Raw genomic sequence first — 52871 nt, 5'->3', positions numbered from 1 at the left:
ACCGGCTGGACTGGCAGAAGCGCCTCGGCTTCGTGGCCCGCAGCCCCCGCTGGGCCGTCGCCCACAAATTCCCCGCCCAGCAGGCCACCACGGTGCTGGAAGCCATCGACATCCAGGTGGGCCGCACCGGCTCGCTGACCCCTGTCGCCCGCCTTCACCCCGTCACCGTCGGCGGCGTGGTGGTCCGCAACGCCACCCTGCATAACGAGGACGAGATCGCCCGCCTCGACGTGCGCATCGGCGACACAGTGATGCTCCAGCGAGCCGGCGACGTGATCCCGCAGATCCTCGGCGTCGTCTCAGAGAAGCGACCCAAGGGCGCGAAACCTTTCGATTTTCCCGACCACTGCCCGGTCTGCGGTTCCGAAGCCGTGCGCGAGGGCGACGAGGTCAAGCGGCGCTGCACCGGCGGGCTGGTGTGCGAGGCGCAGATCATCGAACGCCTCAAGCATTTTGTCAGCCGTCGCGCCTTCGACATTGAAGGTCTTGGTGAAAAACAGCTAATCGCTTTCCACGGCCGCGGCTGGATCAAGGAGCCCGCCGACATTTTCCGCTTGGCCCGCGATACCGAAAGGCTGGACATCCTGCGCGAGGAAGACGGCTACGGCGAAACCAGCGTGGCCAATCTGGTCTCCGGCATCGACGCCCGCCGCACCATCGCCCTTGACCGCTTCCTGTTCGGCCTGGGCATCCGCGACATCGGCGAACAGACCTCGCTGGTTCTGGCCCGCGCCTATGAGACCTGGGCCGCGCTCAAGGCCGCCTGTCTACAGGCCGCGAGGGGCATTCCCAGCGAGGCCTGGACCTGCCTGTCCGAAACCCACGCCATATCGCCCCGGGTCTTGGCGCTGATGGCGGAGGCACGCCCCCCGTCCGACGATCCGTGGCCGGACGCGCCGCTGGACCAGAAAATCGCGCTGGCCTTCCCCGGCATGGCGGCGCCCGCCCGCCGCGGCCTGGCCGAACTGGCCAGTGACTGGCCCGCCGTCGTCGAATGGGCCCGCGTCGCTCGCGAGCAAGGTCCCTCCGAAATCCTCAACCAGATCGCGGGCGTCTCCGGCGTCGGCCCTGTCGCCGCGCGCGAACTCGCCCGCTTCTTCCACGAGCCGCACAACCTCGCCGTGATCGCCGCTCTGGAGGCCGAACTGACCGAGATCGAGCCGGTCGAGCGCCCGGTTCAGGACTCGCCGGTCTCTGGCAGGACCGTCGTCTTCACCGGTTCGCTGGAACGCTTCACCCGCGATGAGGCCAAGGCCCGGGCCGAAAGCCTCGGCGCAAAGGTTTCCGGCTCCGTCTCGAAGAAGACCGACTATGTGGTCGCCGGCCCCGGCGCGGGCTCAAAGCTCAAGGACGCCGAAAAGCACGGCGTGACGGTTCTGACCGAGGACGCGTGGCTGGCCCTGATCGGTTGAGGCGCCTTCACAGAGACCGGGCGAACGCTTCCAGCTCTTCCGGCCCGTTCAGGGCGACGCTCTCGGCGTCGGGCGCGATGCGCTTGGCCATGCCGGTCAGGACCTTGCCCGAGCCCACCTCCGCGAACCGCAGCACGCCGCCTTCGGCGGCCATCCACTCCATGGATTCGCGCCAGCGCACGCGGCCGGTGACCTGCTCCACCAGAAGGCGGCGGATCACCTCCGGGTCGGATTCGGGACTGGCGGTGACGTTGGCGACCACGGGCACCACCGGCGTCACGATCCTGGCGTCGGCCAGGGCGTCGGCCATGGCCTCGGCGGCCGGCTGCATCAGGGGGCAATGGAACGGCGCCGAGACGTTCAGCGGGATGGCGCGCGCCCCCAGTTCCTTGGCCTTCTCGATGGCCCGGTCCACGGCGGCCTTCTCGCCCGAGATCACCACATTGCCGTTGTTGTTGTCGTTGGCCACGACGCACACGCCCAGCGCCGAGCCGGCCTTCGCCGCCTCTTCCGCCAGGGCCAGATCGGACTTCGGCCCGATCAGCGAGGCCATGGCCCCCTTGCCCACCGGCACGGCCTTCTGCATCGACTGCCCGCGCAGCTTCAGCAGGCGCGCCGTGTCCGCCACCGACAGGGCGCCCGCCGCCGCCAGGGCCGAATACTCGCCCAGCGAATGGCCGGCCACGAAGGCGGCTTGCGACACGTCCACGCCGAACTCCACCTTCAGCGCCCGGATCACCGCCAGCGACACGGCCATCAGGGCCGGCTGTGCGTTCTCGGTCAGGGTCAGCTGGTCCTCGGGGCCTTCGCGCATGATCATGCTGAGCTTCTGGCCCAGGGCGTCGTCCACTTCCTGGAACACCTCGCGGGCCGCGGGAAAGGCGTCGGCCAATTGCGCGCCCATGCCCACGCTCTGGCTGCCCTGACCGGGGAAAAGAAGGGCCAGAAGGGGTCCTGCGGTCATGACATGTCTCCGTGTGATTCCGGGCGCGAGGGGTAGGCCATGGGTCGGATGCTGGCAAGCGCGGGGGTTATCCCCTCAGTCGTTCCAGAGCCGCCGGATAGCGCCGTGACAGCGGCGCGCGGATCGTCCCCAACTCGACCGTCCAGTCGCCGGAGCCGTCCGGCTCCAGTCCCGTCAGGTGCGCCGGATTGATCAGCCATGAGCGGTGCGTGCGGATCAGGCCAAGCGGCGCCAGGTCGGCCTCCAGCTTGGCCAGGGTCGTCCGCATCAGCGGGAGACGGCCGTCGCTCAGGTTGAATTCGACGTAGTTCCCCGCCGCCGTCACGGCGAGAATCTCGTCCCCCCTGACGCGGATGATGCGGGCCCCGTCGCGGATATCGAACATGGGCGATGACTGATGCGCAGGGGGCGGCTCGCGCAGTCTGAGAGCGATCCAGAAGGTGGCTGTCAGCGCCAGATAACTCAGGGCGTCCTTACGCAGCTCATAGGGAAACCGCTCGGCGATGTTTCCGAAGTCGTACTCAGCGCCCTGCAAGGCATAGATCGCCTCGCGCAGCAGCACGAAGCCGGCCACGTGCAGGGCGGAGAAAACCAGCAGAGCGGCGGCGTGGGTGATGGCCACGCGCGGCCAGGGAGAGGCCCCTGGCGGCGCACGCATCAACGCCAGCCATGGAATCCAGATCAGGGACAGGATCACCAGGGCGCTGGTCGCCTCCCATGACCATGGCTCCCACACCGCGAAATCCGGACGGTCGGAGATGACTGTCAGGGCGTTCACCACGCCCACGGCCGCAGTGATCGGAACGATGACCGCCGCCCCGGTCCAGAAAGCTTTCCGAGCCTCGCCGTCCGTCACGTCTGAAGCGCCGTTCATCACCGCATCCGTCCGCTTGTCCCCGCAATCCCGCCGCGCGTCACCGGCCGGTTGAGGCGACGCGCCGGCCCGCGCCACACCGGCGGCGCGATCACCACGAACGGACCTCAACATGACCGCCGACCTCGCATCGACACCCTCTCGCCGGCACGACCTGGACTGGGTCCGGGTCGGCGCCTTCCTGCTGTTGATTCTGTATCACGTCGGCATGTTCTACGTGCCCTGGGGCTGGCACGTGAAGAGCAGTCACCAAGTGGACGGGCTGATCCCCGCCATGTTGCTGACCAATCCCTGGCGGCTGACCCTGCTGTTTCTGGTGTCCGGCGCGGCGACGCGGTTCCTGTTCGATGGGCTGGAGCGCCAGGGCGCGGGCGCGGGACGACTGGCGGGATCGCGGCTGCTCCGTCTGCTGCCGCCGCTGATCTTCGCCATGTTCGTGATCGTGCCGCCCCAGAGCTATTACGAGATCGTCGAGGCCCTGCGCGGCTACTTTCCCGGCGCCGATCCCTATCACAACGCCCATACCGCTGATTTCTGGATCCGGTATGCGACCGCCTCCGGGAATTGGTGCGACGGCGACGGCTGCCTGATCACGCCCACCTGGAACCACATGTGGTTCGTGGCCTACCTGCTGGTCTATTCGCTCTTGTTGGCCGGGCTGCTCGCCACGACGCGCGGCGCGCTCAAGCGGCTGGGCGGCATCCTTGAGAAGGCGCTGTCCGGCTGGGGCCTGCTGATCTGGCCGATCCTGTTTCTGGCGGCGATCCGCTGGCTGCTGGCGCCTATGTTCCCGGTCACCCACGCCCTGACCGACGACTGGTACAACCACGCCCTGTCCTTCTCGGCCTTCCTGTTCGGCTTCCTGATCGCGCGATCCGAGACACTGAAGCAGGGCTTCATCCGCATTCGTCTGCCGGCCTTGATCCTGGGCCTGATCGGCTGGATCGGGTGGACTGCCTATGTGCTCAGCTTCCCCGAAGCCTCTGCGACGGTTCCCACCGACGCCCTGCGCCGCATCATGCGGCTGGTCTATGCAATCCAGCAATGGAGCTTCATCGCCGCCATCCTTGGCTATGGCGCGCGATACCTGACGCGCGGCGGGCCTCTGTTGCGCTATCTGACCATCGGCGTGTTCCCCTTCTACATCGCGCACCAGACGATCATCGTCGTGGCCGGGCATCATCTGGCCAAACTGGGCCTGCCCTTGATCGCCGAGGCCGGCCTCATCATCGGGATCACGGTGCTGGGCTGCTGGCTCACCTATGAGATCGCCCGACGCATCGGCTGGTTCGGCCTTGTGCTAGGGATTCGGCCTGCACGAGCGCCGGAGACAGAGCGATGAACCGTCTGACCGCAATGTTGGGGATCGCCTATGTGGTGGTGATGGCGGGCGTCATCCTGATCGGCCCCCTCGGCTACCCGGGCTACAGTTCCCTCCACCAGCACATCAGCGAGATGGGCGCGACGGGCGCGCCTCACGGGCCGACGATCAGTGCGCTGTTCATCGCCACCAGCGTGCTGCTGATCGCTTTCTGGCTGCTGTTTCTGATGGCCCTGCCCTTCTCGGCGATGCGCACGGCAGGCGTAATCCTGCTGGCCATCAATGGGCTCGGGCTTCTGGGAGCCGGCGTCTATGCGTGTGACTTCGAGTGTGCGCGCAACGACCCCAGCGTGGCCCAGCAACTGCACGATCTGTTTGGCGGTCTCGGCTATCTGAGCGGCGTGTTGGGCCTGTTCATGCTTGCGCTGGGCCTGCGCGGTCTGGACGGCTGGTCGCGGCTGTTCCCGCTGGTCATGATCTGCGCCGGGGTCGCCGCCCTGAGCCTTCCCCTGATCGCCCCCGAATTCCCGTGGCATGGCGGGGCCCAGCGTGTGCTGGAGGCCGCCTTCATGGTCGTGATCATCGCTGTGGCGATGCGATTGTGGCGTTCGTCCGCCCGCTGACATGAAACCGTGACCCTGGGTTGCTAGGAGGCGACTATGATCCAGTCCCGCCGCGCCTTCATGGCCTCCGCCACCGCCGCCGCCCTGTCCGCCTACGCCGTCCGCGCCCAGGCCGTCGCCCAGGGACAGGTTCCCGCCGCTCGAGGATTCGTTGACGGCCCGTCCCGCAACGAGGTGTTCGGTTACGGCCCCATGCGCCCGGACCCGGAGGGCCTGCTGGATCTGCCCGAGGGCTTCTCCTATCGCGTGATCTCGCGCGTGGGGCAGCGCATGGACGACGGTCTGGTGACCCCGGACAAGTTTGACGGCATGGGCTGTTTCGCCCTGGACAGCGATAGGGTCGCCCTGGTCCGCAATCACGAATTGGACCACGAGGAAGCCCCTCTCGGCGCCTTCGCCCGGCCCGATCAGGACGACGATTTCAACTGGGACCGCATCTACGGCCGCCAGTCCGACGGCGCCCCGGTGGCGGGCGGCACATCCACCGTCATCTACAACCTGCGCACCGGCCAGACCGAGCGTCAGCATCTGAGCCTGGCGGGGACCAACAACAACTGCGCCGGCGGCATCACGCCGTGGGGCTCGTGGCTGTCCTGCGAGGAGACCACCGACGGCGTCGCCGATGGCCTGCCCCAGGACCACGGCTGGGTGTTCGAGGTGCCGGCGACCGAGCGCGCCGCCGTCGAACCCCTGCCGATCCGCGCCATGGGCCGGTTCCGGCACGAGGCTGTGTGCATCGACCCGCGCACCGGCGTGGCCTATCTAACCGAGGACGTGCGTGACAGCCTGTTCTACCGCTACCTGCCCAACGACCGGCGCAACCTGCACCGGGGCGGGCGGCTGCAGGCCCTGGTGCTGATCGACGCGGAGCGCGGCGACACCCGAAACTGGCACGGCCACTACTGGGCCCAGGGGGAGCGCAAGGCCGTGCGCTGGATCGACATGGACGACGTGGAGAGCCCCGACGCCGATCTGCACCTGCGCGGCCATGCGGCGGGCGCGGCCGTGTTCGCGCGCGGCGAGGGCCTGCACTGGGCCGGGGATCACCTCTATTTCACTTGCACCTCCGGCGGCCCCGCCGAGTGCGGCCAGATCATGCGCTATGACCCCAGCCGCTTCGAAGGTCAGCCTGGCGAGGCGGACGAGCCCGGCCATCTGACCCTGTTCGTGGAATCCGGCGACCGGGCGGTGCTGGATTACGTGGACAACATCACAGTCGCCCCCAACGGCCACGTCATCGGCTGCGAGGACAAGCAGAGCGGCATCCAGCATGTGAAGGGCGTGACGCCCGACGGCCGCATCTATGCGATCGCGCGCAACGCCCTGGACATCGAGGAGCCGGGCGGATCGAACACCGAGTTCGCCGGCGCCTGCTGGTCGCCGGACGGCCGGGTGATGTTCGTGAACCTGTATTCCCCCGGCGCGACCCTCGCCATCACCGGCCCCTGGGACGCCTTCAGAATCTAGGCCGTCGCCACCTTCGCCAGGGCCGCCGTCATGCGTTCGGCGGCCTTCAGCCGGTCTTCCGCCGCGGGCCAGTCGCCCTTGACCACAATCTTCTGGTCGGGGCGGATCTTCCACGCGGCCGGGTTCCTCTGGATGACGCCCACCAGACCCATGGGATTGGGGAAGGTGTCGTTCCTCAGGGTCAGCACCGCCCCCATTGGGCCCATGTCGATCTTGGCGATGTTGGCCGTGCGGCAGTTGGCCTTGATCTCCACGATGCGCAGCAGTTGCGCCGCCTCGTCCGGCAGCGGCCCGAAACGATCGATCAGTTCGGCGGCCAGGGCCTCGCGGTCGGTGGACTGTTCGGCGTCCGACAGGCGGCGATACAGGCTGAGACGGACATTCAGGTCCGGCACATAACTCTCTGGAATCAGGACGGCCGCGCCCACATTGATCTGGGGCGACCAGCCACGGTCGGGGGCCTGTTCGCCCTTTTCACGCAGCTCGGCGACCGCGTCCTCCAGCATCTGCTGGTACAGCTCGACGCCCACCTCGCGGATGTGACCCGACTGTTCGTCGCCCAGTAGATTGCCGCCGCCGCGCTGGTCCAGATCGTGGCTGGCCAGCTGGAAGCCGGCCCCCAGATTGTCCAGCGACTGCAGCACCTGAAGGCGCCGCTCGGCGGACAGGGTCATGGGCTTCTTCGGATCGGTGGTCAGATAGGCGAAGGCCCGCGCCTTGGAACGGCCCACCCGGCCCCGGATCTGATACAGCTGGGCCAGACCGAACATGTCCGCCCGGTGCACGATCAGTGTGTTGGCCGTGGGGATATCGAGGCCCGATTCCACGATGGTGGTGGACACCAGCACGTCATAGGCCCCCTCGTAGAAGGCACCCATGACCTCCTCCAGCTGGGTCGGCGCCAGCTGGCCGTGGCCCACCACGAACTTCACCTCGGGGACCTGTTCGCGCAGGAATTTCTCGATGTCCGGGAGATCCGACAGGCGCGGCGCCACGTAATAGGCCTGACCGCCACGATACTTCTCGCGCAGCAGGGCCTCGCGCACCATCACCGGATCCCACGGCGCCACATAGGTGCGCACGGCCAGACGGTCGACCGGCGGGGTGGCGATGATCGACATCTCGCGGATGCCGGTCAGGGCCATCTGCAGGGTGCGCGGAATGGGCGTCGCGGTCAGGGTCAGCAGGTGCACGTCCGCCCGCAGGTTCTTCAGCTTCTCCTTGTGCTTGACGCCGAAGTGCTGCTCCTCGTCCACGATCACCAGGCCCAGGTTCTTGAACCCGACCTGTTCGGACAGCACCGCATGGGTGCCCACGATGATCTCGACCGAGCCGTCCTTCAGCCCCGCGCGGGTCTCGTTGGCCTCCTTGCCCGGCACCATGCGCGACAGCTGCCGCACGGTGACCGGCCAGCCGGCGAAGCGGTCGGTGAAGGTCTTGTAGTGCTGGCGCGACAGCAGGGTGGTGGGACACACCACGGCCACCTGCATGCCGCTCATGGCCGCCACGAAGGCGGCCCGCAGGGCGACCTCGGTCTTGCCGAAGCCCACGTCGCCGCAGATCAGCCGGTCCATCGGCTGGCCCTTGCCCAGATCCTCAAGCACGTCGCCGATGGCGTTCAGCTGGTCGTCCGTCTCCTCATAGGGGAAGCGGGCGCAGAACTCGTCGAACAGACCCTGCGGCGGGGTCACGGCATCGGTGGTGCGCAGGGCGCGCTTGGCGGCCAGGGCGATCAGCCCCTCGGCCATTTCGCGCAGGCGTTCCTTGGCCTTGGCCTTGCGCCCCTGCCATCCGGCGCCGCCCAGTCGGTCCAGCTGAACCCCGTCGGAATCGGTGCCGTAGCGGGTCAGCAGGTCGATGTTCTCGACCGGCAGATACAGTTTGGATTCGCCCGCATAGAGCAGCTCCAGACAGTCGTGCGGGGCGTCCTGAATTTCGAGGGTCTTCAGGCCCTCATAGCGGCCGATGCCGTGATCCAGGTGCACCACCAGATCGCCGGTGGTCAGGGCCGAGGCCTCGGCCAGGAAGTTGGACGCCCGGCGCTTGCGGCGCGGCCGCGCCAGACGGTCGCCCAGAATGTCGGTCTCGGAAATCACCGCCAGATCGTCGGTGATGAACCCGGTGTCCACCGGCAGCACCGCACGCAGATACAGCCCTTCGGGCGCCGCCTTCACATCGCGCCAGTCGCGCACGGCGACGATGTGATCCAGCCCGTGATCGGTCAGCATGGCGGACAGACGGTCGGACGACCCTTCCGTCCACGAGGCGAACAGAACGCGCTGGCCCTGCCCTTTCAGGCGCTTGGCGTGGTCGGCCACGGCAGCGAACAGATTGACGCTGTCCTGCGCTCGCTCAGCGGCGAAGTTGCGGCCCAGACGGCCGCCGGCATCCTGGCCGTCTCTCTGGAACGGACTGAAGCGGCGCACCGGACGGGGCGCCAGAACGGCCCGCCAGTCCTCGTCATCCAGATACAACCTGTCCAGTGGCAGGGCGCGATAGGCAGAGCCGCCCCGCCCTTGCGACGCCTCGCGCCGCGATTCATAGGCGTCGCGCGCAAGCGTCAGACGCTCGCCCCGCGCATCCTCCGCATGGTGATCGAGGAAGACGGTCGAACCTTCGGGCAGATAATCGAAAAAGGTCTCCATCCGCTCATAGAACAGCGGTAGGAAATGCTCGGCCCCCTGACGCCGCGCGCCCGCGCTGACGGCGGCGTACAGCGGATCGTCCCCCGCCGCGCCGAACAGGTTCAGATAGCCCTGGCGGAACCGCGACACGGCTTCGGCATCCATGAGCACCTCGGACACCGGCGACAACTCGACCGCCTTCAGTTGCTGCGTCGAGCGCTGGGTCCCCGGATCGAACGAGCGGATGGACTCCAGCTCCTGCCCGAACATATCCAGGCGCACGGGCTCGTCGAAGCCCGGCGGAAACACATCGATGACGCCGCCCCGAATGGCGTACTCGCCGCGCTCGGACACCGTCGATGCGCGCACATAGCCGTTGATGGCGAAATAGGATTCCAGCGCCGCCGTATCCAGCTCCCGGCCCACCCGGGTCTCGAAAGCGGCGGCCGTGGTCGCCTCGCGGGGCGGGGTGCGCTGGGTCACGGCGCCGACCGTGGCGACGATCAGCAGCGGCGTTCTGTCTTCAGGGGGCCGCCGGGCCAGCCGGGTCAGGGCCGCCATCCGCTGCGCCGAGACCGCAGGCGTCGGGCTCATGCGGTCATAGGGCAGACAGTCCCACGCCGGATATTCCAGAATTTCAACGTCGTGGGCGAAGAACCGGAACGCCTGCACAAAGGTGCCCGCCCGCGCATAATCCCGCGCCACGAACAGGGCCGTGCCGCCGGTCCCGGCCAGATGCTCGGCCAGCAGGCGCGCGTCCAGACCTTCGGGCGTGCCCGACAGCTCGCGGTCGTCGATGGCGATGATCGAACCGTCCATCACCCGATGCCCTTCTGGACCGCCACGGCCACATGCTCGGCCATGAAGGCGCGAATGTCCGTCAGGATCGGCGTGTCGAACTCGGCCGGGACTGGTTCACGCCCGATGATCCAGCCGTAGAGCGGCTGATCCTCATTGGCCATCAAGGCCTCCAGAACATCCAGCTGCGCATCAGAATAGTCGACGGCGATCCGATCCACGAAGGGGCCCAGCACCATGTCCGCCTCACGGAAACCCCGCCGCCAGGCGCGAAAGCTCAGGCGTTTCAGGCGCTCTTCACGCGCTTGCGGACGTGCGGATTCCTCGGCCACGGCAAATTCCGTTCCGTCAAATTAATCGGGAAGTTCACATAGCGTTCCACACGGCCCGACGCCACCGGCTATGCTGCAGAAATGCGGCCCCAGATTCTCTTTCCCCTTTTCGCCGAGGTCACGACCCTGAAGGGCGTGGGCGCCAAGGTCGCGCCCCAGATCGGCAAGGTGGCCGGCCCGCTGGTCCGGGACCTGCTGTTCCTGGCCCCCACAGGCCTCGTGCATCGTCGCGCCACCACGGCGGATCAGGCCATGGAGGGCGAGGTGGCCATTCTCGACGTGGTCATCGACCGCCATATCCGCCCGCACAAGATCGGCGCCCCGTGGAAGGTGCGGGCCTCGGACCCGACCGGCTTCGTGCACCTGATCTGGTTCCGGGGCGGACCGCATCTGGAACGGCTTGTCCCCTCCGGCGAGCGGCGCGTCGTCAGCGGCAAGGTGGAGATCTTCAACAACGAGATCCAGATTCTCCACCCGGATGTTGTGAAGGCCGAGGCCGCAGGCGCCATCCCCCTCGCCGAAACGATCTATCCCTCCACCGAGGGGCTGGCGCGCCGCATCGTGCGCCGTCTGGCTCTGGAGGCGCTGAAGACCGCGCCGGATCTGCCCGAGTGGCAGGATCCCGCCTGGATCGAGCGCAAGCGCTGGCCCGGGTGGCGCGCCGCGCTGGAGACCCTGCACAACCCCCAGACCGAGGCCGACCTGTCGCCGGACGCCCCGCCGCGCCTTCGTCTGGCCTATGACGAACTGCTGGCGCACCAGTTGGCCCTGGCCCGGCGGCGCCAGTCGCGCCAGACGGTGGGTGCGCCGGTCATAACGCCCGGTCCGGCGTCCGAACAGGTGCTGGCCGCCCTGCCCTTCGAACTGACCCGAGCCCAGAAGCAGGCGGTGGTGGAGATCCGCGCCGACCTGGCCTCGGGCGAACAGATGGGGCGGCTGCTGCAGGGCGACGTGGGTTCTGGCAAGACGGCGGTGGCCGCCATCGCCATGGCCGACGCAGCCGCCAGCGGGCGTCAGTCGGCCCTTATGGCGCCCACCGAAATCCTCGCTCGCCAGCACCACCAGCGGCTGGCTCCCATGCTGGAGAGCGCCGGAGTGCGCGCCGTCCTTCTGACCGGGCGCGACACGGCGGCGGAGCGGCGGCCCAAGCTGGCGGCCCTGGCCTCGGGCGATGCCCAGGTCGCCATCGGCACCCACGCCCTGTTCCAGGACGCGGTGGCGTTCCACGACCTGGCCCTTGCCGTCATCGACGAACAGCACCGCTTCGGGGTCAACGAACGCCAGCGGCTGCAGGCCAAGGGCAAGGCCGGCGTTCACCTGTTGACCATGTCCGCCACCCCCATCCCCCGCACGCTGGAGCTGACCCAGTACGGCGATCTGGACGTGTCGCGCCTGAGGGAGAAGCCGCCCGGCCGCACGCCGGTCACCACAGCGGTCCTGCCGCTGGCGCGCATCGACGAGGTGGCGAACCGGCTCAAGGCGGCTGTGGCCGAGGGCGCGCAAGCGTACTGGATCTGTCCGCTGGTGGCCGAGTCCGAGGCCATGGACCTGGCGGCGGCCGAGGCGCGGGCCGTGGAGTTGCGGGCCCATCTGGGCCTGAACGTGGGCCTCGCCCACGGCCAGATGAACGGCGCCGACCGCGAAAGCGTCATGACCGCCTTCTCCGAGGGCCATGTGCCGGTGCTGGTGGCCACCACGGTGGTGGAGGTGGGCGTCGACGTGCCCAACGCCACCATCATGGTCATCGAACACGCCGACCGCTTCGGTCTGGCCCAGCTTCACCAGCTTCGCGGACGCGTGGGGCGCGGCTCGAAACAGAGCGCCTGCATCCTGCTGTACGGCGATCTGGGCGATGTGGCGCGCGAACGGCTGGACGTGCTGCGCCGCTCCGAGGACGGCTTCGAGATCGCCGAGGAAGATTTCCGCCTGCGCGGCGGCGGCGATCCGCTGGGCCTGAAACAGAGCGGCTTTCCCGCCTACCGCTTCGCCGATCCCATGCGGCACCGCGAGCTGATTCTCGCCGCGTCCGACGACGCCCGTCTGATCCTGAACCGCGACCCGGAGCTGACCGGCGAACGCGGGCGAGCGGTTCAGGTGCTGGAGGCGTTGTTCGACTGGCGGGCCGACCGACCGGCGGCGGACTGATCCCAGGCGCGCAGACGACGTTCCACATCTGCTTCAAGATCGGCGTAGAACAGATTGTAGGATGCTGCTTTTCTTCGATCAGCCCATGAGCCCGTCTGACGGAACGCGTCCGAGTCCGGACGGGAATATCGCAGCACCCCGCCCTGACACTGGGCCGACACCTGTCGGTTCAGGAAGGCGGGACGAGCCCCCCACTCCAGATCGGTGGCGTTGGCGCCGCCCAGATGCTCGCGCTGTTCGGCGTGGCGATCCGTCGGCGCCCCGAGCACCGGATTGACGCACAGGTAAGGGCGGGCTTGCAGCAGCTCCAGCGTTCCCTGCCCGGTCCAGCCCATCGCGCGCCGATGCAGCCGCCGCAGGGCCTCCTCATCCATTTCACGCACCTGCACCCAGGCGATGACGCAGCCTGTCTCCGCCCGGTCGCGGCAGGCGGGCAGGGCCGCGTCCGGTCCGTACTCATCAGCGGGAACCACCGCGTCCATCAGATAGGCCGCCACCAGACGTGCGCGCAGGGCTGCATCGGAACCCACCCGCTCACGCAGCAGCCGCGCGGCCAGTTCACCGCCCTGCTCGACACCGGCGATGATGATGGGGCCGTCAGGATTGCGGGTCAGCCAGACCTCGAACGCCGCGAGAATGTCCTGGTAGGCGAAGGCCCGGGCCTCCCGGGCATCCTCGCGGATGGTCAGGCGGGTATAGAGACTGGCCTGGCGATAACGCGGAACGCTGACGGCCCCAGATCGGGCGAACAGCGCGGCGTGATTGGGCAGAACCGACCGCCGCAGCCAGGCCTCTGCTACGGGCTCGTCGATGGGCGCGTTCCAGTGATCACCGCCGTCATAGGTGGTGGAATGCACGAAGAAGACAGCGGCCTCGCCCGTCGCGGGCTCCTCAAGCAGCGCCCAGGCCGAACGCGCGGCATAGTCAGGCGCTGGCGGCGGTTCATAGGTCTGGAACGGCACCTCCGGGTCCAGGCCGGACCGCAGGATGTCGCCGCGCCAGACCAGAATGGCGACCACGATCAGGGCCACCAGCCCGATCAGCACGCCGCCGATGATGCGGCGGATCAGCAATCCGGACGCGCGCTGGCCCAAGACGTCTTACGCCGCCTTCCGCGCCGCCTGGCGCTTGGCCAGGTCGTCAAAGGCGAGCAGGTCGGCGGCCAGGGCCTCGAACTGGTCCAGCGGCACCATGTTGGGGCCGTCCGACGGGGCGTTGTCTGGATCCTGGTGCGTCTCCATGAACACCGCGTCCACGCCGACGGCCACGGCCGCGCGGGCCAGCACCGGCACGAACTCGCGCTGCCCGCCCGAGGACGTGCCCTGCCCGCCCGGCTGCTGCACGCTGTGGGTGGCGTCGAACACCACCGGACAGCCGATGTCGCGCAGGATCGGCAGCGCGCGCATGTCCGACACCAGGGTGTTGTAGCCGAAGCTGGCGCCGCGCTCGCAGGCCATGACGTTGGGATTGCCCGCGCCGGTGACCTTGGCGATGACGTTCTTCATGTCCCACGGGGCCAGGAACTGGCCCTTCTTGATGTTGATGGCCTTGCCGGTCTGCGCCGCGGCGATCAGCAGATCGGTCTGGCGCGACAGGAACGCCGGAATCTGCAGCACGTCCACCACCTCGCCCGCGATGCGGCAATGCTCCTCGGTATGAACATCGGTCAGCACCGGCAGACCCAGGGTCTCGCGGATTTCGGCGAAGATGGGCAACGAGCCCTCCAGCCCGAAGCCACGCGCCGCATTGGCTGAGGTGCGGTTCGCCTTGTCAAAGCTGGTCTTGTAGATGATCCCCACATCCAGCCGCTCGCCGATCTCCTTGAGCGCCGACGCCATCTCAAGCGCGTGCTGACGGCTTTCCAGCTGGCAGGGTCCGGCGATGAAGACGATGCGCCCGCCCCCGCCGATGCGCACCGGACGCGACAGGCCTTGCGAGAGTTCGATCACGGCGTTGGGCTTCACGAAGACAAATCCTTGTATGTTTTCAGTCGGCGCGGCGTCCAGGCGCCGTTGCTGACGTATCTATGCGGCGTTCAGGTGGCCCACTCGCCGCCCGAAGGCAAGATTACCACGGAGACCGCCTGAGTGGCCAACGACACGTCTGCCCCCGTCATCGTCTGGTTCCGGCGCGACCTGAGAATCGCCGACAATCCCACCCTGACAGAGGCCGCAGCGACCGGGGCCACGGTGATTCCGCTCTACATTCACGACGATCAGCTGGACGGCCGCCCCATGGGCGCGGCGTCCAGATGGTGGCTGGACAAGTCCCTGCGCGCGCTCGCCGCCGATCTGAAAGACCGTGGCGCGCCGCTGGTGCTGCGGGCCGGCGACGCTGAGGCCGCCTTGCGCTCGGTGATCGACGAGACGGGCGCAAAAACCGTTCTGATGAACCGGATGTTCGAGCCGGCGGCCTGGGAGCGCGACGCGGACATCGCCCAGGGGCTGAAGGCGGACGGCGTGACCTGTCGCGGCTTCAACGGGACCATGCTGGCCAGACCGGGCTCGGTGCGCACGGGTCAGGACGCGCCCTACAAGGTGTTCACCCCCTTCCTGAAGGCGCTGCTTCAGGTCGCCGAAGAGCCCGCCCCCCGCGACGGACCGCGCACGCTGAACGGGGTCGAGGGCATAAAAACCGAAACGATCGACGACTGGGGCCTGCACCCGACCGGGCCGGCCTGGTCGGAGGGCTTCGACTGGGCGCCCGGCGAGACCGGCGCCCGCGAGGCCCTGTCCCGCTTTCTGACCGGCCCGCTCAAGGCCTACGGCGACGGCCGTGATATTCCGGGCGACGACGGGACCAGCCGCCTGTCCCCGCACCTGCATTTCGGCGAGATCAGCCCCTGGCGGGCGGTGCGCGCGGCGCGGCAGGCGGCCGGGGACGGCCGGGTCCCGGCCCAGCAGGCCGAAAAGTTCGTCAGCGAAATCGGCTGGCGCGAGTTCTCCACCCACTTGCTGCACCAGTTTCCCTACATGGCCGCGCGCGCCTTCCGGCCCGAGTTCGACGCCATGGCCTGGCGCGATGACCCCAGGGGGCTGGAGGCCTGGAAGCGCGGCATGACCGGCTACCCCATCGTGGACGCGGGCATGCGCCAGCTGTGGGCCACGGGGTGGATGCACAACCGGGTGCGAATGATTGTGGCGTCCTTCCTGATCAAGGACCTGCTGATCGACTGGCGCGAGGGCGAGGCCTGGTTCTGGGACACACTTGTGGACGCTGACATGGGAAACAACATCCAGAATTGGCAATGGGTCGCCGGATCGGGTGCTGACGCCGCCCCTTATTTCCGCATCTTCAATCCCGTGACCCAGGGCGAGAAATTCGACGGAGACGGAGGCTATGTGCGACGCTGGATTCCTGAATTGGCCAGACTTTCCAACCGCTGGATCCATGCGCCCTGGACCGCGCCTGCAGAGGTGCTGGGCGCGGCGGGCATCCGGTTGGGGCGTGACTATCCGGCTCCGATCGTGGACCATGCCAGGGCGCGACAACGCGCCCTGGACGCTCTGGAGGCCATCAAGTCCGCACGGGACAAGGACTGAGGGGAGGTTCTCATGACCGCTGTGACACCCGATATCGCCGCCATCGCCGCGCGCACGCCGACCGGGTTCGGCATTCTGTTGCGCCTGCTGGCCGCAAACTGGTCCATCGGCCGCCTGACGGTGCGTCTGCCCAACGGCGCGGTGCATGAGCTCAAGGGCAGGAACGCCGGACCCTCGGCGACGCTGGTGGTCAAGGACTACAGCTTCGCCAAGCGCGTGCTGGCCTCCGGCGACATCGGATTCGCCGAGGGCTACATGGCTGACGAGTGGGACACGCCGCATCTGGCCGGCCTGCTCGAGGTTCTGGTTCGCAACTACGAGGGCATCCAGCGCCTGTTCGACGGCAATGTGATCATGCGGGCCCTGCACTGGACGAGACACAAGCTGAACCGCAACAGCCGGGAGGGCGCGCGCAAGAACATTCATGCCCACTATGATCTGGGCAATGCCTTCTACGAGACCTGGCTGGACCAGACCATGACCTACTCCTCGGCGGTCTTCGAGACGGCGGGTGAAACGCTGGAGGCCGCCCAGACCCGCAAATATGCGCGCCTGGCCCAGGCCATGGACCTGAAGGCGGGACACAAGGTGCTGGAGATCGGCTGCGGCTGGGGCGGATTCGCGGAATACGCAGCCAGGGAAGTCGGCGCCCATGTCACCGGCATCACCATCTCCACCGAACAGCATGCCTACGCCACTCACCGTCTGGCCGAGGCCGGACTATCGGACCGCGCCGACATCCAGTTGATCGACTATCGCGATGTGCAGGGTCGCTTCGACCGCGTCGCCTCCATCGAGATGTTCGAGGCGGTGGGACAGGAATACTGGCCGACCTATTTCGACAAGATCCACGCGGTGCTGACGCCTGGGGGGCGCGCGGCGCTACAGATCATCACCATGGATGACGCCCTGTTCGCGGGCTACCACAAGCGCACCGATTTCATTCAGAAGTACGTCTTCCCCGGCGGCATGCTGCCCAGCGAGGCCGTGCTGCAGCCGATCGTCGAACAGGCTGGCCTGGCCTGGAGCGGGATCGAGCGGTTCGGCCACTCCTACGCCGACACCCTGAAGCGCTGGGACGAGCGCTTCATGAGCGCCTGGGACCAGATCCAGCGCATGGGCTTCGACGACCGGTTCCGCCGCCTGTGGCGGTTCTACCTGGCCTACTGCGAGGCCGGCTTCCGCGCCGACCGCATCAATGTGATCCAGCTGGCCCTGAACAGAAGCTGAGGCCATGGCCGCTCCCCTGATCTCGACGGAGGCCCTGGCCGCCCGTCTGGATGCGCCGGACCTGCGGATCGTGGACGCCAGCTGGCGCATGGACGGGAGTCGCCCCGGCGACGACGAACCCCGTATTCCCGGCGCCGTGCGTTTCGACCTCGACAGGGTGGCGGACACCGCCAGCCCCCTGCCCCACATGCTGCCCTCGCCCGAAGCGTTCGCGGCGGCGGTCGGCGCCATGGGCATCGGTCAGGACGACCACATCGTGGTCTATGACGATCAGGGCCTGTTTTCCGCCGCGCGGGTATGGTGGACCTTCGGGGTCATGGGTGCGCGGCGGGTGCAGGTACTGGACGGCGGCCTGCCGAAGTGGATCGCCGAAAGGCGCCCGGTCGAGACCAGACCCCAGGCGCCGGCGTCGCCCGCCACATTCAGGACCGACTTTGACGCCGGCAGGGTCGCTGACCTGCTTCAGGTGCGGTGCGCCCTTGAAGAGCCCGCCGCCCGGGTGATCGACGCCCGACCGCCGGCGCGCTTTCGCGGAGAAGCCGCGGAACCCCGCCCGGGCCTTCGCCGCGGTCACATGCCGGGAGCGGTCAACGTGCCCTTCGCCGACGTGCTCAATCCGGACCGCACGCTGCGGACGCCCGCCGAGCTCGCAGTGATCTTCGACCATGCAGGGCTCACGCCCGGTCAGCCGGTCATCACCACCTGCGGCTCCGGTGTGACCGCCGCCATTCTCAGTCTGGCGCTGGCGGTGCTGGGCCGCGACAGCGCGGTCTATGACGGCTCCTGGGCGGAATGGGGTGCTCGGCCCGACGTGCCGGTTGAAGCCGGTGAACAGCCGGGCGCCGCCGGCTAGCGGATCGGAAGCCCGTACATCAGACCCCGCGGGTTGGCGTTCCAGCGCGCATTGAGGCCCCGGGCCAGATTAAGGGGCGAGCGCGCCCCCAGATTGCGGTCGAAGATCTCGCCATAGTTCCCGACCCCCGCGATGGCGTCATGGGCCCAGGCGTCCGACAGCCCCATCATGGATCCGAACCCGTCCCGGGCGCCCAGCAGCCGCTGAATCCTGGGATCCGGCGAGTTCTCGGCCAGTTCGTCCACATTGTCCTGCGTCACGCCCAGCTCCTCGGCGAGGATCAGGGCGTTCAGGGTCCAGCGCACGATGTCGGCCCACTGGTCGTCGCCGCGGCGGACCACCGGGCCAAGCGGCTCCTTGGAGATCACGTCCGGCAGGATGGCGTGGGCCTGGGGGTTGCCCAGCATGGTCCGCGCCGCCGCCAAGGCCGACACGTCCCCGGTGAAGGCGTCGCAGTCCTCGGCCACATAGGCCTCGCGCGCCTGCTCCTCGCTGACGGCCATGACGGGCTCATAGCGCAGGTTTCTGACCGCGAAATAATCCCGAAGGTTGAGGGCCGTGGTTGAGTCGGACTGAACACAGATGCGCGCCCCGTCCAGCTCGGCCGCACTGGTCAGGGCCAGCGAGCGCCGCACCAGAAAGCCCTGGCCGTCGTAATAGTTGACCCCCACGAACTCCATACGTTCGCCGGCGTCGCGCCCCATGGTCCATGAGGTGTTGCGCCACAGCACGTCGATGCGCCCGTCGGCCAGAGCCTCGAACCGGTCGCCGATGGCGAGGGGCACAAATCGCACGGCGTCCGGATCACCCAGCACCGCCGCCGCCGTGGCGCGGCAGAAATCCACGTCAAATCCGCGCCATTGCCCGCGATTGTCGGTATAGGCGAAACCCACCAGGCCCTCATGCACCCCGCAGTTCAACCGCCCCCGTGCCCGAACCGCCGCCAGGGTCACGCTGGGCTCGGCGGCCTCTTCGGCGGCCAGGGGCGCGTCGGGCGCCTGATCGGCGGCCTCACGGTCGGGCCTGCCGTCGCCGCAGGCCGTCAGCACAAGCAGCCCCGTCATCAGCCCCGCCCGGATTGCGCGCGCGATCATCATCCTCGCCTTCGTCTGAACCGTGCATGTGGTGTTAGAAGCCTTTGGCATGCCTCCGCAACCCGCGAGGCGCCTTTCACCGGCAGACGGGCGCATTCCATGAGCCGATCCCCTTCCGACCGCACCCGCCTGATCCGTTCGGCGACCCGAAAACCCTCGGAGGGTCGTCGCCCGGTCAACCCGCCCATCGAGCGGGCGTCGACCCTTCTGAACCCCGGCGCCGCGACCCTGCGGGACCCGTCCCTGGGGCCGGTCTACGGCATCGACGGCATGACGGTTCAGCATGAGCTGCGCGCCCTGATCGCCGAGTTGGAGGGCGCCGCCGACGCCTGGCTCACCCCCACGGGCCTGGCCGCCATCACCATTCCCATCCTGGCCCTGACGCGCCCCGGGGACACCGTGGTCGCCACAGACGCGGTCTATGGCCCCAGTCGCCGGTTTCTGGACCGTCACCTGTCCGCCCGCGGCGTCACGACGCGCTATCATCCCGCCGACGCGGCGACAGACCAGATCATCGCCGCACTGGACGGGGCGAAGCTGCTGCTGATCGAGTCCCCCGCCTCCCTGACCTTCGAGATGATCGACGTCCCGGCCGTCGCCGCCGCGGCGCGGGACAGGGGCGTGCTGACGGTCATGGACAACACCTGGGCCGCCGGGCTGGCCTTCCGGCCGCTGGCGCACGGCGTGGACGTCAGCGTCCAGGCGGTCAGCAAATATGCGGCGGGCCACTCCGACCTGTTGATGGGCGCAATCGCCGTGGCCGACGCGCGCCTCGGCAAGGCGATCTTCAACACCATTGAGGACATGGGCTGGCACACCGCGCCGGACGAGGCCTGGCTGGCGCTGCGCGGTCTGCGCACCCTGCCCCTGCGCATGGCCGAACACGCGCGCTCGGCCTTGCAGGTCGCGCAATGGCTGCAGAACCGGCCAGAGGTCGCCCGCGTGCTCTACCCGCCCCTTCCCGGCTCAGTGGGCCATGACCTCTGGACCCGCGACTATGCCGGCGCGGCGGGCCTGATGGGTGTGGTGCTCAGGGGCGGGACAGAGGCCGAAGCCGAAGCCGTGCTGGACGCCCTGACCCTGTTCGGCCTCGGCTATTCCTGGGGCGGCTTCGAAAGCCTGGCCACCCACGAGACCCCGCAACTGCCCATCCGCCGCCACGCCCCGGCGCTGGAAGGCCCGCTGATCCGCCTGCACGTCGGCCTGGAGGACCCCGCCGACCTGATCGCCGATCTGGAGCAGGCGTTGAAGGCGTGGGCCGTCAGATCATCCCCTGCATGAACCGCACGCCGACTTTCTCGGCATAGGTCTTCACCAGGTCCCCGGCGGCCAGCACATCGGGGTTCTCCGACTTGCGCGCGGCGGTGAAGGGACGTTCCGCATCGGCGATCGGATGGCCGAACAGGGAGTTGGCGTACTGGACCTGGGCCAGAACGCGATAGTTCTCTTCAGGGTGGACGCCCTTGTGCAGGGCGCTGGTGTCCACCAGGAACAGCGTTCCTGAAGGCCCCGTGATGCGCGCTTCCTGATCCAGCAGGCCGTGCTGGGCGACCTTCTCGTCCGTGTGGCGGCCGTCGGCCCACAGGGCGTCGGGGCGTTCGCGGTGGGTGCCGGGGATCATGGCGTGGGGGCCGTCCTTGGGGCCGACGTCGCTCAGGTACATGAACAGCTTCACGAACCCGAGCCGGTACATGTCGTGGTGGTATAGCTGCGCCGTATCCGACAGGTCCTTGGCGCTGACCGGCACGTTTGAGTTCACGAAGGCCACCGGTACGTCGAAGATCGGCGGCACGCCCATGTACTGATGCACGATGGTCAGCAGCAGCGGATCGGCGGCCACCTCGTACATCTCGCTGAAGCTGGTGATCCACGAGAAGTTGGACTTGATCTGGGGCGGAGCCTCGGGGGAGCCCTCCAGAATTTTGGTCAGCTTGTCGCCGTGGATGGTCTCGATCCGCGTCAGCACCTTGTCGCGCAGACTTTCGACAAGGGCCGGCGGGATGGAGAATTTCGCCTTCCACATGCCGGTCTTCTGCAGCGAGCGCACGGCGCCGCGGATGGTGGCAGGCTGATCCTCGACCTGAAACATGCTGCGCGCCAGGGCGTATTTCTCGGACGGCACGTGGTCGGCGATCACGGAGCTGAACACCTGGTGGCTCTTGGACCGGGTCTCGGTGAAGGTCTGGCGCAGCAGCAGATATTCGTCGTTGGTGTTGGTGCGCTTGCGGGCGTAGCCACCATAGGCGTCGGCCATTTTCCGCACCGCATAGTTGGGCGGGAGATACTCGCCGAGATTACGGTTCAGCTCCGCCGCGGCCAGCCCCTCGACCTGGACGGAATAGTTGCGCGCCTGAACCAGAATCCTGTCGCCGAAGGCCATGGGCTTTCCCTGTACCGAGAGATCAGGCGGCAAGCTCTATGAATAAACAGAGCGGCAAGATCGCCTGCCAGAAGCCCGGCTACGCCAAGGGCGGCGGCGAGGAGCAGACCGAGTTCCACATGTCCTCGTACGAGGAGAACTACGCCAACCTGCGGCGCATTGTTGAGATCATCACCCAGGTGCGCCCGAACGCACGCATCGTCTTCACGGTCTCGCCCGTGCCGCTGGCCCGCACATTCTCCGACAATGACATCGTCGCGGCGAACACTGAGGGCAAGAGCATCCTGCGCGCCGCCATCGGGGCCATCGCCCGCGACTTCGACGCCGTGACCTACTTCCCGTCCTATGAACTGGTCATGGCCAACGCGCCATTCAGCTGGCGCGAGGACGACGGCCGCCATGTGGACAACTGGATCGTCTCCAGGATCGTCAAGACCTTCAAGGCGGCCCACTGCACCATGGGGTGAACCCCGCAACCCTCCATCCGATCTGAGCCGACGACGCTCTCCTTGCGAGCGCGTCGTCCTGACCTCATCCCCAGCTTCGAGACCAGTTTGTCAGACTCTCCCACGCCTCTGGATCATCCGCGGTTTCGCGTCTTCCCTCGGAAATCGGAGAAGCTCGCGATCTTCTTTTCGGGCTCCAATACGACCGATCATTCTTTCGAGTGGCTGGAAACGGCGAGGCGCATCGACGCCAGCGCCATCGTCGTCAGCAACGGCCGGAACCAGTGGTACCAGGCGGGGATCGACGGTCTCGGGCGTGACCGGACCGAAGTGACCGGCTCCTTCCGCCACTGGGCGAAGCATCTCGGCGCCCGCAGCCTCTACACAGTCGGCGCCGCCATGGGTGGAACCGGGGCGCTCCTGCACGGCGTCCCGCTAGGCGCGCGCGTCCTGGCGTTCTCGTGCGAGACACAGATGGACCTTGTCGGCGGCAATGTGCAGCGCTTGATGGAGAAGGGATTCACGCCGCCCGTCCCCGATCTGAGGCCCATGGTCGAAAAAGCGCAGGCCCCGATCTTCCTCTACGCTGGTGAAAGCGATCCGGTTGATCTCTGTTCGGCGTTCAATCTCGCCGACCTGCCGAACGTCTTCGCGGACTCCCTTCGGCGCGTGCAGCACGGCGTCGTCAGCTATCTGGACCGCAAGGGCCGCCTCGCCCCGATGATCGACGCCTTCCTGGACGACCAGCATCTGCCGCGCATGCCCGAAGGCGGTTGGGGACTGGAGGAGCAATTCGCCGAAACGCTCTACGCCGCTCACCGCGCCGACGTTGAACGCCGCTGGGGCGACGCGGCGCGCCTGGCGAAGCGCGCGATGAACAATTATCCACGCTCGGATTACGCCAACTACCTGCATGGCAAGGGCATGCTTCATCTGGGCAAATTCAGCCACGCCGAGAACGCGCTGGCGGCCGCCGTGGCGCTGAACCCCGGACTGACGCCGGCCAGGCTCCTGCTCGCGCGCGCTATCGAGAGGATGGGCAGGCTGGACGAGGCCGTCGCCGCCTACGCGCAAATCGCCGACCATCCCATTATCGGCGGGCGCGCCAACTTTGCTGCGGGGCAGATTCACAGCCGACGTGGAGACATGATATCCGCGATGGCCTGCTTCCGTCGAGCCGTCGAGATGGATCCGCAGCGCGCCAATTTCCGGGCGCGTCTGCAGGAACTGGACGGCGCCGAGGCGGCCGCCTGACCGCTGATCCCTGGCGCGCCCGGCAGGACTCGAACCTGCAACCGTCCGCTTAGAAGGCGGATGCTCTATCCGGTTGAGCTACGGGCGCCGTCAGGCATGCGGGTGAAGTAGCGCGAAGCGCGGCAGCCGCAACGAAAAATCTCGGCTCAAGTAGCGCAAGGCGCGGTAGCCGAAACGAAAATCGCGGCTCAAGTAGCGCGAAGCGCGGTAGCCGCAAACAAATCAATGCGTCCAGGGCTGCTTTCGGCCCGGGGCGAAATTGTCCGCGTAGGCTTTCAGGATCACCGGCGCGGCCTGGGGCTCGTGCAGTCTGAACGGGATGCCATGCCGCTCGGCGTAGGCCACCGCCTCCTCGGCCGTGTCGAAGGTCAGACGCACCTGGCCGTTCATGTCCGTGGACGACGTCCAGCCCGTCAGCGGGTCGTTGGTCCGCGCCGTCGCCGGCTCGAACTCCAGAATCCAGTCGCGGGTCTTGGCGCGGCCGGACTGCATGGCGGTCTTGGCGGGACGATAGATGCGCGCGAGCATGGCGGGCCCTGAAGAATCTGAATGTCAGAAGCGGCCCAGATAGCGCGCGCCGCCGCGCCGGTCCAGCATGCTCACGCGGTCGCCGCCTCCGGCGCATTGACCTTCAGCTTGCGCGCCACCCAGCCCAGGGTCGGCCCCTGCACGAGGCTGGACACGATCACCACGAAGAACACGATGTTGAAGATGGTCTGTGACCCGGGCACGCCCGCCACGATGGGAAAGGTCGCCAGAACGATGGGCACCGCGCCGCGCAGGCCCGCCCATGACACGAACAGCTTGGCCCGCCAATCGAAGCGTCTGAACGGCGCCAGGCAGATGAACACGCTGATGGGCCGGGCCACCAGCATCAGCACCGCTGTCACCGCCAGACCGGGCGCCGCGACCCCGCCCAGCTGGCTGGGGAACACGAGAAGCCCCAGCGTCAGGAACATCACCACCTGCGCCAGCCAGGCCAGGCCGTCCTGGAACACGCCGATGGTGCGCCGCGCCTGATACTCGCGGTTCCCCGCCACGATCCCCGCGATGTATGCCGCCAGAAAGCCGTTGCCGCCCAGCACGGCGGTCAGTCCGTAGCTGAGCAGCGCGGCCCCGATGGACACCACCAGCGACATGCCGCTGGTCCGCAGTCGCATTCGCTTGATCAGCGACGGCAGGGCATAGCCGATCACCACCCCCAGCACCGCGCCCAGCCCCATCTGGGTCATGAACTGGGGCAGGAAGGGCCACAGGGACGCGTCGGGTGTCGCCACAAGCACAAGCGCCGCTCCCACGAGGAAGATGGCCATGGGGTCATTGGAGCCGGATTCCAGCTCGATCAGCCCGGTCAAATCCTCGCGCAGGTCGCCGCCCCCCTGCCCCCGCATGATGGCGAACACCGCCGCCGCGTCGGTGGACGCCACGACCGCCCCCAGCAGAAATCCTTGCGTGACCGTGAAGCCCAGCAGGAACACCGCCGCCAGGCTGACGATCCCCGCACTGATCATGACCCCGAGGGTGGACAGCATCAGGGCCGGCCCCGCTGACGGCCGCACCAGCTTCCAGTCGGTGTCCAGCCCGCCGGAGAACAGGATGAACACCAGACACGCCACCCCGATCACCTGGGCGAAGGCGTAGTCCGTGAACACGATCCCGAACGGCCCGTCCGATCCCGCGATCATGCCCAGGGCCAGGAACCCGATCATGGCCGGCAGGCCGAACCGGCTGGACAGGCTGCCCGCCAGCACCGTCGACAGCAGCAGCACCGCGACCGCGAGAAAGGCGTAGTCGATGGGGTTCATGGGTTTCTTAGGACCGGACGAATCGCCGGATGGCAACACCCATGCGGCGCCCCCGCTTGAACACGGGGGACTCAGGCGCTAGTCAGGCGCTCCCGTTGGGGAGTAGCCGCCGGCCGCCTTGAGTGCCGGGACCACGTCAACACATTCGCGCCCCGGCGCGTGGCGCGGTCAGCGGAGTCATCCGCCTGGCGAGACCAGCGCGTCCCACCGTCTCGCCGGCGGCGTGGGATGCGCGTCTCGTCGTCCGGCGGAGTGAGCCCATGACCCCCGGCGCCGTCGCCATCCTGTCGCTCAGCATGTCCACCGACGCCTTCGCCGCGTCCGTGGGGCGCGGCGCCGCGCATCGCCCATCGCTGTCGCAGGCGTTGCGGGCCGGACTGATCTTCGGGACGATCGAGGCGGCCACCCCCGTGATCGGCTGGAGCCTGGGCCTCATCGCCGCCGGGGTGGTGCAGCAGATCGACCACTGGATCGCCTTCATTCTGCTGGCGGGCGTCGGCGCGCACATGATCTGGCATAGCGTACGATCCCGGCGCGAGGATCAGCCCCCGGCCCGCCGGGGCCTCATGCCCCTCATCGCCACCGCGGTGGGCACCAGCATCGACGCCGCCGCCGTGGGCGTGGGCCTGGCCTTCCTTGGCGTGAACATCTGGATCATCGCCCTCAGCATCGGCCTGACCACCTTCACCCTGACGACCCTGGGCATGCTGATCGGCGCCCGCGTGGGCGCCCGCATCGGCAAACACGCCGAACTTCTGGGCGGCCTCGCCCTCGTCGGCATCGGCGCCTTCATCCTGGCCGAGCACATGGGGTGGATGGTCTGACGGAGAACGTTTCCAGCACTCGCATCCGGGATTTTTTAACCCGTTCAGATGATTATGGGACTCAAAGGGAGTTCTGCGATGAGTTGTGTGGCCTGCAGGGACGGCGCCGGGTTTGATCTGCCGATCACCATGGCGTTCCAGCCGATCGTGGATGTGCGGACCGGGACCGTGTTCGCCTATGAAGCCCTGGTTCGCGGCCAGGATGGCGGCGGCGCGGGAAGCGTGCTGACGCAGGTGTCGCCCGACAACCGCTACGCCTTCGATCAGCTCTGCCGGACCACCGCCATCGAATGGGCCTCGAAACTCGATCTGACGGCAGACGGCGCGAGCCTGTCCATCAACTTCCTGCCCAACGCCGTCTATGAGCCGCGCGCCTGTATCCGGGCCACCCTGGCCGCCGCCATGCGCACCAGCTTTCCGGTGACACGGATCATCTTCGAATTCACCGAGGATGAGGCGATGGACACCGGCCACATCCTCAACATCCTCCGCGCCTACCGGGCCATGGGATTCAAGACGGCGATCGACGACTTCGGCGCCGGTTACGCCGGTCTGGGGCTGCTCAGCAAATTCCAGCCCGACATCGTCAAGCTGGACATGGCGCTTATCCGTGGGATCGACACCGATCGGGTCAAGCGCGCCATTGTCGCCAACACCCTGAACATGCTGCGCGATCTCGGCATCGACCCCGTTTGCGAAGGAGTCGAAACCGTTGATGAGCACAACGCCCTGCGGGACCTCGGCGTGTCGCTCATGCAGGGGTATCTGCTCGCCAAGCCTGCGGTCGAAGCGCTTCCGCCGATCTCATGGGTCCGCCCTCTCGAGGACGTGGCCCGCACCGCATAACGCGCGTTCCGAGGGGCTGGAAAGAGCGTTCCCGGACAGGCCCCCTGGTCGGAGCGGCAGGATTCGAACCTGCGACCCTCTGCTCCCAAAGCCGCGCGATACCCAATAGAATCAACGACAAGCCGGTAAAACTTGGTCCTAACCGCGCCAAGTGCACCAGTCGGTCCACGCACGGGTGTAAAACCGCAGGCACCCACGCTCAATCATCCACAGAGCGTCCGAAAAATGATCTGATACGAATGTCGGCTCTCGACCCATTGCGGACGTTGACCTCAAGACGGATGCTGCTCGCGCAAAACAATGGTTGCGACGATCTCGAAATGCCCCAAACCGTTCAAATCCGTCTCGTAGCCCACCTCGTCGACGGCGCCCTGATCCATCGACTGCGGAACTATGGCGAGGATGTCTATCGTTATACGCGCGACGGCGGCAAAGGCATGGGCGAGGTGGACCTCGAAGAGGTGGACTCCGCCAAGGACCAGTTTTCGGTTCGCCGCGTGGCTAACCGCAAGGTTCGGGGTCTGTGCAGATGGCTTGAAGAAGAAGGCGCGCGACAGAACCTGCGGATCGTCGCCGCAGCGAGCCGACCTCCGCACAGCTAGTCTGTCCGCCTCCCACCCTTAGGAGACATCCCTGGCGTCCGTGCATGGCGAGGGCGCCAAAAGCGCCGCCCGCCGGCATCTGGCGGCCCCGCAGGGTCATCGCTGTTGGAGGCTGTAAAACCGCGGTCCTCGAACTGGCGGCTATCTGGTCGGAGCGGCAGGATTCGAACCTGCGACCCTCTGCTCCCAAAGCAGATGCGCTACCAGGCTGCGCTACGCTCCGATCAGGCGGGGCTTATAGGCATGGCCGGGCGCGGGCCGCAATCGCCCGTCTGCGCGCCCGGCCCTGAAGCCTCAGTCGGCGTTGTTGAAGAAGGGGTGGCGGACCACGTCGCCCGGCTCGGCGCCGATCTCTTCCGTGCGGCCGGCGCGGACCTCCAGCACCCCCCTGGCGGCGCCGTAGGACGGCACGGTCTGGCGCGAGTAGGGCGTGGTGTGCCGGGCGATGGAGACGATGCGGCCCTGATCGTCGATATAGACGATGTCCAGCGAACTGGGCGTGTTCTCCATCCAGAAGCCGCGCTCGGCCATGTCCGGGAACTGGAACAGCATGCCGCGGTCGTCGGCCAGCGGCTCGCGGAACATCAAACCCCGGGCGCGCTTTTCCTCGGTGTCGGCGATCTCGACCCAGAACGCGTGCTCGCCGCTGTCGGTGACCACGGTCAGGGCCTCCAGCGGATTGCCCGACTCATCCAGTGGTGCGGAGGACTGCGCACAGGCGGCCCCGGACAGGGCCAGGGCCAGGGCGGCGGTCAACAGCAGGCGGCGGTGCATGAGCGTATCCCGGATGGCGCGATCAACGGGCGGCATTACGCCTCAGCCGCGCGCGGAAATAAACCGGAAATGCGGTCTATTCCCCCGGTTCGATCTCGGCGACCACCAGCCCCTTGGGACCCCGGGCGAAACGCACCCGCACCGTATGGCCCGGCAACAGGTCATCCAGGCCGCAGCGGCGCAGGGTCTCGATGTGGATGAAGATGTCGTCCTGGTCGCCGTCCCGCACCACGAAGCCGTAGCCCTTGGCGCGGTTGAACCATTTCACCGTCGCGGGCTCCATGGGGCCGTCGGCCTGCACCGGCGGGCGGGCGGGGCGGCGGGTGAAGGCGTCCAGATTGCTGCTGGATCGACGCAGGCCCTCATAGCCCGGCGCCTGGCCCGGATCGGGTTCGGCCAGATCCACGATCTGGGTCGCCTGCCATCCCTTGGGACGGCGCACGGCCTCGCAGGTGATGGCGGCGCCCTCGGCGGCGGTCTCGCAGCCGTGGTCGCGCAGGCTGGAGACGTGCAGCAGCACATCCTTCATGCCTGTAAGGGAAGGATCCTCAGGCACGATGAAGCCATACCCCTTGGCGGGGTCGAACCATTTGACATGACCGGACATGCGGACCGTTTCGGCCGTGACGTCCTCATCCAATTCGTACGCTGACATAAGTCCCCCGCCTGCGACAAACCCCTTGCAGACGGATTATGCTTAACACGGTTCGGTGAACACGGGAGACCCAGAAAGCAAAATTTCGCGCAAAACGCGAAAAAAAGTCCGCGCCACGCGTCATGATTCGCTGCGGATCCCGCGTGGTGAAACCAGGATTTCGGGGAAATCCCGCGTGGCAGTCCCTAGGGGAATCGAACCCCTCTTTCTAGGTTGAAAACCTAGCGTCCTAACCGATAGACGAAGGGACCGCTGCGCGAGAGCCGGCGATATAGCGGCCTGTTTCCGGCGTTGCAAGCGGGGTCGGACTAAAAATCGCTGGTTTCGCGACGCGGGTCGTGGGCGTCCTCGATCTCGAACTGCACACCCCGGCGGCCGTTCCAGTCATCCGCCTTCAGCCGGCCGACCACGCTGATGCCGGCCGCACCGGACAACAACGCCCGGCCCAACGGAAGGTCGGCGCAACGCCAGGCGATGGCCTTGACCGAGGCGCCGTCCGCCGCCGTCAGCCGACACCGCACATGGCCGCCGTTCATGGCCACGGGCTCGCGCGCCGTCACCCGGTCCAGGGCGAACAGCGGCTCGGGATTGGACGGCCCATAGGGGGCCAGGCGCTCGAAATCCTCAAACAGGTCCCGGCTGGCCGCACGGCAGTCCAGAATGGCGTCCACCTCCACCACGTCCAGAACCTCGGCCGCCGCCTGCTGGTCGGCCAGCGCCGCCTCCAGAAAGGCGCGCGCGCCCTCGATGCGGTCGCCCGCCACGGTCAGGCCCGCGGCCATGGCGTGCCCGCCGCCCGCCATCAGATGACCAGCCTCCCACGCCGCCTGCACCGCCCGACCCAGATTGACCCCCGGCTGCGACCGGCCCGAGCCCTTGCCCACGCCCGTCGCGGGATCGACCCCGATGACGACCACCGGTTTGCGCCAGCGTTCGCGCAGCCGCCCGGCCACGATGCCCACCACGCCCGGATGCCAGTCCTCGCCGTCCACAACGATGATGGCGCGGTCCAGCGCATCGGCGCCCCGGCTCTCCACCTTGCGCACGGCGGCCTCGGTCACCTCGCGTTCCACCTCGCGGCGGGACGTGTTCAGGGCGTCCAGCTCGGCGGCGATGCGCGCGGCCTCGGCGGGGTCGTCGGTGGACAGCAGGCGCGCGCCCAGATCCGCCCGGCCGATGCGCCCGCCCGCATTGATTCGCGGCCCCAGGATGAAGCCCGCGTGGCTGGCCTTGGCCGGCCCCGGCTCCATGCCCGCGACGGCCAGCAGCGCGGCCAGCCCCGGATTGCGCCAGTCCGACATCACCTTCAGCCCCAGCGCCGCCAGCGCCCGGTTGAAGCCGTTCAGGGCCGTCACGTCGCAGATGGCCCCCAGCGCCGCCAGATCCAGCCACTGGCGAAGGTCCGGCTCGGCCCGTTCGGCGAACAGCCCCCGCGCCCGCGCCGTCCGGTTCAGCGCCGCCAGCAGCACGAACACCACCCCCGCCGCCGCCAGATTACCCTGACCGGAGGTGCAGCCCGGCCGGTTCGGATTGACCACCGCCTCACAGGCGGGCGGCTGCTCCCGCATCAGATGGTGATCCACCACCACCACCTTCAGGCCGATGGACGCCGCATGGGCCACGGCCTCCACCGCCGCCGCGCCGCAATCCACGGTGATGACCAGATCCGCCCCGCTCGCCTTGAGCGTCTCGAACGCTTTGGGGCTGGGGCCGTACCCCTCGGTCAGGCGGTCGGGCACATAGATGGGCAGCTCCGCCCCCATGGCCCGGAACCACCGCACCAGCAGCGCCGCGCTGGAGGCCCCGTCCACATCATAGTCGGCGAACACATGGATGCTCCGGCCCGCCGCCAGGGCGTCCAGAATGACTCCGGCGGCCTTGTCCATGTCCAGAAAGCTGGACGGGTCGGGAAACAGCGCCCGCAGGGTGGGGCTCAGGAAGTCTTCGCCCTGGTCCGCCGTCACGCCCCGCGCGGCCAGCGCCCGGGCCAGCGGCTCGGCCAGGCCCAGCCCCTGCATGTGGGCGCGCACCGTCTCCGCCTCGGCCGGGCGCTGCCGCCAGGCGCGGCCGGACAGGGAGCGCGACACGCCCAGGAAGTTCACCGCTGTCGCCACGCCGCCGTCCGCCATGCGCCCTTGTACCTCATCATCCATGCCAGTCTGGCCTGCAGGGTCGCCGGATTCGGTCGCAGGCGTGAACCGATCCTATTGACGCGGATCAATGGGCGGCGGCGGTTCGGCGCGTTCGCGCAGGGACTGGGCGAAGGCTTCGACCTCGGCCGCCGTACGGGCCGTCGCAAGGCTTGTGCGCGCGCCCGCGACCCGGCCGCGCACCGTGGCGGCCCAGGCGTCGGGATCATCAACGAAGGTCCAGTCTATGGCGGCGGCGGCCTGGCTGACCGCCTGTCCGGTCTGGTCCAGCCCGGCAACCCGCGTGGCGATCACGCCGGGCGCCGGCACGTCGGTCGGCGCTGCCGGAAAATCAGCCCAGCGCGGATACTCGCGGTTGGCGTCCACCAGATGCTGGATGCGGTCGGACAACGGCGCCTGCGGATCCATCGCGGTCTGGAACGGCGCTGCGCACGCCCCGCTCAGAAGCAATCCGCCCATCGCGGCGGCCCGGGCCGCATTTTTCATCGCCGATGCGTTCATCTTGCGCCCGGTCATATGCCATCATGGGGCGACGAGGAAGGGCGACGCCGCCTTGCATCGATCCAGCAGGAGCCGTTCATGGCCACGCCGCCGAAAAAGCCCGCGACCCGCAGCGCCCGCAAGGCGGTTCCGAAGAAGGCCGCGCCCCGCGCTGCGGCCAAACAGAAGACCCCGGAATCGGAGACCCCGAAACCTGCGCCCGAGTCCGGGGCGGCCGCCACCCCTCCCCCGTCCCGAGCAGAAGCCTTCGATCCCTTCGCCATCGGGGCCGACCAGCGGCGCATGATCGAAACCCTGTCCCTGAACATCGCCCGGGCGGCCATGACGGCGCAGTCAGCCTTGGCCGAGGCGGCCCTCAGCCGGGCAGACCGTCCCGCGACCTTGTCGGCCGATCCGCTCAATGTCGGCCCCGCCATGACCTCGGTCATGACCAGCCTGGCCTCCCGCCCCGAACGCCTGTTCCAGGCCCAGGCCGATCTGTTCGGCCGGTACATGACCCTGTGGACCGACACCGCCCGGCGCGCGGCGGGCGAGGACGTCCCGGTCACCGCCGCCCCCGACAAGCGGTTCAAGGACCCGGCCTGGGCCGAGAATCCCATGTTCGATGTGATGCGCCAGTCCTATCTGGTCACCGCCGACTGGATGAACAATCTGATCTCCAGCGCAGATGATGTGGACCCGCGCACCCGCCGCCGGGCCGAGTTCTTCACAAAGCTGCTGACAGACGCCTTCTCCCCGTCCAATTTTCTGGCCTCCAACCCCGCGGCGCTCAAAGCTCTGGCCGAGACCAGCGGCGAGAGCCTGGTGAAGGGCATGCAGAACTTCGCCGCCGACCTTGAGCGGGGCGGCGGCAAGCTGGCCATCAGCCAGGCGGACTACGGCAAGTTCCGCGTGGGCGAGAACGTGGCCACCAGCCCCGGCCAGGTGGTCTGGCGCGACGAACTGTTCGAACTGATCCAGTACGACGCGGCGACAGACAAACAGCGCGCCATCCCCCTGCTGATCTTCCCGCCATGGATCAACAAATTCTACATCCTGGACCTGCAGCCGGCGAACTCGATGATCCGCTGGCTGTCGGAGCAGGGCTTCACCGTCTTCGTTTGTTCGTGGGTCAATCCCGACGCCGACAAGGCCGCCTTCGGCTTCGACGACTATCTGGAAAAGGGCATCTACCGCGCCACCTCCAGGGTGATGGAGCAGTGCGGCACGGATCGGCTCAACACCGTCGGCTACTGCATCGGCGGCACCCTGATGGGTGCGGCCATGGCCCATATGGCGGCGAAGGGCGACGAGCGCGTCAACGCCTGCACCTTCTTCGCCGCCCAGCATGATTTCGAGGAAGCCGGCGACCTTCTGCTGTTCACCGACGACCACTGGCTGGCCGAGATCGAGGGCATGATGGACGAGGCCGGCGGCGTCCTGCCGGGCAGCGCCATGGCCGACACCTTCAACGCCCTGCGCGCCAACGACCTGATCTGGTCGTTCTTCGTTTCCAACTATCTGATGGGCAAGGATCCGCCGTCCTTCGACCTGTTGTTCTGGAACGCCGACCAGACCCGCATGCCCAAGGCCCTGCACATGGCCTATCTGCGCAAGATGTACGGCCAGAACGCCCTGGCCAGGGGCGACTTCGAGATCGGCGGCGTCCGCGTGGACCTGTCGAAGGTCAGGACGCCCATCTACGCCCAGGCCAGCCGCGAGGACCACATCGCGCCCATGAACTCGGTCTATCGCTCGACGAAGTTGTTCGGCGGGCCGGTGACCTACACCCTGGCTGGCTCCGGCCACATCGCGGGCGTGGTCAACCATCCGGCGGCGGTGAAGTATCAGCACTGGACCAATCCGGACCTGCCGGACACGCTTGCGGAATGGCAGGCGGGCGCCGAGCAGCACCCGGGCTCCTGGTGGCCGCACTGGGCCGAATGGCTGCATGAGCGGTCGGGCGACTGGGTCGACGCCCGCGATCCGAAAAAGGGCGCCCTGAAGCCCATCGAGCCGGCGCCCGGCGCCTATGTGAAGGTGAAATCTTGAAGCGTATCGATCCCAACGTCCTGCTGGCCATAACCACCCTGTTCGCCGTGGCCCTGCTGGTCATGAGCGCGACGATCTTCGGCCCGGCGGATCCGCCCTGGCGCTATGTGGCCACGGCGGCGGTGGTCACGGTGGCGTTTCTTGTCCTGCAGCCGTTCGTGCCCCGCTTCATGAAGATGAAGAAGGGCCCGCTTGTGACAAGGGAAGCGCCCGGTTCAGCCGTGTGGGCCGCCATCTACCCCGGCCTGATCATCCTCGCCGCCGCCCTGCCTCCGCTGTTCCCCGGCGTCAGCTTCGGCCTGGCCGTGGTGATCGCGGCGGTGTTCCTCGGCTCCACCATCGAGTCCGCCATAATGAGCCTGCGAGGAATTCAGCCGGACGCATGACTAGGGGACCATGGCCGGTCCCCCCGTTCCTCCAGCGTCCAGACGGCGCGCCACCCTGAAGGCGAATCCGGCGCCCGCCACAGCTCCACCGCTCCGCCGCGCGCGAAATCCAGGCCGTCCAGCACCAGACGGCGGTGGCATGGCTCAGGCAGACTGGCGACTGCGGCGCGCACGCCGATCACCTCCGCCGAGGCGCACAGAACGGCCAGTTGCTCCGCGTCCGGGGCCCGGGTTCCCCACCACAGGGCCAGGGGCCCTTGCCCTTCGGGGCGGCGCGAGAAGCGGGTGACGATCCAGCCGTCTTCCGGCGGCTCAAGGGTCAGACCGCGCCGCTGCGACCACAGTTCGGCGGGAAACAGGCGCACGCCCGGCCGAAGCAGCACCGCTGTGTTTCCTTCCCGCACCGCCGCCGTCGTCGCCGCATCCCCGATCCACAGGTCCGGCGCGGCCGGGCGCGGCCAGATCAGCACCGCCGCGAAGAACGGCGCCCCCAGCCAGCGCCCGTGGCCCTTCCACAGGCACAGCCACAACAGGCCCAGGAACGCGATGGGCAGGGCCACGGCGGGGGCGCTGGGCACGGCCTGAACCGCGCCGGGCAAGCCGGATGTCCAGCCGCCGATGGCCAGCATCGCCTCCACCGCCCATCCCGCGACCCACAGGAACGGCGCGCCCAGGCCCAGCGGCTCCAGCGCCGCGCCCAGCGCCAGCATGGGCATCAGGATGAAGCCGGTGATGGGCGCGGTCGACACATTGGCGATCAGTCCATAGACCGCCGTGCGATTGAAATGCTGCATGGCGAAGGGCCCGATGGCCATGCCCGCCACGATGCTGGCCGCGCACACGGCGGTCACATAGCCGATGAATTTCTGCACCGTGACGATGATCCAGGGCGCGGAGATCTCCTTCAGACGCCCCCGCCACGTCTCGGCCAGGGCGACCAGGGCGGCGGTGGCCGCGAACGACATCTGGAAGCCCGGCTGCACGATGGTCTCGGGCCTCAGCGCCAGCACCACGAAGGCCGCGACCGCCAGGGCGTTCATGCTGATCGCGCGCCGGTCCAGCAGGATGGCGATGAAGGCCACCGCGGCGGTGGTGAAGGCGCGCTCCGCCGGCGGCGGTCCGCCGGACACCAGCAGATAGGCGCCGCACGCGATCAGCCCGGCCACCGCAGCCACCTTCTTGCCGGACACCCTCAGGGCCAGCCACGGCCAGGCCGCCACCATGAGCCGCACGCCGAAGAAGACGAACCCGCCCACGATGGCCATGTGCATGCCGGAAATGGCCAGCACGTGGGCCATGCCCGAGTCTCGCATGGCGGACAGTTCGTCCTCGCTCAGCCAGGTGCGGTGCCCCGTGACCATGGCCGCCGCCACCCCGCCGCGCCGTTCCCCCAGCCGCTCCACCAGCCGTGTGGCCAGCGCGAAGCGCGCGCCGTTAATGGCCATCTGCCGCTTCAGGCCCGCCGGCGGCTCCGGCAGCAGCGCGGGCCGTGCGTCGCCCAGGCCGAACGCCGCCCCGCCGATGCCGCGAAAGAACGACACCTTGCCGAAGTCATAGGAGCCGGGGCTGGCGGGCGGCGGCGGCGGATTGAGGATGGCGAACACCCGAAGCGGCGTGCCCGGCGCCGGCGCGGCCCCGCGCACCGTCACCCGCAGCCTCAGGGGCGTCTCCTCCGGCGTCAAATCGCGGATCCGAACCGGCGCCATGATCACGCGAGACCCCCGCGCCCCGGGGCTCTCCACATCCACCACCCAGCCCTCGATCACAGTCGGTTCAGCCAGCGCCGGGGCGATGGGCGCCGCCACCCGCTCGGTCCGCGCCTTGGCCGCCGCCAGTCCCAGCGCCAGACAGGCGACCAGCATCAGCGGCACGGTCAGGCCCCGGCCCGCGCCCCGGCGCCGCGCCACGATCCACGCCGCCGACGCCACCGCCGCGAACAGCGCCAGGGGCCACAGCGGCGGCTCTGAGGAGAGCCCGAAATAGACCGCGCATCCCCCGCCGAAGGCCACCGGCGCCCACAGCCGCCACCGGTCACGCTGGGCCGCGACGCTCCCGGCCAGCCAGTCAATGATGCGCGCGCGTATGGGCTTGGCCGCTTCCGGCGTTATAAGGGCGGCCCCATCGGACACCGCCCCGGACATGACTGAATCCTCACCCGTCGTCACACGCTTCGCCCCCTCGCCCACAGGCTACCTGCATATCGGCGGCGCGAGAACAGCGTTATTCAACTGGCTTTTCGCCCGCCGTCACGGCGGGAAATTCCTCGTGCGAGTCGAGGACACCGACCGCGAGCGCTCCACTGACGACGCCGTGAAGGCCATCTTCGACGGCATGGCCTGGCTGGAGCTGTTCGCCGACGAGGAGCCGGTCTTCCAGCACGCCCGCGCTGACCGCCACCGCGAGGTGGTCGACCTGCTGCTGGAAAGCGGCCACGCCTATCGCGACTACCTGACCGCCGAGGAGACCGGCGCCCTGCGCGATCAGGCCAAGGCCGAGGGCCGGACCTTCGAATCCCCCTGGCGCGACCGCGAACCCACCGTGGACGATCTGTCCAGACCCCATACCGTGCGATTCCGCCGCCCCCTCGACACGGCGGTGTTCGTGGAGGACGCGGTGCAGGGTCGGGTGCGCTGGGACTCGTCGTCGCTGGACGATCTGGTGCTGCTGCGCTCGGACGGCGCGCCGACCTACAATCTGGCTGTGGTGGCTGATGATCACGACATGGGCGTCACCCACGTCATCCGCGGCGACGACCACCTCAACAACGCCGCTCGTCAATCATTGATATATGACGCCCTGGGCTGGCCCCGGCCGGTGTTCGCCCACATCTCCCTGATCCACGGCCCCGACGGCGCCAAACTGTCCAAGCGCCACGGCGCCCAGGCCGTGCACGAGTACGCCGAGATGGGCTATCTGCCCGAGGCCATGCGCAACTATCTGGCCCGGCTGGGCTGGAGCCACGGCGACGACGAACTGTTCAGCGACGACCAGGCCATCGCATGGTTCAACCTCGACGCGGTCAACAAGGCCCCCGCGCGACTGGACTTCGACAAGCTGGCCCACGTCAACGCCCACTGGATCCGCCTGGCCGACGACGAGCGGCTGGCCAAGCTGGTGCTGGATCAGCACCTGAAGGACGGCCACGTCCTGGCCGAGGGCGATGAACAGCGTCTGGTGCAGGCCATGCCCTTCGTGAAGGACCGGGCCAAAACCATCCTCGAACTGGCCGCCCAGACCGCCTTCGTGCTCCAGCGCCGTCCGCTGCTGCTGAACGACAGGATCAAGGCGTCCCTGATCGACGAGACCGGGGAGCGCATGGCCCGCCTGCTGGAGCGCCTGCGCCTGTTCCAGAGCTGGGACGTCTTCGCCCTGGAGTCCGAGCTCAAGGCCTTCGCCGAGGACGAGGGCGTGGGCTTCGGCAAGATCGGCCCGCCCCTGCGCGGCGCTCTTACCGCTGGGTCAAGTTCGCCCGATCTGGCCCGAACTTTGTCGTCACTGGGGCGAGAAGAAAGCCTTGGACGCTTGGAGGATGCGCTTTCAGGCCTTAAGTGAACGCGCACAACAAACGACCCGCGCCGTCGCCTCCCCGCGAGGGCGTCCAAAAAACCAAGGGGTGCTTATGACCGAACAAGCCAAACCCGCCGGCACGGCGACCATGACCATCGGCGACAAGTCCGTCGAACTGCCGGTTCTGGGCGGCTCCACCGGGCCGGATGTCGTCGATATCCGCAAGCTGTACGGCGCCACGGGCGCCTTCACCTTCGACCCGGGCTTCACCTCCACGGCGTCCTGTGAATCCAGCCTGACCTACATCGACGGCGACGCGGGCGTGCTGCTGCACCGCGGCTATCCCATCGACCAGCTGGCGGAGAAGTCGAACTTCGTGGAGGTCTGCCACCTGCTCCTGCACGGCGAGCTCCCCACGGCGGCGCAATACGAGTCGTTCGAAAACAGCGTCACCATGCACACCATGCTGCATTCGCAGTTCGATCGCTTCTTCGAGGGCTTCCGCCGCGACGCGCACCCCATGGCCATCATGGTCGGCACCGTCGGCGCCCTGTCGGCCTTCTATCACGACAGCCTGGACATCACCGATCCGGTCCAGCGCAACATCTCGGCCATCCGCCTGATCGCCAAGATGCCGACCATCGCCGCGCGGGCCTACAAGTACCACATCGGCCAGCCCTTCGTGTCGCCGCGCAACGACCTCAGCTACGCCGAGAACTTCCTGCGCATGTGCTTCGCCGTGCCGGCCGAGGACTATCATGTGGACCCGGCCCTGGTGCGCGCCATGGACCGCATCTTCATCCTGCACGCCGACCACGAGCAGAACGCCTCCACCTCCACCGTCCGCCTGGCCGGCTCGTCGGGCGCCAACCCGTTCGCCTGCATCGCCGCGGGCATCGCCTGCCTCTGGGGCCCGTCGCACGGCGGCGCCAACGAGGAGGCGCTGAACATGCTCAAGGAGATCGGCACCCCGGACAAGATCCCGGAGTTCATCGCCGGCGTGAAGGACAGGAAGTACAAGCTGATGGGCTTCGGCCACCGCGTGTACAAGAACTACGACCCGCGCGCGAAGGTCATGCAGCAGTCGGCCTACGAAGTGCTGGCCGCCACCGGCCGCGAGAACGACCCGCTGTTCCAGGTCGCGAAGGAGCTTGAGGCCGTCGCGCTCAAGGACGACTACTTCGCCGAGCGCAAGCTGTTCCCAAACGTGGACTTCTATTCCGGCATCACCCTGTCGGCCATGGGCTTCCCCACCACCATGTTCACCGTCCTGTTCGCCCTGGCCCGCACCGTCGGCTGGATCGCCCAGTGGCAGGAGATGATGGAGGATCCGTCCCAGAAGATCGGCCGCCCCCGCCAGCTCTACACGGGGCCCACCGAGCGCGACTACGTCACCATCGACCAGCGCGGCTGATACAAACCACATCGCTGAAACGCAGAACGCCGGGGCCCATCGCCCCGGCGTTTTTCGTTGGCCTACCCCATTGAGTTGGTGGCGCACGCTGCCCTTCAAAGCTACGCTTCTTGCATGCTCAAAGGCTTTCGCCCGATCGACGACGAACTTGGCTGGTCCCTCGCCGACGGCCGTCTCGGTGACTTTATTCAAGTCGATTTCGGCGCAGCGACCGACTGGAGCTTGATCGCTGAATATGCCTGCGGGAACGCTTCCGTCTGGCTGCAGGCCAAGCCTGTTAGCTACCGCGTGCAGGACGAAGGCGAACTGATCAACTACTGGAACCGTCGCAAGGAAGAAAACGCCCTCGTGGCGTTTGCCTACGAAATAGAAGCCAGCCCCTATCTCACCGAGATGCGCGATGGCGTCACATCACTGAGCGGGACCGCGCTACGGCACTTTCTGTTTGCGGGCGAAAACACCTGTGTGGAAATCATCGCAGAACAAGCGCCGATGCTCCTTACGAAGCGGCCTGCCGTAAAGGGCAATCTTTAGCGCCGAACCGTCCCCGCCCTCACGTGTTCTCTCCTCAAAGGAGGACGCCATGAGCTATCGCCGGTTCGCCGCCATGATCGCCACATCCACCGTGGTCATGTTCGGCCTGATGTATCTGAACACCTGGGCCATCGAGCATGTGGCCTTCAGCCAGACCCGGGCATGGATGGCCCTGATCATGGGCGCAACCATGGCCGTCGTCATGCTCGGCTTCATGTGGAGCATGTACAAAAACACCCGCGCCAACGTCGCCATCATGGTCGGCGCGCTCGCCGTGTTCGCCGGCGCCCTGACGCTGGTGCGCAGTCAGGCGACGGTGGGCGACGTCAGCTACATGAAGGCCATGATCCCCCACCACTCCATCGCCATCATGACCAGCGAGCGCGCGAACATTCAGGACCCCGAGGTGCGCCGCCTCGCCGACGAGATCATCGAAGCGCAGGTCCGCGAGATCGCCGAGATGAAGCGCCACATCGCCCGGCTGGAGGCCGAACCGCCGCCTTCTGACGCCCCGGTCCTGCCCTCCTACCGCGAGCGCGGGCTCGAGGCCCCGGCCTCCTGACCGCCCGCCTTCTCCACGATCACCCGCAGCACCGCATCCGCCGCCAGCTGCGACGGGTCCGGCCCGCCCCGGCCCATGAGGTCCAGCGCCTCGGTCTGCCGCCGCGCCTGATCGGCGGCGGCCTCGCGATCGGTCAGCAGGCGCCCCGCGGCGGCGGCCAGTTTGTCCGGGGTGGCCTCGCCCTGAAGATATTCCGGCGCGATCGACGCATCGGCGGCCACATTGAACAGGGTCACATACTTCGTGGTGGCGATGCGTTTGATCACGGCCCAGCTGAGGCCGTCCATGCGATAGGCGATGACCATGGGCGCACCCGCCAGCGCCACCTCGGTGGACACCGTGCCGCTGGTGGCCAGGGCCGCGTCGGCGGCGGCCATGGCGTCGTATTTCTCGGTCTCGTCCACCAGATGCGCGCGGAACGGCCAGGCGGCCACGCGCGACGTCACGTCCGTGGCCACTGTGCCCGCCGCCGCAACGGCCACTTCAAGCCCCGGAATCTCGCCCTTCAACCGCTTCGCCGTCGCCTCATAGACCGGCGTCATGCGCGCGATCTCGCCGGGGCGGCTGCCCGGCAGCACCAGCAGCAGCGACGCGTCCGGCGCGATTCCCCGTCGCGCCCGGAACGCCGCCCCGTCGGCGCCCGACATGTCCACGTGCAGGGCCGATGACCCCACGACCGTGACCGGCAAGCCTTCGCGCTCGAACCACGGCGCGTCGAAGCCGTACAATGCCAGCAGATGATCCACCGCCCCGGCCAGGGTCTTCGCCCGCCCCGGCCGCGAGGCCCACACCTGCGGCCCCACATATTTGATCAGGGGCGTCTTCGGCGACGCCGTCCGGATCGCCTGGGCCACCCGGATGGTGAAGCCCCAGCTGTCGATCAGCACCACCGCGTCCGGCGCTTCGCGCGCCGCCAGGGCCGCCGTCTCCGCCACCCGCCGCTTGACCCGGCCGTAGGCGCGAAGGCCTTCGATGAGGCCAAGGATGGACAGCTCGCCGATGTCGAAGGGGCTCTCCACCCCCTCCGCCGCCATGCGCGGCCCGCCGACGCCCACGAAGGTCACGGCGTCGCCCAGCCGGTCCTTCAGCGCCCGCGCCAGACCGGCGCCCAGTCCGTCACCGGACGCCTCGGCGGCCACCAGCATGATCTTCAGCGGTCGGCTCATCGGTGATCCTCGCCCCACACGAATAGCCCCAGCCGGTCGGCGGCTTCAATGATCGCCTCGCGGTCGATCAGGATCAGCTTGCCCGCCATGCCCGCCACTCCGGCCAGCCCCGCCGCCGCCGCGCCCTCGATGGTGCGCACCCCGATCACCGGCATGTCCACACGCTCGTCCTGAATGGGCTTGGGCGCCTTGGCCAGGGCCCCGCGCCGCGCGTCCGGCCGCCCGCGGAGCGTCTCGGGCAGGCCGGCCACCCGCGCCAGCATGGCGTCAGTGCCCTCCTGCGCCTCCACCGCCAGCACCAGGCCGTCGCAGACCACCGCGCCCTGCCCGATGTCCAGCTCGCCCGTGGCCCGCGCCACCTCCAGCGCCTTGCGCAGATCCGCCAGCGCAGCCTCGTCCGGCGCATGACGCCCCAGCGCGCCGACCGGGGCCGTCTCGCCCCCCAGCACCTGATCGGCGCCCTCGATGGCGAACCCTTCCGCCTCGAACACGCCCAGCACATAGCGCAACAGGGCGTCGTCACCCTTCGTGGCCGCCGCGATCATGCCGGGCAACACAGCGGCGCCCTTCAGGTCCGGCTTCATGTCGCGAAAGTCAGGGCGCTGAACGACGCCCGCGAAACAGACGGCCTCGCAGCCCGCGGCCTTCAACAGCTTGATGGTCCGCCCGAACTCACCGATCCGGGAGTCCGCACCTTCATATCGCCCAAGAGCGCTGTCGGCGAAGCCCTTGATCCGAACAACGAAAAACGGTCGCCCCTCCGCCTGGCACCGCCGCGCCACGGCCATGGGGAGGTCGCCGCCCCCGGCCACGATGCCCAGCCGGCTCATCGCTCGGGCAGGCACAGCGGCCGCCTGGAATCCTCGCGGATGAAGGCGATGATCCGCATGATCTCCGGCAGGTCCGCGTATTCGCCCTCTGCAGCGTCCAGCCGGTCCGCGAACGCGCCCTCGCCCTCGAACATCTCGCGATAGGCGCCCAGCAGACGCCGCAGGTCCGCCTTGCCGTATCCGCGCCGTTTCAGGCCCACCAGATTCAGACCGTGCAGCCGCGCATGGTTGCCCCACACCGAGCCGAACGGGATCACATCCCGCGTCACCGCCGACAGACCGCCCACCATGGCGCCCTCGCCCACCCGGCCGTTCTGGTGCACGGCGCACAGCCCACCCAGGAACACCTTGTCCCCCACCACGGCATGACCGCCCAGGGTCGCATTGTTGGCCATGACCACATTGTCCCCCACCACGCAGTCATGGCCCACGTGGGCGCCGGTCATCAGGAGATTGTTCGATCCTATGCGCGTCACCCCGTGCCCCTGGGGCGTGCCCCGGTTCAGGGTCGCGTGCTCGCGGATGACATTGTCGGCGCCGATCTCGAGCCGCACGGTCTCGCCCTTGTAGCCCATGTGCTGGGGATCGCCCCCGACCACGGCGAAGGGATGGATCACCGTGCGCGGCCCGACGATGGTGTCCCGCTCGACCACCACATGGCCGCGCAGTTCCACACCCTCGGCCAGGGCCACGCCCGGCCCCACCACGCACCAGGGCCCGATGACCACGTCATCAGCCATGGTCACCGAGGCGTCGACCGAGGCGGTGGCGTGGATGGTCATGTCCCGGGGGTCTCGGATTTCGGGTTGTCGACGACCATGGCCGCGAACTCGCATTCCGCCGCCATCTTGCCGTCCACGAAGGCCTCGCCGCGGAACTTGAACAGGTCGCCCCGGTGCTTGGTCACATGCACATGCAGACGCAGCACGTCGCCCGGCCGCACGGGTCGGCGGAACCGCGCCCCGTCCACCGCCATGAACATGATGGTCCTGCCCGAAACGTCCGCATCCAGGGTCTTGGACATCAGCAGGGCCCCCGACTGGCCCATGGCCTCGACGATCAGCACACCGGGCATCACCGGATTGTTGGGGAAATGGCCCTGGAAGAACGGCTCGTTGGCGGTGACGTTCTTGATCCCGACGATGGATTCATTGGCGCGGTAATCCTCGGCCCGGTCCACCAGCAGAAAGGGATACCGGTGCGGGATGCGCCGGAGAACCTCCGCGTAGTCGATCGCCTCGCCCTTCGCCGCCTCACTCATCACTCGTTCCCTTGCTGCGAAACTTCGCCTGTTTGGCCAGCCAGACGGTTTCGCGCAAGAACCGGCGTAGCGGTCTGGCCGGATAACCCGACCAGGTTTCGCCCGGCGGAACATCCGAAAGTACGGCCGCCGCCCCGGCGATCCGGGCGCCGGCGCCGATGGTCTGATGGTCTCCCACGCCCGCCTGGCCGCCGAACATGACCCCGTCGCCGATGACCACCGAGCCGGAAATCCCCACCTGGGCGGCGAGCAGACAGAACCGGCCGAGGACCACATTGTGCGCGATGTGGACCAGATTATCGAGCTTGCTCCCCTCCCCGATCACCGTGTCCCCATAGGCGCCGCGATCGATGCAGGTCCCCGCGCCGATCGAGACGTCGTCCTGGATGACCACCCGGCCCAGCTGGGGAATGTCCACCGGCCCCTTCGCCGAAGCCGCCGCGCCGAACCCCGCCTCGCCGATCACACCGCCCGCGGCGATGCGGACCCGGTCCCCGATCAGGGCGAAGGCGATCGAGACGTTGGCGCCGATGCGGCAGGCCCGGCCGATGGCGACACCCGGCCCGATCACGGTGTTGGCCCCGATCACGCTTCCCCGGCCCACCCGCGCCCCGGCGCCGATCACCACCCCCGCACCCAGCCGGACTCCGTCTTCAAGCTCGGCCCTCGGGTGTACGCCCGGGGTGTCGTCCGCCTCGATGGCCGGATGCAGCCGCGTGGCGGTCATGGCCCACGCCGCCTGGGGAAAGCGGGTCGCCAGGACGGCGGCGCCGCCCGGCGCGCGCCCGACCATGTCGGCGGGGACGAAAACCGCCCCCGCGCCTGTACCGGTCAGGGCGGTCAGATGCCGTCGGTCGCCCAGAAAGGCGATCGCGCCCCGATCCGCCTGGGACAGGGGCGCGACGGTCTTGATGACCGCATCGGCGCCGCGAACCACCTCCGCCCCGGTCAGGGCGGCGATGTCCGCGACGGTCAGCGGATCAGCGGTCGTGAAGAAGCGGGCGTCGGGCATGCCGGCTCAACCCGCTCCCGCGACTTACTGCTGCTGCTGTTGCGGCGGCGGCGACTGGCGCGTGAAGCTCAGCGACGGCAGGGCGCTGTTCAGGCGCTCGATCACCGTGTCGGTGATGTCCATGGCCGGGTTCAGCACATAGACGCTTTCCCGGTCCACCAGCATGCCGCAGCCGCGCTCCTGGTAGACGGCCACGATGATCGGGTCCACGGCGGTGGCGATGGTGTTGATCTGCTGGGCGCGGGTGTAGCGCAGCTCGGTGTCGCGGGTCTGCTCCAGCTGCTGGGCTTCCTGGATGCGCTGCTGCAGGGCCTGAACGCGGGGGCCCTGCTGGTCTTCCGGCAGTTGCTGGATGGCCGTGGCGTCGTTCTGGATCGAGGAGCCATAGGGCGCAAGCTCGCCCTGGACTTCCTGGACCAGGCGCTGCATGCCCTGGGCCAGGGACTGGCCGGCCGACGACTGCGCCAGCAGGCGTTCGTTGTGATAGACGCACATGCCCGGAATGGCGGGACCCGGGTTCTGAAGCTGGGTCTGGGCGGCGGCGGTCTGGGCGGAGAGCGCGACGGCGCCCGCGACGGCGGTGAGAAGAAGACGTTTCATTTTGAGCCTTTAGAACTGGGTCGAGGTTGAGAAACGGAAGGTTTCCGTCACATCGTAGTCCTCTTCTGCGAGGACCTGGCTGAAATCGAGGCGGATCGGCCCCATGGGCGAGCGCCAGTGGACGCTGATGCCCGCCGAAGCCCGCAGCGCCAGCTCATCGACGATCTGCGTATCGATGGTGCCGTTGGCGAGCAACTTGTAGCGGTCGTCCAGAATCCCCAGCGTGCCCACATCCACGAACAGCGAGGTGCGGATGCCGTATTCCTCCGGCAGATAGTTGGGAACCGTCAGTTCGACCGTGCCGATGGCGTAGAAATTGCCGCCCAGGGCGTTGCCCCGGCTGCTGGTCCCCTGGGCCAGGTCGCGCGGGCCGATACCTGCGGTCTCGAAGCCCCGGAAGCTGTTGCCGCCCTTGAAGAAGCGGTCGTTGATCCGGATGGCGTCGCCGCTCCAGCCCGCCACATAACCGGTCGAGCCCTGCACGGTCACGACCCACTCGGGGCTGAAGCCATGATACCAGGACGCGTCCAGTTCGCTGCGGACATAGTTCACGTCGCCGCCGACACCGGCGAAATCCTGACGCAGGGTGCCGGTCCAGCCGCGCGTGGGGCGGATCGGGTCGTTGCGGCGATCCACCAGCAGGGTGTAGCCGATCGACGAGTTGATGGACTCCCCGATCTGTTCGCACAGGGCCCGCGATCCCGCGCCCCCGGTGCAGAAATTGCCCGGCACGGTCACATCGTCGGCCCGCAGGGAGTAACGGGTCGAGAACAGGGTATAGCCGTTGATCGGCCAGGAGAGCCGGACGCCGCCGCCGGTCGAGGCGTAGCTGTAGGACGAGAACTCGCTGTAGTCGTAGCGCGAGTGATACAGGTCCCAGCCGGCGCGCACGTCACGGCCCAGGAATTTGGGCTCTGTGAAGCGGAAGTCGATCTGCTGACGGATCGAACCCCATTCGAGGCGCGCGACCACATTCTGGCCCCGGCCGCGGAAGTTCCGCTCCGTGATGCCCAGGTTGATGATGAAGGAGTCCACCGAACTGAACCCGGCGCCGACAGACAGTTCGCCGGTGGGCTGTTCGGTCACCTGGACCGTCACCACGCTGCGGTCAGGCTCGCTGCCCCGCACCTCGGTGATCGTGACATCCTCGAAGAAGCCCAGGGTGCGCAGATTGTTGCGCGAGCGCTCCACCAGGGTCCGGTTGAAGGCGTCGCCTTCCACCAGCAGCAGTTCCCGCCGGATGACCGGGTCGATGGTGCGGGTGTTGCCCACCACATCGATGCGCTCGACATAGACCCGCTCGCCCTCGCGGACATTGAAGGTCACGTCCACCGTTCGGGCCTCGGGATTGGCCTGATAGGTGGGACGGATATCCACAAAGGCGTAGCCGGCCGACCCCGCCGCGAAGGTCAGGGCGTCCACCGATTGCTCGATGCGGTCGCTTTCGTAGAGATCCCCTTCCTGCAGGGGCAGCAGGCGGCGCAGGAAATCCGCGTTCAGGCGTTCGCTCTGGGTCGCGACGGTGATGGCGCCGAAATTGTACTGCTCGCCCTCGTCCACCGTCAGGGTGACCAGGAAGTCGTCCTGGCTGGGCGACAGTTCGGCCACCGCCGACACCACGCGGAAATCATAATAACCCCGGTTGGTGTAGAAGCTGCGCAGCTGTTGCTGGTCATAATCGAGGCGATTGGGGTCGTAGTTGTCGTTGCTGGAGAACAGCCGCCACCAGCGCGAGGTCTTGGTGACCATCACACCGCGCAGGTCGCTGTCCGAGAACGCCCGGTTGCCCAGGAAATTGATGCCGCGCACGCCCGTGGACACGCCCTCGTCGATCTCGAACACCAGATCGACCCGGTTCTGCTCCAGCTGGATCAGCTTGGGGGTCACCGTGGCCGAGATGCGGCCCGACAGCCGGTACAGCTCGACGATGCTCTGCACATCCTCCTGCACCCGGGCGGGGGTGTAGATGCCGCGGGGCCGGATAGTGACCTCCTCGCGCAGCTTGTCCTCGCTCACGGCGCTGTTGCCCTCGAACACCACCTGGTTGATCACGGGGTTCTCGACCACCTGGATGATCAGGTCGGTGCCGTCGAGCGCCATCTGCACATCGGCGAACAGGTTGGTGCGGTAGAGCGTGCGGACCGCCACATCCAGCACCACCGGCTCGACCGTGTCGCCCGGCTGGATCGGCAGGTAGGACAGGATCGTTGTCTGGTCGATCCGCTGGTTGCCCTGAACCAGGATCCGGTTGGCCACGCCGCTCTGGGCTTGCTGGACGACTGCGGGCTGCGCGGTCTGCGGCAGCTGGATCTCGCCGGCGGCGGGGGCCTGTTGCGGGGCGGCGTCCTGGGCCAGAGCCGGTCCCCCCAGCCCCGCGGCGATGATCAACGCCAGAACGCTGGCGCGGCCATGGGTGCGGAAAGCTTCAGGGCGTCGTTGAATCATGGAGAAAACCATCGGCGAGCGGCGATTGCTCATGAAGAGAGCCCGCCCAGGAATTGAAAGAGACTGAGTTTCCGCAGGTCGTTCCAGGTGGCGAACAACATTAATCCGACCAGCAATACAAGACCAATGCGATACCCCATCTCCTGGACCCCGGCGGCCAGCGGACGCCGGGCTACGGCCTCGTAGCCGTAGAACAGCAGGTGCCCGCCGTCCAGAACCGGTATCGGCAACAGGTTTAGAAAGCCAATTCCGATCGAAAGTATGGCGGCGAAGCTGATTAGGGTCAGGGATACGTTCGCCAGGCGAATTCCGGCGGACGCGTCGACGTCGGCCGCAGCGTTGGTCAGGGCGCCCGAGGCCTTGGCGATTCCCAGGGGGCCGCTGAGCTGGTCCCCTGATTCCCGCCCCGTGATGATGCGCCCCAGATAGGTCAGGGTCGTCTCCAGCACCGCACCGGTCTCCTTGACGCCCTGCCAGACCGCCTCATGGGGCGGATAGCGCACATGACGCCGTTCGCCGGCCAGGGGCTGCAATTCGACGCCCAGAACGCCCATACGCACCGAACCGGCGATGCGGTCGGGCCGCTCGATGCGCTCGGGCGTGGCGGTCAGCGCCACCTCGCTCTCCCCGCGCAGCACCACGAAATCCATCGAGTCGCCGGCGCTCAGCGCCACCATGCGGCGCACTGTGGCGTCATCCTCCACCGCACGGCCGTTGATGCTCAGGATCAGGTCGCCGGTCTGGAAGCCGGCCGCCTCGGCCGCGCTCTCCGGCGCCACGCCGGCGATGCGGGGCGGCCGCATCTCCACGCCGATCAGGCTGAACAGAAAGGCGAAGATGGTGATGGCCAGGACGAAATTGGCGAACGGCCCGGCCGCCACGATCAGAGCGCGCTGCCACACCGGCTTGAAATGGAAATAGTCCTTCTCGGCCCCTGCCCCGCGGGTCGCGGCGATCTCGTCGCGCATGGCGTCAAGCCCGCGCGCGTCGGGCACGCTGGAGGCGTCAACGTCCCCCGAAAATTTCACATAGCCGCCCAGGGGGATCCATCCCAGCCGCCATTCGATGCCGTGCTTGTCCGTGCGGCTCAGAACGCCCTTGCCGAAGCCGATGGAGAACCGGTCCACCTTCACCCCGAAGGCCCGCGCCACCCAGAAGTGCCCCAGCTCGTGGATGGTCACCACCAGCGTCAGCACCAGCAGGAACGGCACGACGTAAATCAGCGCCTGGCCGATGAAATCGATCATGGGGCGAAGCGCCTCCCTAAAGCCGTCGAGGAATTCGACGAACCCGCCTCGTTACGCATACAGGTCACGCGGCCTGCGCGTGATCGGCCACGATCCGCTGGGCCGTCCGTCGCGCCAGGGCGTCGATGCGCAGAGCGGCATCGCATGCATCCGGAGCGTCGGCGGCCTCGTCGGCTCGCGCCAGTCGCTCCATGGTTTCGGCCACGACTGCGGCAATATTGAGAAAGCCCAGCTTGCGGTCAAGGAAAGCGCGCGCGCCCACCTCGTTTGCGGCGTTGAACACCGCCGGGGCCGCCCCGCCCGCCTCCAGCGCCTGCCGCGCCAGCGCCAGGGCCGGGAATCGCGTCTCGTCGGGCGCCTCGAACGTCAGCGCCCCCAGCGCCGCCAGATCCAGCCTCGGCGCGGGCCAGGCGATTCGGTCCGGCCAGGCCAGGGCGCAGGCGATGGGCGTCTTCATGTCCGGCGGCCCCATCTGCGCCAGGGTCGAACCGTCGATCATCTCCACCAGGCTGTGGATGATGGATTCCGGATGCACCACCACGTCGATGCGCCCCGCCTCCAGCCCGAACAGATAGGCCGCCTCGATCATCTCCAGGCCCTTGTTGGCCATGGTGGCGCTGTCCACCGAGATCTTGGCCCCCATGCTCCAGTTGGGATGGGCCACCGCCTGTTCCGGGGTCACCCGCGCCATCTGTGCGCTGGACAGGGCCCGGAACGGCCCGCCCGAGGCCGTCAGCACCACCCGCGCCACCCGTTCGGGCGCCTCGGCGGGAAACACCTGGAAAATGGCCGAATGCTCGGAATCCACGGGGATCAGCCGCCCGCCCGCCTGCCGCACCCGCGACATCAGGGCCGGCCCGCAGCTGACCAGACTCTCCTTGTTGGCCAGAGCCAGGGTCGCCCCGGTCCCCGCCGCCGCCCAGGCCGAGCGCAGCCCCGCCGCGCCCACGATGGCCGCCATGACCCAGTCCGAGGGCCGCGTCGCCGCCTCCACCACCGCCTCGGTCCCGGCCGCCACGGCCACATCCAGCCCCGCCACGGCCGACTTCAGCTCATCCAGCCGCTCCGCCTCCGCCGTCACCACCAGCCGGGGCCGCCAGCGCCGCGCCTGCTCGGCCAGCAGGGCGATGTTGCCCGCCCCGGTCAGGGCCTCCACCGCGAACGCGCCGCTGCCCGCCTGCTCCGCCTGATCCATCAGGTCCAGGGTCGAACGCCCCACCGATCCGGTGGCGCCCAGGATGGTCACGCGGCGACGGATCATCAGGCTACGCCCATCCATTGCAGCAGGACAAATCCGGCGGCGATCACCACCACCGCGAACATCAGCCCGTCGACCCGGTCCAGCAGGCCGCCGTGGCCGGGGATCAGATCACCCGCATCCTTGACGCCGTACCGCCGCTTCAGCGCCGACTCCCACAGGTCGCCCGCCATGGTGGCGATGGCGCCCGCCAAGCCCAGAACCGCGCCCCAGACCACGCTCAGCGTCCCCAGATCCGGCCACGGCGACGCCACGATCAACGCGCCCGCAGCCAGACCGCCGATCAGGCCGCCGATGAAGCCGGACCAGGTCTTGTTGGGCGAAAACCGGGGCCACAGCCTGGGACCCTTCAGCAGGGTGCCGACCAGATAGGCCAGAACGTCCGCCGACCAGGCCGTCATGAACAGCAGCACGGTCCAGCCCAGGCCCTCGGGCTGTCCTCTCAGCCAGATGAACAGGATCGCGGGCCAGCCCAGGTACAGAACCCCGTAGGCGGCATCCAGCCCCTGCTGGCCCAGCCGCCGGGCGAACGCCCCCGCCAGGGCCGCGCCGAACACCAGGGTGATCAGGGCCGCCGGCACATGGCCCACGTGGGCGATCAGCACCACCGCCACCAGGGCGGCCGCCACCGCGCCCCACACCAGCCGCTGCGCGCCGCGCGCGCTCATCAGGGCCCACTCGCGGGCCAGCAGGATGCAGGCGGCGGCGATCAGGGCGGCGAACCACCAGCCCCCGCCCCAGATGGCCAGCATCGCGGCAGGCGCCAGCACCAGGGCCGAGGCCGCGCGAAGTCCGATGTCTTTCGCCCGAAACGCCATCAGTTCGCCTTCGCCGTCTGGGCGGCAGCCGTCTGCGCGGGACGTCCGCCAAAGCGGCGCTCGCGCGCCTGATACTCGTCGATCGCCGCCTTCAACGCCTCAGGACCATAGTCGGGCCACAGGATGTCCTGAAAAACCAGTTCGGCGTAGGCCGCCTCCCACAGCAGGAAGTTGGACAGCCTCACCTCGCCCGAGGTCCGCACGATCAGGTCCAGCGGCGGCGCCCCCGCGGTCGACATCAACGCCCCGAAATCCGCCTCGCTGATGTCCACCGGAGCCTCGCCCGCCAGCACCCGCTCGGCGTGCCGGCGGGCGGCGTCCACGATGTCGGCCTGGCCGCCGTAGTTGAACGCCACCTGCAGCAGGAAGCGGGCATTGTGCGCGGTGTCCCGCTCGGCCTTCTGGACGATGGCGGCGATGTCGGGCGGCAGCCCCTCGCGGCGGCCCAGCACGCGGATGCGCACGCCCTCCTTCGCCAGCCCCGTCAGGTCGCTGGCCACATAGGACCGCACCAGCCCCATCAGGTCCGAGACCTCGTCGGCCGGACGGCGCCAGTTCTCGGTCGAGAACCCGAACACGGTCAGGCAGCGCACGCCCAGACCGGCGCAGCCGCGCACAGTGCGCTTCAGGGCGGCCACGCCTTCCTTGTGGCCCGCCGCGCGCGGCAGTCCCCTGGCGGCGGCCCAGCGGCCGTTGCCGTCCATGATGATCGCCACATGCCGGGGCCCCGGATCGGAAGGGCCGTCGGTGGGCGCAGCCATCGCGCGCATGTCGTCAGCCATTCCCTGTGTGCCGGGCCGGGCGGTCAAACCGCCTCAGACCTGCATGATCTCCGCTTCCTTGGTCTTCAGCGTCTCGTCGATGCGCTTGATGGCGGCGTCCGTGTCCTTCTGGACCTCGGCCTCCATCTTCTTCTGCTCGTCCTGGCTGACGTCGCCCGCCTTCTCGGCCTTCTTCAGGTCGTCGTTGGCGTCGCGGCGCACGTTGCGCACGGCGATCTTCTGCTGCTCGGCGTACTTGCCCGCCAGCTTGACCAGGTCCTTGCGCCGCTCCTCGGTCAGGGGCGGGATCGGGATGCGCAGGGTCTGTCCGTCGACGATGGGGTTCAGGCCGAGGCCCGCGGCGCGGATGGCCTTCTCCACCGAGACCACCATGCCCTTGTCCCAGACATTGACCGTGATCATGCGCGGTTCCGGCACGCTGATGGCCGCCACCGCGTTCAGCGGCGACACCGAGCCGTAGGCCTCCACCTGCACGGGATCCAGCAGGCCCGAATTGGCCCGGCCGGTGCGCAGGCCGCTGAACTCTTCCTTCAGGGCGGCGACCGCCTTGTCCATGCGGTTTCGATAGGATGCGAGATCGGGTTTGCTCATGCTCTTGTCCGTGTTTCCTTTGACCTCAGGCCCCGTTCGCCGGGTTGTCGCTGATGACCGTATAGACTCCCCTGCCCTCGAGCACAGCCTTCAGGGCGCCGTGTTCGCGGATCGAGAAGACCACGATGGGGATGCCGTTGTCGCGCATCAGGGCGATGGCCGAGGCGTCCATGACGCGCAGGTCCCTGGCCAGCACGTCGTGATAGGTCAGGGTGTCATAGCGCGTGGCCGACGCATCCTTCTTGGGATCGGCCGTATAGACCCCGTCCACGCTGGTGCCCTTCAGCAGGGCGTCGCAGCCCATCTCGGCCGCCCGCAGGGCCGCGCCCGAGTCCGTGGTGAAGAACGGCGCGCCCACGCCCGCGGCGAAGATGACCACGCGGCCCTTCTCCAGATGGCGCAGGGCCCGGCGGCGGATATAGGGCTCGCAGATGGTGTCCATCTGGATCGCCGACTGCACGCGGGTGTCCACGTTCAGCCGCTCCAGGGCGTTCTGCATGGCCAGGGCGTTCATGACCGTGGCCAGCATGCCCATGTAGTCGGCGCTGGCGCGCTCCATGCCGCTGGCCGCGCCCGACAGGCCGCGGAAGATGTTGCCGCCGCCGATGACCAGGCACAGCTGCACCCCGGTCCGCGCCACCTCGGCGATCTCGGCGGCGATGGCGTCCACGGTCTTGATGTCCAGGCCGTAGCCCTTGTCCCCCATCAGCACCTCGCCCGACACCTTGACCAGCACGCGCTTGTATTTGGGATCGGCGCGGGTCGGGCTCATGGCGATGCTCTCTCGGGTCGGGGTCGCCGGAATCGGCGGACCCATTCTAGACGAAGGGCGCGCCGACCTTAAAGCCGACGCGCCCCTTTTAGTTGATCCCTCTCCCCTTGGGAGAGGGCCGGCTCCACGCACGGATGCG

48 protein-coding genes and 3 tRNA genes are annotated in these 52871 nt (G+C 68.2%); 20 read left to right on the top strand and 31 right to left on the bottom strand.

The genetic code is table 11. The features are described from left to right. Positions 1 to 1412, top strand: a 1412-nt coding sequence (locus tag C0461_RS01860) for a BRCT domain-containing protein (RefSeq protein ID WP_363377353.1), incomplete at its 5' end; no start/stop codon positions are given. A gap of 7 nt (positions 1413 to 1419) precedes the next feature. On the opposite strand, the gene fabD is transcribed toward C0461_RS01860, so the two are convergent. Then, on the bottom strand, positions 1420 to 2376 hold the full coding sequence (gene fabD / locus C0461_RS01855; RefSeq protein WP_292103427.1) for an ACP S-malonyltransferase: 957 nt from the start codon (positions 2374 to 2376) through the stop codon (positions 1420 to 1422). A 67-nt stretch (positions 2377 to 2443) separates the two neighbouring features. After that, on the bottom strand, positions 2444 to 3250 hold the full coding sequence (locus C0461_RS01850; protein WP_292103426.1) for a LytTR family DNA-binding domain-containing protein: 807 nt from the start codon (positions 3248 to 3250) through the stop codon (positions 2444 to 2446). A gap of 112 nt (positions 3251 to 3362) precedes the next feature. On the opposite strand from C0461_RS01850, the gene C0461_RS01845 reads away from it, so the two are divergent. From C0461_RS01845 to C0461_RS01835, 3 genes are read left to right on the top strand one after another with little or no spacing between them, the layout of a single operon-like run. Beyond that, entirely contained in the window at positions 3363 to 4592 is a 1230-nt protein-coding gene (locus tag C0461_RS01845) for an acyltransferase family protein (RefSeq protein ID WP_292103425.1), read from the top strand. After that, on the top strand, positions 4589 to 5194 hold the full coding sequence (locus tag C0461_RS01840; protein ID WP_292103424.1) for a DUF998 domain-containing protein: 606 nt from the start codon (positions 4589 to 4591) through the stop codon (positions 5192 to 5194). The genes C0461_RS01845 and C0461_RS01840 overlap by 4 nt, the downstream gene beginning before the upstream one ends. Positions 5195 to 5230: 36 nt before the next feature. After that, positions 5231 to 6661, top strand: a complete 1431-nt coding sequence (locus C0461_RS01835) for an alkaline phosphatase PhoX (protein ID WP_292103423.1) — start codon at positions 5231 to 5233, stop codon at positions 6659 to 6661. Here C0461_RS01835 and mfd read toward each other — a convergent pair. Both mfd and C0461_RS01825 read right to left on the bottom strand, forming a co-directional pair. Continuing rightward, positions 6658 to 10104: a transcription-repair coupling factor gene (mfd, locus tag C0461_RS01830; protein ID WP_292103421.1), complete on the bottom strand. Its 3447-nt coding sequence runs from the start codon at positions 10102 to 10104 to the stop codon at positions 6658 to 6660. The genes C0461_RS01835 and mfd overlap by 4 nt on opposite strands. Continuing rightward, on the bottom strand, positions 10104 to 10415 hold the full coding sequence (locus C0461_RS01825; protein WP_292103419.1) for a succinate dehydrogenase assembly factor 2: 312 nt from the start codon (positions 10413 to 10415) through the stop codon (positions 10104 to 10106). The genes mfd and C0461_RS01825 overlap by 1 nt, the downstream gene beginning before the upstream one ends. Before the next feature lie 81 nt (positions 10416 to 10496). Between C0461_RS01825 and recG the strand changes: the two genes are divergently transcribed. Next, the gene (recG, locus tag C0461_RS01820) at positions 10497 to 12560 is read left to right on the top strand and encodes an ATP-dependent DNA helicase RecG (RefSeq protein ID WP_292103418.1); all 2064 of its coding nucleotides are present in this window, start codon (positions 10497 to 10499) and stop codon (positions 12558 to 12560) included. On the opposite strand, the gene C0461_RS01815 is transcribed toward recG, so the two are convergent. Continuing rightward, a complete protein-coding gene (locus C0461_RS01815) occupies positions 12506 to 13654 on the bottom strand; it encodes a DUF3089 domain-containing protein (RefSeq protein ID WP_292103417.1) in 1149 nt (382 codons plus the stop codon). The two genes, recG and C0461_RS01815, sit on opposite strands and share 55 nt — an antisense overlap. Before the next feature lie 6 nt (positions 13655 to 13660). Continuing rightward, positions 13661 to 14524, bottom strand: a complete 864-nt coding sequence (gene kdsA / locus C0461_RS01810) for a 3-deoxy-8-phosphooctulonate synthase (protein WP_292103415.1) — start codon at positions 14522 to 14524, stop codon at positions 13661 to 13663. Positions 14525 to 14647: 123 nt separating this feature from the next. On the opposite strand from kdsA, the gene C0461_RS01805 reads away from it, so the two are divergent. Genes C0461_RS01805 through sseA form a run of 3 tightly spaced genes read left to right on the top strand, consistent with a single transcriptional unit; the run spans position 14648 to position 18185 of the window. Then, on the top strand, positions 14648 to 16102 hold the full coding sequence (locus C0461_RS01805) for a deoxyribodipyrimidine photo-lyase (protein WP_292103414.1): 1455 nt from the start codon (positions 14648 to 14650) through the stop codon (positions 16100 to 16102). 12 nt (positions 16103 to 16114) lie between these two features. Next, on the top strand, positions 16115 to 17332 hold the full coding sequence (locus C0461_RS01800; protein WP_292103412.1) for a cyclopropane-fatty-acyl-phospholipid synthase family protein: 1218 nt from the start codon (positions 16115 to 16117) through the stop codon (positions 17330 to 17332). A gap of 4 nt (positions 17333 to 17336) precedes the next feature. Further along, on the top strand, positions 17337 to 18185 hold the full coding sequence (gene sseA / locus C0461_RS01795) for a 3-mercaptopyruvate sulfurtransferase (RefSeq protein WP_292103411.1): 849 nt from the start codon (positions 17337 to 17339) through the stop codon (positions 18183 to 18185). Here sseA and C0461_RS01790 read toward each other — a convergent pair. Beyond that, a complete protein-coding gene (locus C0461_RS01790) occupies positions 18182 to 19279 on the bottom strand; it encodes an amino acid ABC transporter substrate-binding protein (RefSeq protein WP_292103409.1) in 1098 nt (365 codons plus the stop codon). The two genes, sseA and C0461_RS01790, sit on opposite strands and share 4 nt — an antisense overlap. 99 nt (positions 19280 to 19378) lie before the next feature. Between C0461_RS01790 and metC the strand changes: the two genes are divergently transcribed. Further along, positions 19379 to 20560: a cystathionine beta-lyase gene (metC, locus tag C0461_RS01785; RefSeq protein WP_292103407.1), complete on the top strand. Its 1182-nt coding sequence runs from the start codon at positions 19379 to 19381 to the stop codon at positions 20558 to 20560. Here the strand turns inward: metC and C0461_RS01780 are convergent. Further along, the gene (locus C0461_RS01780; protein ID WP_292103406.1) at positions 20541 to 21659 is read right to left on the bottom strand and encodes a hypothetical protein; all 1119 of its coding nucleotides are present in this window, start codon (positions 21657 to 21659) and stop codon (positions 20541 to 20543) included. The two genes, metC and C0461_RS01780, sit on opposite strands and share 20 nt — an antisense overlap. Positions 21660 to 21697: 38 nt before the next feature. Between C0461_RS01780 and C0461_RS01775 the strand changes: the two genes are divergently transcribed. After that, positions 21698 to 22126: a GSCFA domain-containing protein gene (locus tag C0461_RS01775; protein ID WP_292103404.1), complete on the top strand. Its 429-nt coding sequence runs from the start codon at positions 21698 to 21700 to the stop codon at positions 22124 to 22126. 87 nt (positions 22127 to 22213) lie between these two features. Further along, positions 22214 to 23359, top strand: coding sequence for a tetratricopeptide repeat protein (locus C0461_RS01770; RefSeq protein ID WP_292103403.1), 1146 nt, complete (start codon positions 22214 to 22216; stop codon positions 23357 to 23359). 11 nt (positions 23360 to 23370) lie between these two features. On the opposite strand, the gene C0461_RS01765 is transcribed toward C0461_RS01770, so the two are convergent. The 3 genes from C0461_RS01765 to C0461_RS01755 all read right to left on the bottom strand — a co-directional run bounded on the left by C0461_RS01765 (position 23371) and on the right by C0461_RS01755 (position 25164). Continuing rightward, a tRNA-Arg gene (locus C0461_RS01765) sits at positions 23371 to 23447 on the bottom strand. A 134-nt stretch (positions 23448 to 23581) separates the two neighbouring features. Then, the gene (locus C0461_RS01760; protein ID WP_292103402.1) at positions 23582 to 23887 is read right to left on the bottom strand and encodes an ETC complex I subunit; all 306 of its coding nucleotides are present in this window, start codon (positions 23885 to 23887) and stop codon (positions 23582 to 23584) included. Between the two features lie 71 nt (positions 23888 to 23958). Beyond that, on the bottom strand, positions 23959 to 25164 hold the full coding sequence (locus C0461_RS01755; protein ID WP_292103400.1) for a potassium/proton antiporter: 1206 nt from the start codon (positions 25162 to 25164) through the stop codon (positions 23959 to 23961). 260 nt (positions 25165 to 25424) lie between these two features. Here C0461_RS01755 and C0461_RS01750 point away from each other — a divergent pair, with 260 nt between their 5' ends. The 3 genes from C0461_RS01750 to C0461_RS01740 all read left to right on the top strand — a co-directional run bounded on the left by C0461_RS01750 (position 25425) and on the right by C0461_RS01740 (position 27436). Further along, positions 25425 to 25988 carry a manganese efflux pump MntP family protein gene (locus C0461_RS01750; RefSeq protein ID WP_292103399.1) on the top strand — a complete coding sequence of 188 codons (564 nt, stop codon included), beginning with the start codon at positions 25425 to 25427 and terminating at the stop codon, positions 25986 to 25988. 78 nt (positions 25989 to 26066) lie between these two features. Further along, on the top strand, positions 26067 to 26834 hold the full coding sequence (locus tag C0461_RS01745; RefSeq protein WP_292103398.1) for an EAL domain-containing protein: 768 nt from the start codon (positions 26067 to 26069) through the stop codon (positions 26832 to 26834). A 239-nt stretch (positions 26835 to 27073) separates the two neighbouring features. Continuing rightward, entirely contained in the window at positions 27074 to 27436 is a 363-nt protein-coding gene (locus C0461_RS01740; protein WP_292103396.1) for a hypothetical protein, read from the top strand. A gap of 146 nt (positions 27437 to 27582) precedes the next feature. Here the strand turns inward: C0461_RS01740 and C0461_RS01735 are convergent. From C0461_RS01735 to C0461_RS01710, 6 genes are all read right to left on the bottom strand, one after another. After that, positions 27583 to 27659: transfer RNA gene (locus tag C0461_RS01735), tRNA-Pro, on the bottom strand. Positions 27660 to 27730: 71 nt separating this feature from the next. After that, the gene (locus C0461_RS01730) at positions 27731 to 28210 is read right to left on the bottom strand and encodes a DUF192 domain-containing protein (protein WP_292103395.1); all 480 of its coding nucleotides are present in this window, start codon (positions 28208 to 28210) and stop codon (positions 27731 to 27733) included. A gap of 76 nt (positions 28211 to 28286) precedes the next feature. Continuing rightward, complete coding sequence (locus C0461_RS01725; protein ID WP_292103393.1) at positions 28287 to 28865, bottom strand: cold shock domain-containing protein; 579 nt, start codon at positions 28863 to 28865, stop codon at positions 28287 to 28289. 176 nt (positions 28866 to 29041) lie between these two features. Continuing rightward, positions 29042 to 29116 (bottom strand) — tRNA-Glu (locus C0461_RS01720). Positions 29117 to 29173: 57 nt separating this feature from the next. After that, entirely contained in the window at positions 29174 to 30994 is a 1821-nt protein-coding gene (gene recJ / locus C0461_RS01715) for a single-stranded-DNA-specific exonuclease RecJ (protein WP_292103430.1), read from the bottom strand. 75 nt (positions 30995 to 31069) lie between these two features. After that, positions 31070 to 31531 (bottom strand): hypothetical protein, encoded by a 462-nt coding sequence (locus C0461_RS01710; protein WP_292103391.1) that lies wholly within the window; start codon positions 31529 to 31531, stop codon positions 31070 to 31072. A gap of 63 nt (positions 31532 to 31594) precedes the next feature. Between C0461_RS01710 and phaC the strand changes: the two genes are divergently transcribed. Continuing rightward, entirely contained in the window at positions 31595 to 33547 is a 1953-nt protein-coding gene (gene phaC / locus C0461_RS01705; protein ID WP_292103390.1) for a class I poly(R)-hydroxyalkanoic acid synthase, read from the top strand. Continuing rightward, positions 33544 to 33933 (top strand): hypothetical protein, encoded by a 390-nt coding sequence (locus C0461_RS01700; RefSeq protein WP_292103388.1) that lies wholly within the window; start codon positions 33544 to 33546, stop codon positions 33931 to 33933. Before phaC ends, C0461_RS01700 begins: the two co-directional genes overlap by 4 nt. Here C0461_RS01700 and C0461_RS01695 read toward each other — a convergent pair. Then, entirely contained in the window at positions 33918 to 36074 is a 2157-nt protein-coding gene (locus C0461_RS01695) for a ComEC/Rec2 family competence protein (RefSeq protein ID WP_292103387.1), read from the bottom strand. The genes C0461_RS01700 and C0461_RS01695 overlap by 16 nt on opposite strands. On the opposite strand from C0461_RS01695, the gene gltX reads away from it, so the two are divergent. The 4 genes from gltX (at position 36073) to C0461_RS01675 (ending at position 39950) form a co-directional block, all read left to right on the top strand. Continuing rightward, on the top strand, positions 36073 to 37485 hold the full coding sequence (gene gltX / locus C0461_RS01690; RefSeq protein ID WP_292103386.1) for a glutamate--tRNA ligase: 1413 nt from the start codon (positions 36073 to 36075) through the stop codon (positions 37483 to 37485). The genes C0461_RS01695 and gltX overlap by 2 nt on opposite strands. A gap of 67 nt (positions 37486 to 37552) precedes the next feature. After that, complete coding sequence (gene gltA / locus C0461_RS01685; protein WP_292103385.1) at positions 37553 to 38854, top strand: citrate synthase; 1302 nt, start codon at positions 37553 to 37555, stop codon at positions 38852 to 38854. 57 nt (positions 38855 to 38911) lie between these two features. After that, positions 38912 to 39388 (top strand): hypothetical protein, encoded by a 477-nt coding sequence (locus C0461_RS01680; RefSeq protein ID WP_292103383.1) that lies wholly within the window; start codon positions 38912 to 38914, stop codon positions 39386 to 39388. A 49-nt stretch (positions 39389 to 39437) separates the two neighbouring features. Further along, positions 39438 to 39950 (top strand): DUF305 domain-containing protein, encoded by a 513-nt coding sequence (locus tag C0461_RS01675; RefSeq protein ID WP_292103381.1) that lies wholly within the window; start codon positions 39438 to 39440, stop codon positions 39948 to 39950. Here C0461_RS01675 and lpxB read toward each other — a convergent pair. The 13 genes from lpxB to pyrH all read right to left on the bottom strand — a co-directional run bounded on the left by lpxB (position 39914) and on the right by pyrH (position 52732). Further along, positions 39914 to 41116 (bottom strand): lipid-A-disaccharide synthase, encoded by a 1203-nt coding sequence (gene lpxB, locus C0461_RS01670; RefSeq protein WP_292103380.1) that lies wholly within the window; start codon positions 41114 to 41116, stop codon positions 39914 to 39916. The two genes, C0461_RS01675 and lpxB, sit on opposite strands and share 37 nt — an antisense overlap. Next, positions 41113 to 41946: a UDP-2,3-diacylglucosamine diphosphatase LpxI gene (lpxI, locus tag C0461_RS01665; protein ID WP_292103429.1), complete on the bottom strand. Its 834-nt coding sequence runs from the start codon at positions 41944 to 41946 to the stop codon at positions 41113 to 41115. Before lpxI ends, lpxB begins: the two co-directional genes overlap by 4 nt. After that, positions 41943 to 42728, bottom strand: coding sequence for an acyl-ACP--UDP-N-acetylglucosamine O-acyltransferase (gene lpxA, locus C0461_RS01660; RefSeq protein ID WP_292103378.1), 786 nt, complete (start codon positions 42726 to 42728; stop codon positions 41943 to 41945). Before lpxA ends, lpxI begins: the two co-directional genes overlap by 4 nt. Continuing rightward, positions 42725 to 43207 carry a 3-hydroxyacyl-ACP dehydratase FabZ gene (fabZ, locus tag C0461_RS01655; protein WP_292103376.1) on the bottom strand — a complete coding sequence of 161 codons (483 nt, stop codon included), beginning with the start codon at positions 43205 to 43207 and terminating at the stop codon, positions 42725 to 42727. Before fabZ ends, lpxA begins: the two co-directional genes overlap by 4 nt. After that, positions 43200 to 44219 carry a UDP-3-O-(3-hydroxymyristoyl)glucosamine N-acyltransferase gene (gene lpxD / locus C0461_RS01650; RefSeq protein ID WP_292103375.1) on the bottom strand — a complete coding sequence of 340 codons (1020 nt, stop codon included), beginning with the start codon at positions 44217 to 44219 and terminating at the stop codon, positions 43200 to 43202. Before lpxD ends, fabZ begins: the two co-directional genes overlap by 8 nt. A gap of 24 nt (positions 44220 to 44243) precedes the next feature. Further along, on the bottom strand, positions 44244 to 44819 hold the full coding sequence (locus C0461_RS01645) for an OmpH family outer membrane protein (protein ID WP_292103374.1): 576 nt from the start codon (positions 44817 to 44819) through the stop codon (positions 44244 to 44246). Between the two features lie 9 nt (positions 44820 to 44828). Next, complete coding sequence (gene bamA / locus C0461_RS01640) at positions 44829 to 47264, bottom strand: outer membrane protein assembly factor BamA (RefSeq protein ID WP_292103373.1); 2436 nt, start codon at positions 47262 to 47264, stop codon at positions 44829 to 44831. Positions 47265 to 47293: 29 nt separating this feature from the next. Further along, a complete protein-coding gene (locus C0461_RS01635; protein ID WP_292103370.1) occupies positions 47294 to 48511 on the bottom strand; it encodes a M50 family metallopeptidase in 1218 nt (405 codons plus the stop codon). Between the two features lie 64 nt (positions 48512 to 48575). Beyond that, entirely contained in the window at positions 48576 to 49772 is a 1197-nt protein-coding gene (gene dxr / locus C0461_RS01630; protein WP_292103368.1) for a 1-deoxy-D-xylulose-5-phosphate reductoisomerase, read from the bottom strand. Next, positions 49772 to 50587, bottom strand: coding sequence for a phosphatidate cytidylyltransferase (locus tag C0461_RS01625; RefSeq protein ID WP_292103366.1), 816 nt, complete (start codon positions 50585 to 50587; stop codon positions 49772 to 49774). The genes dxr and C0461_RS01625 overlap by 1 nt, the downstream gene beginning before the upstream one ends. Further along, positions 50587 to 51357 carry a polyprenyl diphosphate synthase gene (gene uppS / locus C0461_RS01620; RefSeq protein WP_292103428.1) on the bottom strand — a complete coding sequence of 257 codons (771 nt, stop codon included), beginning with the start codon at positions 51355 to 51357 and terminating at the stop codon, positions 50587 to 50589. The genes C0461_RS01625 and uppS overlap by 1 nt, the downstream gene beginning before the upstream one ends. A gap of 45 nt (positions 51358 to 51402) precedes the next feature. Further along, entirely contained in the window at positions 51403 to 51960 is a 558-nt protein-coding gene (frr, locus tag C0461_RS01615) for a ribosome recycling factor (RefSeq protein WP_196838958.1), read from the bottom strand. Positions 51961 to 51985: 25 nt separating this feature from the next. Beyond that, positions 51986 to 52732 (bottom strand): UMP kinase, encoded by a 747-nt coding sequence (pyrH, locus tag C0461_RS01610; RefSeq protein ID WP_292103365.1) that lies wholly within the window; start codon positions 52730 to 52732, stop codon positions 51986 to 51988. Positions 52733 to 52871 lie beyond the last annotated feature (139 nt).

The sequence above is a fragment of the Brevundimonas sp. genome (assembly GCF_013823285.1).
Classification (GTDB): Bacteria; Pseudomonadota; Alphaproteobacteria; order Caulobacterales; family Caulobacteraceae; genus Brevundimonas.
This window is presented reverse-complemented; position numbering and strand designations above follow the sequence as displayed.

What these genes read in the sequence shown, in the direction of transcription:
- phaC (WP_292103390.1), top strand. Translation starts at nt 31,595, where the DNA reads ATGGCCACGCCGCCGAAAAAGCCCGCGACCCGCAGCGCCCGCAAGGCG.
- C0461_RS01745 (WP_292103398.1), top strand. Translation starts at nt 26,067, where the DNA reads ATGAGTTGTGTGGCCTGCAGGGACGGCGCCGGGTTTGATCTGCCGATC.
- C0461_RS01725 (WP_292103393.1), bottom strand. Translation starts at nt 28,865, where the DNA reads ATGTCAGCGTACGAATTGGATGAGGACGTCACGGCCGAAACGGTCCGC.
- gltX (WP_292103386.1), top strand. Translation starts at nt 36,073, where the DNA reads ATGACTGAATCCTCACCCGTCGTCACACGCTTCGCCCCCTCGCCCACA.
- sseA (WP_292103411.1), top strand. Translation starts at nt 17,337, where the DNA reads ATGGCCGCTCCCCTGATCTCGACGGAGGCCCTGGCCGCCCGTCTGGAT.
- dxr (WP_292103368.1), bottom strand. Translation starts at nt 49,772, where the DNA reads ATGATCCGTCGCCGCGTGACCATCCTGGGCGCCACCGGATCGGTGGGG.
- recG (WP_292103418.1), top strand. Translation starts at nt 10,497, where the DNA reads ATGCGGCCCCAGATTCTCTTTCCCCTTTTCGCCGAGGTCACGACCCTG.
- C0461_RS01625 (WP_292103366.1), bottom strand. Translation starts at nt 50,587, where the DNA reads ATGGCGTTTCGGGCGAAAGACATCGGACTTCGCGCGGCCTCGGCCCTG.
- metC (WP_292103407.1), top strand. Translation starts at nt 19,379, where the DNA reads ATGAGCCGATCCCCTTCCGACCGCACCCGCCTGATCCGTTCGGCGACC.
- recJ (WP_292103430.1), bottom strand. Translation starts at nt 30,994, where the DNA reads ATGGCGGACGGCGGCGTGGCGACAGCGGTGAACTTCCTGGGCGTGTCG.
- C0461_RS01835 (WP_292103423.1), top strand. Translation starts at nt 5,231, where the DNA reads ATGATCCAGTCCCGCCGCGCCTTCATGGCCTCCGCCACCGCCGCCGCC.
- C0461_RS01790 (WP_292103409.1), bottom strand. Translation starts at nt 19,279, where the DNA reads ATGATCGCGCGCGCAATCCGGGCGGGGCTGATGACGGGGCTGCTTGTG.
- C0461_RS01675 (WP_292103381.1), top strand. Translation starts at nt 39,438, where the DNA reads ATGAGCTATCGCCGGTTCGCCGCCATGATCGCCACATCCACCGTGGTC.
- C0461_RS01840 (WP_292103424.1), top strand. Translation starts at nt 4,589, where the DNA reads ATGAACCGTCTGACCGCAATGTTGGGGATCGCCTATGTGGTGGTGATG.
- lpxD (WP_292103375.1), bottom strand. Translation starts at nt 44,219, where the DNA reads ATGCCCGACGCCCGCTTCTTCACGACCGCTGATCCGCTGACCGTCGCG.
- C0461_RS01750 (WP_292103399.1), top strand. Translation starts at nt 25,425, where the DNA reads ATGACCCCCGGCGCCGTCGCCATCCTGTCGCTCAGCATGTCCACCGAC.
- C0461_RS01775 (WP_292103404.1), top strand. Translation starts at nt 21,698, where the DNA reads ATGAATAAACAGAGCGGCAAGATCGCCTGCCAGAAGCCCGGCTACGCC.
- frr (WP_196838958.1), bottom strand. Translation starts at nt 51,960, where the DNA reads ATGAGCAAACCCGATCTCGCATCCTATCGAAACCGCATGGACAAGGCG.
- C0461_RS01645 (WP_292103374.1), bottom strand. Translation starts at nt 44,819, where the DNA reads ATGAAACGTCTTCTTCTCACCGCCGTCGCGGGCGCCGTCGCGCTCTCC.
- C0461_RS01845 (WP_292103425.1), top strand. Translation starts at nt 3,363, where the DNA reads ATGACCGCCGACCTCGCATCGACACCCTCTCGCCGGCACGACCTGGAC.
- C0461_RS01780 (WP_292103406.1), bottom strand. Translation starts at nt 21,659, where the DNA reads ATGGCCTTCGGCGACAGGATTCTGGTTCAGGCGCGCAACTATTCCGTC.
- C0461_RS01755 (WP_292103400.1), bottom strand. Translation starts at nt 25,164, where the DNA reads ATGAACCCCATCGACTACGCCTTTCTCGCGGTCGCGGTGCTGCTGCTG.
- uppS (WP_292103428.1), bottom strand. Translation starts at nt 51,357, where the DNA reads ATGCGCGCGATGGCTGCGCCCACCGACGGCCCTTCCGATCCGGGGCCC.
- mfd (WP_292103421.1), bottom strand. Translation starts at nt 10,104, where the DNA reads ATGGACGGTTCGATCATCGCCATCGACGACCGCGAGCTGTCGGGCACG.
- lpxA (WP_292103378.1), bottom strand. Translation starts at nt 42,728, where the DNA reads ATGACCATCCACGCCACCGCCTCGGTCGACGCCTCGGTGACCATGGCT.
- C0461_RS01635 (WP_292103370.1), bottom strand. Translation starts at nt 48,511, where the DNA reads ATGATCGATTTCATCGGCCAGGCGCTGATTTACGTCGTGCCGTTCCTG.
- lpxI (WP_292103429.1), bottom strand. Translation starts at nt 41,946, where the DNA reads ATGAGCCGGCTGGGCATCGTGGCCGGGGGCGGCGACCTCCCCATGGCC.
- gltA (WP_292103385.1), top strand. Translation starts at nt 37,553, where the DNA reads ATGACCGAACAAGCCAAACCCGCCGGCACGGCGACCATGACCATCGGC.
- C0461_RS01730 (WP_292103395.1), bottom strand. Translation starts at nt 28,210, where the DNA reads ATGCACCGCCGCCTGCTGTTGACCGCCGCCCTGGCCCTGGCCCTGTCC.
- C0461_RS01800 (WP_292103412.1), top strand. Translation starts at nt 16,115, where the DNA reads ATGACCGCTGTGACACCCGATATCGCCGCCATCGCCGCGCGCACGCCG.
- C0461_RS01695 (WP_292103387.1), bottom strand. Translation starts at nt 36,074, where the DNA reads ATGTCCGGGGCGGTGTCCGATGGGGCCGCCCTTATAACGCCGGAAGCG.
- C0461_RS01760 (WP_292103402.1), bottom strand. Translation starts at nt 23,887, where the DNA reads ATGCTCGCGCGCATCTATCGTCCCGCCAAGACCGCCATGCAGTCCGGC.
- bamA (WP_292103373.1), bottom strand. Translation starts at nt 47,264, where the DNA reads ATGATTCAACGACGCCCTGAAGCTTTCCGCACCCATGGCCGCGCCAGC.
- lpxB (WP_292103380.1), bottom strand. Translation starts at nt 41,116, where the DNA reads ATGAGCCGACCGCTGAAGATCATGCTGGTGGCCGCCGAGGCGTCCGGT.
- C0461_RS01740 (WP_292103396.1), top strand. Translation starts at nt 27,074, where the DNA reads ATGTCGGCTCTCGACCCATTGCGGACGTTGACCTCAAGACGGATGCTG.
- pyrH (WP_292103365.1), bottom strand. Translation starts at nt 52,732, where the DNA reads ATGAGCCCGACCCGCGCCGATCCCAAATACAAGCGCGTGCTGGTCAAG.
- C0461_RS01850 (WP_292103426.1), bottom strand. Translation starts at nt 3,250, where the DNA reads ATGAACGGCGCTTCAGACGTGACGGACGGCGAGGCTCGGAAAGCTTTC.
- fabD (WP_292103427.1), bottom strand. Translation starts at nt 2,376, where the DNA reads ATGACCGCAGGACCCCTTCTGGCCCTTCTTTTCCCCGGTCAGGGCAGC.
- C0461_RS01710 (WP_292103391.1), bottom strand. Translation starts at nt 31,531, where the DNA reads ATGACCGGGCGCAAGATGAACGCATCGGCGATGAAAAATGCGGCCCGG.
- fabZ (WP_292103376.1), bottom strand. Translation starts at nt 43,207, where the DNA reads ATGAGTGAGGCGGCGAAGGGCGAGGCGATCGACTACGCGGAGGTTCTC.